This is a genomic window from Streptomyces sp. NRRL S-350 (genome assembly GCF_000719705.1).
In the GTDB taxonomy this organism is placed as follows: Bacteria; Actinomycetota; Actinomycetes; order Streptomycetales; family Streptomycetaceae; genus Kitasatospora.
Map to the genome: position 1 here is coordinate 1 of NZ_JOHO01000048.1, position 53,004 is coordinate 53,004.

A 53,004-nucleotide genomic window follows, 5' to 3' on the forward strand; every position below is an offset into this window, starting at 1 on the left:
CATCCGCCTCTCCCGCCGCACCCTCGCCACCATCAAGGGCAACCTCTTCTGGGCCTTCGGCTACAACGTCGCAGCCCTGCCACTGGCCGCCGCCGGACTCCTCAACCCCATGATCGCCGGAGCCGCCATGGCCTTCTCCTCGGTCTTCGTGGTCGGCAACAGCCTCCGGCTGCGCCGCTTCCGCTGAGCCGCGCGCTCCTGACCACCCCACGCCGGGCCGGGGCCCCGGAACCCCGCCGGGTTCCGGGGCCCCGGCATGTCGGTGCGCGGGCCACGGAGCCAGGCGTCGGCGCGCACGGCGGTCGGCCGGTCAGCCCTCCGGCAGCCCCACGGCCTGCCAGCGGTACGCCGCGTCCTCCTGCCAGACCTGCAACTCGCCCTCCACCACCGCGGCGAGGCACAGCCGCCAGTCGTCGCCCATCGCCAGCGCGACCCGGGTGGCCGGGCGCAGCGTGGGGCGCCACCAGCGCGGACGGCGGGAGGTGCCGCCGGCCGGCAGCCGCAGCCGTACGCCGCCCGCACCGGCCAGGGCGATGGTCGGGCCGCCGCGGTGGCCCACCATGGCGATGTCGAGGGAGGGCTCGCCGTCGCCGATCTCGGTGCCCGCCCCGGCGGCGCCGACGGTGTGCAGCTGGACGGAGCCGTCCGGCCGCAGCGTGGCGGCCTGCGGTCCGGCGGAGGTGCGGGCCAGCGCCCCGGCGCGCGGCGTGCCGGCCGGGCCCAGCGGGCGCGGCGGCTCGGCCGAACCGGGCCGCCAGCTCAGCACCCGCCCGCCGTGCTCGACCAGGACCAGCCAGCAGCCGGGGCGTTCCTCGACCGCCGCCAGCACCCGGTCGGCGGGGCAGCCGGGCAGCTCCTGGCCGGTGAGGGTGAGGCCCGGCGCCCAGCGGTAGGAGCGCAGGGTGCCCCCGGCGGCCGTCCAGACCGTCATCTCCGCCGTCGGGTTGACGGCCCCCGCCAGGCCGCTGACCCCGCGCGCGGCCTCCCACCAGCCGCCCGCCGTACCGACCCAGAGGGTGCCGCCGCGGTCCTCGGCGCAGACCACCAGCTCGCCCTGGCGTCCGGCCCAGCCGGCCGCCAACTCCCGTACGACGCCGGGGCCCTGTCCGGTGGGCAGCCGGTGCCCGACGCGGCCGGGGCCGGCCAGCGCGGTGCCGTCGGCGCCACCGGTGACCACCAGCGGGCGCCCGGACCGGTCGGGCAGCACGGCCAGGCCCGAGGTGCGGGCCACCGGCCGGTGGGCGCGCAGCAGTTCGCGGCCGCGGGCGGCCCACGGGCCGAGCGGGGAGGGGCGGCGGTCCGGATCGCGGACCAGTGGTTCGCAGGCCCAGCGCACCAACTCCTCGGTGTAGCCGGCCGCGAGGAGTTCGGCGCGGGCCTGTTCGGCGGCGAGCCGGTGGTCGAGCCGGCCGTGGTCGGGCAGCAGCAGGGTGCGGGCGAGGGTGCCGACCGCGAAGAGGTCCTTGGCGGTGGTCGGGAAGCCGCCGACCTGCTCGGCCTCCGGCGGGACGTGCCCGGGGGTGAACACCGCGACCGTCAGGGTGTGGTCCAACGGGGCGAGGAAGGTCAGGTCGATCAGCTTGACCTGCCCCTGGCCGTCCACCAGGACGTTGGCGGGGGAGATGTCGCGGTGCACCCAGCGCTTGCGGTGCAGCTCGTCGACGATCCGGCAGAGCCGGGACAGCACTTCGGCCACGGCCGCCGGACCGCCGCGCTGGGTGCGGGCCCAGGTGTGCAGCGGCACGCCCTCGACCCACGGCGAGATCTGGTAGCCCAGCAGGCCGGCGGGGGGCGCCGCGCCGGGCCGGTGCGGCGAGGGGCCGAGCAGGAAGCTGGGCACGACCAGGTCGGTGACGCCCAGGCGGTGCGCGTTGTGCGAGACGTCGTCCCAGCGGCCGAGCCAGCGCCGCACCTCCGACGGGTCGCGCTCCAGCATGATCTTCGCGGCGACGAGCTCCTTGCGCCCGTTGTGGCCGGTGCGCACCGCCCGCCACACCTCGGCCTCGCCGCCCCGGTGGTGGAACTCCAGGAGTTCGTACTGCTCGGGGTCGAACTCCGGCCCGAACCGGAGGCCGGGCACCCAACGCGACTCGGACACACGACCCCCGACGCTTCTGACCGCTGCTGACGCGCTCGTTCATCTCCTGCTGATGCGTCGCCCAGGATAGTGCTCTTTCCTGTTCGTCTGTCCGATCGAGGGCCTATTCTGATGGCGCCCGAGCAACATCACGACATCACGTCAACTCATGACCGGCCGAACCGGGTTGATCATGGAGTGGGCGAAATCCGGACACAGGGGGGCGGCGCATGGCGCTGTTAGCGGTGCTGCTGATCGTGGTGGCACTGGCCGGTGCGGCCGCCGTCGTACTGGTCCGCCGCCGAAGGGCCCTGGACGCCGCGGCCGCGGCGAAAGCCCTGGCCGCGGCCGCCGAACGGCTCTCCGCCGGCAAGGCCGCCCAGGCCCGCCGCCGCTACGCGCGGATCGCCCGGCAACTGGCCGCCGGGCCCGGCGAACTGCGCCCGCAGCGCGGCCTCGCACTCCTCGGCCAGGCCGAGGCCACCGCCGCCACCGGCGACCGGCAGGCCACCCTCGCCCTGCACCGCGAGGCCTTCCCGCTGCTCGCCGACCCGGCCCGGCAACTGCCCCGGTGGAGCCTGCGACTCCTCGCCGAGGAGCAACTGCAGTCCCCGGACGGCGACCTCGCACCGCTGCTCGCCCTCCTCCAGGCCACCACCGCAGGCGCCGAACCCGGCGAGGAGGCCGAAACCGCCGCCCGCGCCCTCGACCGGCTCCAGCACCGGTGCCGCGAAGGCGCCCCCGAACAGCGCGACGACGCCACCGCCCGCGCCCTCGCCGCCCTGCCCGGCCGCGACTGGCCGGTGCTCGCCCGCGCCGCCCTGCTGCGCGACACCGCCCGCGCCGACCAGGCCGCCGCCCTGCTCGCCGCCGCGGCCCCCGACGGCAGCGGCGAACTCTGGTTCCGCTGGGGCGCCCAGCTGTACACCCTGCACCGCGACGAAACCGCCGTCGCCGCCTTCGACGAAGCACTGCGACGCGGCCCCGGCGAGCCCTCGCCCTGGGGACGCGGCCCGGCACTGCGCACCGACACCCTCCTCTTCCGCGGCCTTGCCCGGCAACGCCTCGGCGCCACCGAACCCGCCTGGGCCGACCTCGCCGCCGCCGCCGTGGAGACCCCGACCGACCCCAGGCCCCGCTACGCCCTCGGCCGGCTCGCCCTCCTCCTCGGCGCCGACGACCAGGCCCGGGAACAGTTCACCGCCGCCCTGACCGTCCAACCCGCCTTCGCCCCGGCCCGGTTCGGCCTCGCCCTGGTCAACGAACGGGCCGAACGCCCCGCCGACGCCGCCGCCGACTACCGGGCCGGCCTCGGCCAGGCCCCCGACTGGCGCCCCGCCCGGATCAGGCTCGGCGCCGCCCTGCTCGCCGCCGGGCAGGCCGACGCAGCCGAGCCCGTCCTGCGCGCCGAGGCCGACACCGAACCCGGCTCCCGCTGGACCCTGATCGCCGCCTTCCACCACGGCCTCGCCCTCGCCCGCACCGACGACCCGGCCGGCGCCCTCGCCCGCTGGGAGCCGCTGGACGACGAGGACCTGAACGAACGCCGGGCCCTGGCCCGTGACCGACTCGCCCGCACCCGCCTGGCCGCCGACCCGGGCGCCGCCCGCGAACTCTGGCAGCGGGCCGCCGCCGAACACCCGGCCGCCCCCGGCTACCGCGCCGCGCTGCGCGAAGCCGCCCTGCGCGAAGCCGCCCACCTGCTGGTCACCGGTCGCGACCACCCCGAACCACGCCGACACGCCGCCGACGCGCTCGCCCTCGCCGACAGCCTGCCCGGCGCCCTCACCCGCCGCCAGGCCCGGCTGCGCGCCGCCCTCGCCCTGGCCGCGGGCACCCCGCAGCCGGTCACCACCCTGCTCGACGCCGGCGGCGGCCTGCGCGACCGCTACCACCTGGCCGCCGCCGCCCTGCTGGCAGGCCGCCCGGCCCAGACGATCGCCCTGCTCGGCCCGCCCGACCCGGCCGGCGACCCCGCGACGGCCCGGCTGCGCGCCCTGCTCGCCGAACGGGCCGGCAACTGGGCCGTCGCGCTCGACTGGTACCGCCACTTCCTGACCGCCCCGACGCCCGCGGCTCAGGCCGGTGAGGCCGCCGGGACTCCCACCGGTGGGGCCCCCGCGACCCCCGCGACCCTCGCGGTACCGGCGACGCCCGCGGACTGCGCGCGCTGCGACCGGCCGGCCGCCGGCGCCTGCGGCGGCTGCGGCCGCGAAGCCTGCACCGACCACCTGCACGCCCCCGAGGGCGCAGCCACCCCCCGGTGCGTGACCTGCGCCGGGCCCGCGCTGCGCGCCGTCCTGGACTGCGCCCGCCGCGCCGGCACCCCCGAGCAGGCCGAACCCGTCCTCGCCGCCTGGGCCGCGGCCCTCGGCGACGGCGCCGCCGCCGCGCCGGTCCGGCTCGACCTCGCCCTCCTGCGCGCCGAACTCGGCCGCCTCGACGAGGCGTTGGCCGACCTCCCGGCCGACGCCACGACCGCCCGCGCCGCCGTCCTGGTCCGCCGGGCCGGCGCAGCCCTCGCTGCCGACCAGCCCGGACGGGCCGCCGCCGACCTGCGCCAGGCCCTCAACCTCGCCCCCGGCCACCCGCAGGCGGCAGGCGCGCTGGGACTGCTCGCCGAACACGAGGCGCACCAGCACGCCGTCGAGGGCCGCCACCGCGAGGCCTGGGAGGCCTACCGCGCACTGCTCCTCGAGGACCCGGCCCACCCCCGGCTGCTGCACGCCCTCGGCCTGACCGGCTACCGGCTCGCCGCCCCCGCCGCAGCGCCCGTCGCCGACCCTGCCGCCACCGCCACCGCCACCGACGACCCCGGCGGGTCCGGAGCACCCGACGCGGAGGTCTGGGGCTGGACGCTCGGCTGCCTGGTCGCCGCCCTGCACCAGCCCGAGCTGTGGGCCGAATCCGCCCGGATCACCGGCCGCACCGCCGAACCGCACCGGCTGACCGCCGCCCGTACCGGGCTCATCGACCGCCTCCGGGACGACCTGCGGGCCGTCGACCGGGCCGCCGGCCGCAGCGGCGACGAGGTCGACGCCTGGACGCTGCTCCTCGGCATGGAGGCCCACGCCGCCGACGTCCTCGCCCAGGAGGACATCCGGATAGCCCTGCCCGGCCGCCCGGCCCGCCGCCTGACGGCCGGCCCCACGCTCGACCGGCTGCTCCGCGCCGAGCCCGGACTCACCGCCTGGGCCGCGGCCTTCGACCAGGCCGTACGCGCCGGGCGGAGCCGCACCGAGGGCCCCGACGCACCGCCGCTCGCCCGGGCCCTCAGCCTGTACGGCGGGCTCGGCCCGCAGCACTACCTGCAGCTGAAGGGCCGCCAGGCCGCTGCCGTCGCCGCCCTGGACGCGGTGGCCGAGGCCGAACGCGGCGAGGCCTGGTACGCGCTGCTCGGCGAGACCCTGGTCAGCCAGGCCCGCGAGCACCACCGCAACCAGGACTGGCGCGAGGCGCTGGACTGCCTCAGCCGCGCGGCGGCCGTCCCCGGCGTCGACCTGCCCGCCGACGCCACCGCCATCGCCGCCGAATCCGGCGTCCGGGCCGCCCGCGCGCTGCTCAAGAACACCGTCGACGACCAGCCCGGGGCAGCCGACCTGCTGGAGCGGGCGTTCGCGCTGGCCCCCGACGACCCCGAGGTGCGCGGTGACCTCGGTGCCACCTACGCCCAGTGGGCCCGCAAGATCAACAACGAGGACAAGGACTACCCCCGCGCCCTCGACCTGCTGCAGAAGAGCCTGGAACTCGTCCCCGGCGACCCGACCGCCCGGCACTTCCTGGAAGCCGCCCTCGGCAACCGGGCCGGCGAACTCAGCCGCTCCGAAGCGACCGACGCGGAGCTGGAGGAGGCCGCCGACGCCTGGCGGGCACTGATCTCCCTCAACCCCGACCCGGACCACCGGCTCGGCCTCGCCTTCGTACTGCGCCACCTCTCCCGGTCCGCCGCCTTCGCCGACGACCGCGTCCGCGCGGTGCGGTCGATGGCCGAGGCCCTGGACGCCGACCCGGAGTGGGACGGCGACGCCGACCGGGAGGCTCCGCGCCGCGTCGCGGTGATGCTCGCCAACCACGTCGTGGACGCCCTCCAGGACAAGCCGTTCACCACCCAGGCCGCCATGCTGCAGAAGGCCAAGTCCTACGACGACTCACCCGACATCCGCCGCCTGATGGTCAGCGTCTGGCGGGGCGAGGCCATCGGCCACTACGAGGCCCGCCGCTACCGCGAGGCGATCCGGCTGCTGGAGGAAGCGCTCGGCCTGTCCGCCACCCCGGAGGACACCGACAAGCTGCACCGCGAACTCGGCATCGTCCACGGCTCCTACGCCGTCCAGCAGGCCAACGCCCGGCAACTGCGGGCAGCCCGGGACCTGGCCCGGAAGGCCGTCGAGTACAGCCCGGACGACGCGGAGCTGCGGGCGATGCAACGGCGGATCAACTCGCTCTACTGACGGCAACCGCACGGCAGTTGCCGTCGTCCTAGACCGTGCGCGCCCCAGGTCGGGCCGGCTGATCCGGCCGCCCCGACCGATCCGGTCGCCCCGCACCGCAAGAGCCGTCCGACCGCAAGAGCCGCAAGAGCCGCAAGAGCCGCAAGAGCCGCAAGAGCCGCAAGGCCACCCGAGCCGTCCCGACCGTCCCAGCCGTCGTGAGGAGAGAGACCGCCCGCCATGCCACTGCACGAACCGTCGCCGTACGAGGTCCTGGGCATCCCGCTCACGGCCGGGGTGCGCGAGATCAACCTCGCCGTCGGGCCCGCGATGCGGGCGGCCCGCTACACCCGCCAGCAGATCCAGGAGGCCGCCGCGCTGCTGCGGAACCCGGACCGGCGGCTGGAGTCCGACCTCCAGCAGCCCCTTCCACCGGAGCCGGTCGACCAGGCCGCCGACCTGCTGGCGCCCGCGCTCGCCGAACCGCTGCTGGTGATCGAGCGCCCGCCGCTGCCGCCCGTCCCCGCCCTCCTGGCACTCCACCGCTCCGAACTGGCCGCCGACTTCGCCGAGCCCGCCCCGTCCGGAGCCGACCCCGAACCGCCCGTCCCCGCCCGCTACGCGGCCGACCTGTCCGTGCTGCCGCAGATCGAGGTCCCCGAATGACCGACGCACCGACCGCATCCCTGCTCGACGGCCACCGGCGGCTGGAGGTCCCGCCCGGCGTCGAGGACGTCGACCTGGAGCGGAAGTTCGCCCAACTGCTCTTCCGGGCGTCCCTGTTGGGGAGCAAGCTGACGGAGCAGCAGCAGGCCGCCCGGAGCGAGCAGCGGGAACTGCTCGGAATCCTGGTCGAGGTGGACGACGCGCTCGCCGCCCTCGGCCTGGACGGCGAGCTGGTGGCGCTCGGGCGCGGCGCCGGCATCGAGGCCACCCGGCGCCGGCTGCTCGGCCGGCTGGCCAAGGCCAAGGTCCGCCCGATGCGCCTGGAGGGCATGACGGCCGACCCGGACCTGACCGAGATCGTGGGGACCGAGGCCCGGGCCGGGGTGGCACCGGAGACGGTGGTGCGCACGGTGGTCACCGGGTTCTTCTGGGGCGACGAGGTGTTGCGGCGGGCCCAGGTGGTGGTCGCCGCACCGGGGCTGGAGCCGGAGCCTGCGCTTGGGTCCGAGCCTGACCTGAGGCCTGAGCTGGGGCCTGAGCTGGGGCCTGAGTCGGGGCCGGAGGCGGCGGAAGCCCCGGAGTCGGCCTCCGCCGAGGTCGGGGACGCGATCGGGGACGCGATCCGGGACGCGCTCCAGGGGGAGGAGCCCGGCCAGCCCGCCGACATCACACCCGCCACGCCCGAACCGGCCCGGGAAGCGGCCTCCGGACCGGCCCCCGAGCCGGCCCCCGGACCGGCCGGCCAGGACGCCGCGTCGGTCGCCCGCGCCCAGCCCAAGGCGGCCCCGCCCCGGGCCCGCCGCAAGCCCCCGGCCGCCGGCAAGCGGGCCAAGCGCAAGAAGTAGCCAGGACCACGAGGGGCAAGAGGGGAACTACATGTACCGCACACTCGGCATCGACCTGGGCACCACCAACTCCGTGGTCGCCCACCTGCGGCGGGGCGAGCCGGAGATCATCTTCAACCGGCAGAACCAGGAGGCCACACCGTCCGTGGTCGGCAGCGGCCGCAAGGGCGAGCTGCTGGTGGGCTCCACCGCGCGCAGCCGGATCGCCATCGACGGCGCCAACGTGATCCGCTCGGTCAAGCGCTTCATGGGCCGCAAGTTCAAGGACCCGCAGGTCCAGGCGGCTCTCAAGGAGGTCGACTACAAGGTCACCGCGGGCACCGACGGGGACGTCAACGTCTGGTTCAACGGCCGCTCCTACACCCCGATCGAGATCTCCGCGATCATCCTGCACCGGCTCAAGGAGGACGCCGAGCAGCGCTTCGGCGAGCCCTTCCCCCGGGCCGTCATCACCGTGCCCGCCTACTTCGGCGAGCGGCAGGTCGCGGCCACCCAGGAGGCGGGCCGGATGGCCGGCCTGCACGTGCTGCGGATCATCAACGAGCCGACCGCCGCCGCGCTCGCGTACGGGATCACCTCCGAGGCGGGCGACGAGGGCAGGACCGTCCTGGTCTACGACCTCGGCGGCGGCACCTTCGACATCTCCATCCTGCTGCTGGTGCCCGGCTCGGTGTCGGTGCTCGGCATCGAGGGCGACAACCTGCTCGGCGGCGACGACTTCGACCGCGCGATCACCACCGCGCTGCTGGAGGACATCCGCGAGGAGTACGGCTCGGACTACCAGCCCGACCTGCGGGACCGCCCGAAGATCGGCTCCACCGCCGAGACCATCAAGATCGAGCTCTCCAACCAGGAGTCCTCCGAGGTCATCCTGCCCGGGCTCGGCGCCGGACAGCTGGTGCTGGAGACCGAGTTCGAGCGCGCCCGCTTCGAGGAGCTGATCGAGGCGCAGATCGAGCGCACCATCGAGCTGACCCACAAGGCCATCATGCAGGCCAACCTGACCGTCGGGGACATCGACGAGGTGGTGCTGGTCGGCGGCTCCACCGCGATCCCGTTGGTCGCCCGGCGGCTCGGCGAGGTGTTCGGCCCCCGCCGGATCCGGCGCGGTGTCAACCCGATGCAGTGCGTGGCGTTGGGCGCGGCCGTGCAGTCCGCGCTGGTCGGCGAGGTGGAGTGCCCCGAGTGCCGGGCCCCGGGGGACCTCTCCGCCTCCAACTGCGCCAACTGCGCCACCTCCCTGCTCGGCGGTGCCCGGGTCTCCTGCGCGACCTGCCACATCCCGGTGAGTCCGGACGCCGCCGAGTGCCCCAAGTGCGGTCAGGACATGAACGCTCCCGGCGGTGGCGGTGCCGTCGTCCCGAAGCAGACGCAGGCCACCACGGTGGTCCGCAGCGACAACTGCCCGCGCTGCGGCACCCCGGCCGCCCCCGGCGTCACCGCCTGCGAACTCTGCGGCGAATCGCTCAACTCGGCCGCCCCCGGCCAGACGAGGGTGGCCTCCACCGCCGCCGAGGACGTCGGCCTGCGCTGCGCCGCCTGCGGCGTGGTCAACCCGCCGGGCAGCGAGGTCTGCCAGGGCTGCGGCGAGCTGATGCAGGTCACCAACCCGTTCGACATCACCCCGAAGAACCTCGGCATCGAGCTCAACGACGGCCGCCTCGCGGTCATCATCCCCAAGAACACCAGCTATCCGACCGGTTCGCCGGTCAGCCGGGAGTTCGTCGTCTCCGGCAGCGGCCGCCAGCGGCTGGAGATCGCGGTCTACGAGGGCGAGCACGAGATCGCCCAGCAGAACGAGCTGATCGGCCACCTCACCCTGCGCCTGCCCGAGGGCCTGGGCGGCCGGGCCCCGGTGGAGGTCTCCTTCGGTCTCGACCGCGACCGCACCATCACCCTGTCCGTCCGGATCCAGGGCGGCGCCGAGAAGACCGTCAAGCTGGAGCGGGTCACCCTCGACCCGGAGCTGAAGGTCCAGGTCGAGGAGCAGCAGCGGCAGATCGAGTCCTTCACCGACCGCTGGGGCGGCGAGCTGACGGAGGCCGAGATGCGCGAGGCCCAGCGGCTGCTGGAGACCCTGGACGACCTGGCGGCCGGCCAGACCCGCGGCCAGTCGGTGGACCAGGCCCTGGAACGGGCCCAGCTCCAGCTGAAGGCCCAGCGCTGGGTGCGCGGCTCGGAGGCGTACCTGAGCCTGTTCCTCCACTACTGCGAGAAGCACCTCGACCCGAGCGACCTGGACCGGCTCCGGTCGGTCGCCGCCGAGCTGCGGCTGCGCCGGGAGGCGGCCGACTGGGAGGGCGCGATGGACGCAGCCCAGCGGGCGGACGAGCTGTGCGACTCGCTCGGCCACACCATGCGGATGCTCACCATGTGCAACGTCTACGTGACCCAGAACATGGTCTCGCCCGCCCTCGGCCAGCTGATCATGGCGGAACTGCGCGGGCTGGACGCGGCCGTGGAGGCGCCCAACATGGAGGAGGTCAACCGGCACATGTCGAACCTGCTCGCGCTGTACGCGCAGGCCCAGCGGGAGCTGGGCAGCGAGCCGAGCGCCGAGTCGCTGGGCCCGGTGCGCCCGGAGGAGGCCGGTCCGCGATGAGCCCCGTGACCGATCCCGAGGTGCTCTGCCCGCTGTGCAAGGTGGCGGCGGATCCGCAGAGCCTGTGCTGCCCCTCCTGCCGGGAGGACCTGTCCGCGCTGTTCCGGCTGCGTTACGCCGGTCGGATCGACTACAACCGGGCGCTCGACGCGCTGCACGCCGGTGACACCGCCACCGCGCTGTTCCGGTTGCGCAGTGCGCTGGCGGCCGAGCCGGACCTGGATCCGGCGCGTGAGCTGCTGGAATCACTGCTGGTGACGGAATGAGGGACTGACGGGGGCGGAGGGGGTGGGTGGTGGCGGGCCGGGGTCCGCCGGGCCGACGGGCGACACGCCCTAGGACCGAGCAATCCCGGCGTGCCGCCTCGCGGATCGCGTGTGATCGAGGGCGAGTGTGATCGTCACACTGATTGCCCCTCCCAAGGAGTCACGCAATGCGCATTCGCACCTACCTCGCCGCCTCGGCCGTCGCCGCGGTGTGCGTGCTCGCCGGTGCCGGTACCGCCGCCGCCGACGCCAACGCCAACGGTGTCGCCTTCGGCTCGCCCGGGGTCCTCTCCGGCAACCAGATCCAGATCCCGATCCACATCCCGATCAACATCTGCGGGAACTCGGTGGACCTGGTCGGGATCGCCAACCCCGCCTTCGGCAACATCTGCATCAACGCGTGACCCGAGTACTGGGGCCGTCCGTCGACCGCGACGGACGGCCCCAGTGCCGTGTCGGCCCGCCGTTCGGCGATGCCGCCGGGACGGCCGAGGGCCCGACCCCCGCGACGGTGGCCGGGCCCTCGCGCCGCTCCGTCAGATCCGGCCGAACGCCCGGAGCATGTACTCCGAGCGGTCCACCGGGTTGAGGTCGGTGCGCCGCCGGCTCGGCGCCGCCCCGACCACCGGCTGGAAGCGGTGGAACCGGGTGACCAGTACGCCCTCGCCCTGGCTCAGCCCCGGCAGCCGCTGCTCGAACTCCCGCACCGTCCGGGCCGGGATCGTCCCCTCCACCAGGCAGCTGCCGCCCTGGACCCGGGTGGTCTCCGGGGTGGCGCCGCACTCCACCAGGTTCAGCAGGACGGCACTGGCGTTCTCGCCCGGCACCTCCAGCTCGAAGCGGTTGACCGGCTCGTACACCTGGGTGCCCGCCTGCTTGAGCGCGTTCATCAGCACCAGCGGGGTGAGCTTGCGGAAGTCGCCCGCCGCGCTGACCGGGCTGGCGAACCCGGAGTGGGTGAGGGTCACCAGGACGTCCAGCACCTCCCAGCCGTTCAGCCCCTGCCGCAGGGTGGCCCGCACCGCCTCCTCGACGGCCTTGTGGAAGGCGTGCGGCAGCGAGCCCAGCTCCACCGAACGGCGGAACACCACCCCCGAGCCCGGCTCCCCGGGCTCCACCCGCAGGCCGATCGTGGCCCAGAAGAAGGTCTTGCTCCGGTGGTCGATCTCCTCCACCGACTCGCCGACCCCGATCGGGCGCTCGACGCAGACGATCCGGGTGCCCTCGAAGGCCACGTCCAGCTTGAAGTCGTCGGCGAGCGTCGCCGCGATGACCTCCTTCTGCACCTCGCCGTAGAGCGAGACGGCGATCTCCTGTTCCTCGTCGTCCTTGCGGACGTTGATGAACGGGTCCTGGTCGGCCAACTGCAGCAGTGCGTCGTACAGTTCGGGCATCGCGCCGGGCCGGGAGGGCCGGATCACGGTCTCCAGACCCGGGGGCGCGAACAGGTGCTCCCCGTCCAGCCCCTCGGCCGAACCGAGCCGGTCGCCGATCCGGACGTCCCTGAGCCCCCAGACCTTGGCGATGTCCCCGGCCCGGGCCGGCGACTCGACGACGGCCGAGCCCCGGTCGAAGACCTCCACCACGGTGGTGCGGCCGGGCAGTTCGGTGACCGCTCCGTGCTGGTCGCGCCGGAACACGGACACCTTCGAACGCGGCCCGAGCTCGCCCCCGCGCAACCGGACGTAGGCGACCTTCTCGCCCGCCCACCCGCGCTCGATCTTGAACACCGTGCCCTGGAGCGTGCCCTCGGAGCCGCCGTGACCGACCGGAAACAGCCGGGTGACCCCGTCCACCAGGGCGCCGGTGCCGGCGCCCGTCACCGCCGAGCCGAAGAGCACCGGGTAGAGCTGGGCCCGGGCCGCCTGGCGGGCGAGTTCCGCGGTGTAGTCCTGCGCGGTCAGGGAGGCCTCGGCCTCGACGTAGCGGGCCAGGAAGTCGTCGCCGTGCTCGGCCAGGACGTCGGCCAGTTGGGTGGCGAAGTCCGGATCGTCCGCCCCGACCGCCCGGGCGAGCGCCCGCGCCCCCGGGGTGCCGAGCCCTTCGACCCTGGTCAGGGGGACGATGGCGGGGGTGAGCTCGGTGCGGATCTCGTCCAGGAGGTCCTGGTGGCGCGCGCCCACCCGGTCGATCTTGTTGACGAAGAGGATGACCGGCATGCGCAGCTTCACCAGCGTGCGCATCAGCAGCCGGGTCTGGGCCTGTACGCCCTCCACGGCGGAGATGACGAGCACCACGCCGTCGAGCACGCCGAGGGCCCGTTCCACCTCGGAGATGAAGTCCGGGTGGCCGGGGGTGTCGATGAGGTTGACCTTGACGTCGTCGACGGTGAAGGACACCACCGCGGACCGGATGGTGATGCCGCGGCGGCGTTCGAGTTCGTGCGAGTCGGTCTGGGTGTCGCCGCGGTCGACGCTGCCGACGCGGTCGATGACGCCGGCGGTGTGCAGCAGCCGCTCGGTCAGGCTGGTCTTACCGGCGTCGACATGGGCCAGGATTCCGATGTTCACGCTTGTCAAGACGTGTGTCCCCTAGTTCTACGGTCTTCGTACGGACTACCGGAGCGACACGGATCTTTCGGGGCACGTCCTTCTCCTCGTGACTCGGTCTGGCTGGTAATGGGATTCGGTGCGACCGCAGGGGGCAACCGGCCGCATCCTAACAGCACTTGACGATCAGCCGGCCGGTCGGCGGGGGCGGTCGGCAGGGGGTGCTTCCGCCGGGGGCCGGGAGTCGGACCGCTCCGGAAATGCGCAGCCGCCGCCGTGGAACTGCGCGCCTGCCACCTTGCGCGGATTCCTGTCGAGACGCCGCCGAGCACCCGGACGTACCCGGGGCCGAGGGAAAACCGGGCGACATCGGAGGCATGGTGAAGTTCGACGTTCCGGGCCCGCTGGAAGCCCTCGGCAGGGGAAATCCGTGCACCGACTTCGTAACCGGGGAAGGCGAGCGGAACGTCCGCCCGGGGTGCCCCGGAACCGGCCCGTCGACGGTCGGCCGCGGCCGGCCCCCGACACGCCCGGCACCCCCGAACGGGGGTGGTGGCGGACCACCACGGCAGGGATCATGGAGTGCCGCCGGGCCGGCACCGGGAGCGTCCCCGGCGCCGCCGCCCGCCCCGCCGCCCCGCGTCACCCAGGAGGCAGAACATGCCGACCACGCCGACCCCGCGCAGCTACGCCTCCGGCACCTCGGACGTCCCGCTGCTCGGCGACACGATCGGGGAGAACCTCGACCGCGCGGTCCGGGCCTTCCCCGAGCGCGAGGCCCTGGTGGACCGGCCCACCGGCCGCCGCTGGACGTACGCCGAACTCGCCGCCGACGTCGACGCCCTCGCACTCGGGCTGCTGGACCTCGGCATCGCCAAGGGCGACCGGATCGGCATCTGGGCGCCCAACTGCGCCGAGTGGGCGCTCACCCAGTACGCCACCGCGAAGCTCGGGGCGATCCTCGTCACGGTCAACCCGGCCTACCGCGCCCACGAGTTGGAGTACGTGCTCAACCAGGCCGGGATCCGGCTGCTGGTCGCCGCCGAGCGCTTCAGGACCTCCGACTACGCCGCGATGATCGACGAAGTCAGGCCGCGCTGCACCGGGTTGGAGCGGGTGGTGCTGATCGGCGGCCCTGCGTGGGACGAGGTCCTCGCCGCCGGGCGCCGGGCCGATCCGGCCGCCCTCGCCGAACGGGAGGGCGAGTTGGCGCCCGACGACCCGATCAACATCCAGTACACCTCCGGGACGACGGGCTTCCCCAAGGGCGCGACCCTGTCGCACCACAACATCCTCAACAACGGGTACTTCGTCGGGGAACTGCTCGACTACACGGAGCAGGACCGCATCTGCGTCCCGGTGCCCTTCTACCACTGCTTCGGCATGGTGATGGGCAACCTCGCCGCCATCTCCCACGGTGCCTGCACGGTCATCCCCGCCCCCTCCTTCGACCCGGGCGCCACCCTCGCCGCCGTCGCCGCCGAACGCTGCACCTCGCTGTACGGCGTGCCGACCATGTTCATCGCCGAACTCGCCGACCCCGACTTCCCGCGGTACGACCTCACCAGCCTGCGCACCGGCATCATGGCCGGCTCGCCCTGCCCGAGCGAGGTGATGAAGGAAGTCATCGAGCGGATGGGCATGGCCGGGGTCGCCATCTGCTACGGCATGACCGAGACCTCGCCGGTCTCCACCCAGACCCGCGCCGACGACTCGGTCGAGCGCCGGGTCTCCACCGTCGGCCGGGTCGGCCCGCACCTGGAGGTCAAGGTGATCGACCCGGCCACCGGCCGGACCGTCCCGCGCGGCGAGCCCGGCGAACTGTGCACCCGCGGCTACTCCGTCATGCTCGGCTACTGGAACGAGCCCGAGCGCACCGCCGAGGCCGTCGACACCGCCCACTGGATGCACACCGGAGACCTCGCGGTGATGGACGACGACGGGTACCTCGCCATCACCGGGCGGATCAAGGACATGGTGATCCGCGGCGGCGAGAACCTCTACCCCCGCGAGATCGAGGAATTCCTCCACACCCACCCCGACATCCTCGACGTCCAGGTCATCGGCGTCCCCGACCCCAAGTACGGGGAGGAGCTGATGGCCTGGATCCGGATGCGCGAGGGCGCCGAGCCGCTCACCGCCGAGACCGTCCGGGCGTACTGCACCGGCCGGCTCGCGCACGTCAAGATCCCGCGCTACGTGCACGTGGTCGAGGAGTTCCCGATGACGGTCACCGGGAAGATCCGCAAGGTCGAGATGCGGGAGGCGGCGCTGCGGATCCTGGGGCTGTAGGCCGCCCTCGGCCCGCAGGGCCCGGCCCGCGTGGGGGCGCCGCCGGCCGACGCCGTCCGGGCCGTCGGCCGCCTCGCGCCTGCCGTCGCCCTCCCGGCGGGCTCCGTGCTCCGGGGCGCCGTGGTACTCGCCCCCCGAACACCGACGGCCGGCGGGGGCGGAAGCCCCGGCCGGCCGTCGACGAGCGGATCGGTTACCGTGCGCCCCATTCCTGGTCGGTGGGGACGATCTCGCGGCCCAGCGGCATCAGCGAGACCGGGATCATCTTGAGGTTGGCCCACCCGAACGGGATTCCGATGATCGACAGGAACAGCGGAATGCTCGTGATGAGGTGCCCGATCGCCAGCCACCACCCGGCGAACACCAGCCAGATGACATTGCCCACGAACGAAGCGGCCCCGGAATCCGGCCGTTCCACCGCCGTCCGGCCGAACGGCCAGAGGATGAACCCGGCAATCCGGAACGAGGCGATGCCGAACGGGATGGTGATCACGAGTACGCAGCAGATGATTCCGGCGAGCACGTAGGCGAGCGCCATCCAAATGCCGCAGAAAAGGAGCCAGATGACATTGAGGATGAACTTGATCGCCTTCATGGCTGGAACCTTCTCATGACTCGTGGTCCTGCGGCTACGACCGTCCCGTGCCCGCTCACGGGCGTGTCCACCCCCTTGGGGGGCGTTCCTCAGGGCCGAACCGGGGACGTTCCCGGGCGGTGCGCGTCATGCGGCGGGGTCCGGGCGGCGGGGTCCGTGCCGCAGGGGCCGGGCGGCGGGTCCGGGCGGGGCGTTCAGGCGGGGCGGGGGAGGTAGGCCAGGCCGTGCGCGCCCGGGGCGTCGAGCTTGGGAACGGCGAGGCGGGAGACGGGAGCGAGGGTGTCGAGGTCGATGATGTCGACGGTGGAGGAGACGACGCAGGAGACGTAGGCGAGGCGGCCGTCGGGGGAGGAGGTGATGGTCAGCGGGAAGAGGCCGACCTCGACCGAACCGAGGCGGCGGTGGGTGTCGGCGGAGAAGACGGTGAGCCGGCCGGGGAGTTGGCGGCCCAGGGCGGAGCCCGGGTCGGGGACCGTGCGGACCTCGCCGGCCAGGAGCCTGCCGGTGGAGGTGAGGTGGACGGGGAGGGCTGCGGACCCGGTCGGGAGGGTGGCGACGACCGAGGCCGAACGGGTGTCGACGACGCGGATGCCGGGGGTCGCGTCGGGCGCCGCGGCGAAGCCGAGGTAGGGCCCCGCGACGTAGGCCCGGGTGCCGTCGGGGGAGACGGCGAGTCCCTCGCTCCCGGGGACCTCGATCCTGGCGGTCAGGACACCCCGGTCCAGGTCCACGACGGAGACGAACGGGGCCTCCTTGTTGGTGGCGTAGCCGGTCCGGCCGTCCGGGGAGATCGCGAACCAGTGCGGGCCGGGGGCGTCGGTGTCGATCCGGCCGATCGGGCGGCGGGTCTCGGTGTCGATGACGACGACGCCGCCCGGGCGCTCCGCCGAGCCCTCCACGCTGACGTAGAGCCGGTTGCGGGCGGTGTCCAACGCCAGCCCGTGCGGGCCGTGCTCGGGGGCGAGGTCGATCACCTCGACGATGCGGCGGGTGTCGGCGTCGATGACGGTGACCTCGGTGCGCCGGCCGCTGTTGGCGTGGTAGTAGCCCGAGTGGTAGGCGCTGGTGCAGCAGAGCAGCCGTCGGCTCGGGTCGAAGCACAACTCGTGCGGCTCGGCGAGGACTTCGACGGTGTCCAGGTGGCGGTCGGTGGCGGCGTCGAAGAAGGAGACGGTCGGGCCGCTCTGGCTGACGACGGCGAGGACGTCGCCGGCGCGGTCGGTGCGGTCGACGGGGGCGGGGGACTGCGGCATCGGAACTCCTTGACGGGGTTTCTCGGACGCGTCCCACTCTGGTCGGCCGGCCCGGCCGGAACAATGCAAGGATGAGCACCCGATAGTTGCCGCAGGCGTAAGAACACTGGTCAGGAGTGTGCCGCCGATGGATCTCAACCTGCTGCGGGCCCTGGACGCCCTGCTCCAGGAGAACAGCGTCACCCGCGCCGCCGAACGCCTCGGGACCTCCCCGGCCGCCGCCAGCCGGATGCTGGCCCGGCTGCGCCGCGCCGTCGGGGATCCGCTGCTGGTGCGGGCCGGGCAGGGCCTGGTGCCGACCCCGCGGGCGCTCGAACTGCGGGAGGAGGTAGGGGCGTTGCTCCGGGGCTGCGACAGCGTGCTGCGGCCCGGGGCGGGCTTCGATGCCGTGCACCTCGACCGCACCTTCACCGTGCAGGCCGGTGAGCTGGTGCTGGTGCGGGTGGCCGGGGCCCTCACCGAGCGGATCCGGGCCCAGGCCCCGCAGGTGGACGTGGTGTTCCTGCCGGAGGCGCTGGAGGGCGGCCCGGCCTTGCGGCAGGGGCTGGTGGACGTCGAGTTGGGCGTGCTCGGGCACCTGGATCCGGAGGTCCGCACCCGGACGCTGCTCCGGGCGCCGATGGTCGGCGTGGCCCGGGGCGGCCACCCGCTCTTCGACGGCCGCCGGATCACCGCCCGGCGGTTCGCCGAGGCCGACCACATCGGCATCTCGCGGCGCGGCAAGCGCCTCGGGCCGATCGACACCGCACTGGCCGGCCTGGGGCTGCGGCGCCGGGTGTCGGTCGTGGTGCCCAGCCACACCGGGGCGATGCTGCTGGCCCGGGACACCGACCTGGTCGCGCTCGGCCTGGCGGACTGGCTGCCGGACACGGTGGCCGCGCTGGGGCTGCGCACCTTCCCGATCCCGCTCGAACTCGCGCCGCTGGAGCTGGGAATGGCCTGGCATCCGCGCAACTCGGCGGACCCGGAGCACCGTTGGTTCCGCGAGCACGTCGCGGCCGCCGTCCTGGGGGCGGCGGCGCCGTGAGAGCCGGGCGCGGTACGGACCCCACAGTCCGTACCGCGCCCGGGTGTTGCCGGCTACCGGCGGAGCGGTCCTTCGCAGGTGTAGTCGGCGGTCCCGGCCTTGCCGTCGGTCCAGACGTCGACCTTGCCGAAGCTGCAGTTCATGTCGTTGAGGTTGTTCGCCCCCTCGACGCCCTTGGTGCGGGTGAGGAGGAAGTAGTCCACGGTGTCGGACATGTCCTTGAAGACCTTGTCCGGGTTCTTGGCGTCGGAGAGCCTGGCGGTGACCTTGCCGGTGCAGATGAAGCGCATCGGCTTGCTGGTCCGGTCGTGGTTGCTCTTGCAGGTGGGCGTCGCCCCGGTGGCGTCGGCGAACTCGTCCTGGACGTCGGAGGCGTCGGAGAGGTCGAGGGAGCCGTTGGCCGTGAAGGAGGTCGACGGGACGTACAGGTTGTCGACGTTCTTTATCTGCGCGTCGAGGAAGGCCGAGTACTCGCCCTGCAGGGCGGCGTCGGCGCCGACGCGGTCGCGCCAGGCGTCGAAGCCGGCCGGGTCGTCGGCGCGCTCGTAGCCGTACATCTCGCGCAGCAGCGAGGGGTGCCGCTGCCAGAGGAACTCGAAGAAGGTGCCGGCGTAGTTGTAGAAGTGGAACGCCGGGGCGTCGTCGTAACGGGCGTGCAGGAGTTGGGCGATGGTCATCCGGGGGATGCCGGCGGCCTCGTCGGCGGCGAGCTTGCGGACCAGTGACTTGCGCACCAGGATGCCCTGGTCACGGGTGGAGCCGTCGAAGAACTCGGCGGTGCCCTCGTCCATCGCGGTGGTCTTGTCGTCGGCGTACCAGCGCGTGTCGCCGAAGTAGCCCGGCACCGCCCAGCGGCCGTTGAGGTAGTGGACGTACTCGTGGCGGAACAGTTCCTCCAGGGTCAGCGTGGAGTCCTGCGGGACGCGCCGCTGGTAGGTGTAGAAGGTGGCACCGCGTTCGATGTAGATGCCGCCGTTGTTGGTGCTGTAGCCGGTGAGGATCGGGTGGTAGACCTCGTAGTCGGCGCGCGAGGCGTACAGGTGGATGTGCAGGGTGGGGTTGGCGTCCCCGGCGAGCGGCTGGTCGGTGCCGAGGACGCGGAAGTACTGGGTCTTGACCTGCTTGCTCGCGTAGTACATCTGGTCGACGGTGGCCTGGTCGAGGGCGGTGTGCACCTCGATGGCGCCGTTGTCGTAGGTGTACGTGTGCGGGAAGAGCTTCGCCTCCAGGTCGGAGATGCAGACGCCGTACTGCTTGCACACGCCGTAGGTGTTGGCCCAGCCGATGGCCTTGGCCCACGGGTCGGACCACTCGCCGAAGGCGGCCTTGGTCGCGTCGATCACCGGGCCGAGGTCGGCGACGGTGGCGTCGTGCAGGGCCGGGACCTGGCCGAAGCGCCCGTACTCGGCGACGGCGTCGCGGGCGGCCCAGGCGTTCTTGGTGCCCTTGAGGTGGCTCCAGGAGGCGTAGGCGCGGAAGGCGGCGCGGTAGTCGGCGTCGGCGGCGACGGCGGCGAGGAAGGCCGGGTCCTGGTTGTAGATGCCCAGGTAGTTGAGGTTGAGCGCCTGGAGGACGGCGTTGCCCCAGGGGCTGCTGTCGGCGAGGGTGGTGCCCGGGGCGAGCACGCCGAGGATGCGCCGGGCGAGGCCGAGGTTGTGCTGGCGCAGGCCGTCGGCTCCGGCGGTGATGGCGGTCTCGCGCAGGGTGTTCGCGGCGAGGTCGGTGCGGTCGAAGGCGTGCGCGCTGCCCGCGTACGCGGTGATCGCCTGCTGGACCGCGCCGAGGGTGGCCGGGTCGCCGAGGTTCAACTCGTGGTGGTTGAAGGCGTGGTAGGCCGTCGCGTGCAGGTACGTCAGCAGCTCGTAGAGGTGCGAGGCGCCCGTGCCGTCGTCGGTGGCGGACAGTTGGGTGATCCGGTTGGCGACCGCCTGGACGTGGGCGTTGTCCATGGTGGTGGCGAAGCGGGCGTCCCAGGTCCAGAGGACGGAGCGCAGGCAGCCGTCGGCGGTGACGGCCGGGTCGGTGAGGAAGGCGGTCAGCTGGTCGGCGGTGAGGCCGGTGAAGCCGTCGAGGGTGCAGGGCACGCCGGCGGCGGTGTGCGGCGCGGTGCCTTGCGGCGCGGTGCCTTGCGGTGCGGTGGTGGCGGGTGCGGCGGTGGGGGCCGGGGCGCCGACGTGGTCGGGCAGCAGGCCGGGTACGAGGCTGCTGCCGAGCGAGCCGCCGCCGGGGGCCGGGGCGGGGGCGGCGGGTTTGGCGGCGTCGGCGCCGAGGTGGTCGGCGTCGTCGTAGGCGGTGTGCTCGTCCGGGGTGGCCGGGGTGGTCCGGCCGGGGGTGGAGCCGGTGACGCCGGGGGTGGTGGCGGCGCCGGTCGTGCTGGTGGCTGCGGGGAGGGCCGGGGGCGTCGGGGTGAGGGCCTGGGCGCTCTGCAGGGTGGGCAGCGTGAGCGTGACGGCCATCGCGGAGGCGAGCAGGACTCGCCTGGCAACGCGGGAAGTTGACACCGATTCTCCTGGAGGGGGAAGTGGCAGGGCGGTGCGAGGCGGCAGTGCCGTGGGTTCCGGCCCGGGACTGCCGGGGGAGGGCGGGGCGGGGGTTGCGGGGTCGGGGCCGCCCCGGAGTGAGCCGTAACATAGCAATGTGAAATTGCACATGCCAAGAGGGTGAACGAGATTGACCCCGGCTCGGCCCGCCGCCGCACTCCTCCCCGCCGGGTCCTTCCGCCCCCGGCGCCGCCCCCGTTCGGCTCCGGCACCCGACCCGTCGTGCCGTGCCACCCGCGCCGACCTGCGAAGCAATGACGTTTTCTTAACGCGGGCCGATGACGAATCCTTGACGCCCGTCGCATAGCCTGTCGCACTGCCGTCGCCCGACGGCGCTTTCACGGGGTCTTCGAACAAGAGGTGTCAGGTGGTTTCGTCGGGTACGACGGGGACGGCGGCGGGAGCGTCGTCGGCGCGAATACGGGTCCGCAGCTGGCTGCTGGAGGACGTGAGCGCGGAGAAGCCCGCGCCGCGGACCGGCCCGGCCGGCGAGCCGCAGGCGCCGCACGAGGGCGCGGCGGCGGGGGAGCCCGCCGCGCACGGTGCGCACGCCGGCCAGCGCTGGTGGCGGGTGATGTGCCTGACCGGCCTGGACTACTTCTCGACGCTCGGCTACCAGCCGGGCATCGCGGCCCTCGCCGCGGGCGTGCTGTCGCCGATCGCCACCATCGTGCTCGTGGTCGTCACCCTGCTCGGAGCGCTGCCGGTCTACCGGCGGGTGGCCAAGGAGAGCCCGCACGGCGAGGGCTCGATCGCGATGCTGGAGCGACTGCTCTCGTTCTGGAAGGGCAAGCTGTTCGTCCTCGCGCTGCTCGGCTTCGCGGCCACCGACTTCCTCATCACCATCACGCTGTCCGCCGCCGACGCCAGCGCGCACCTGGTGGAGAACCCGCACCTGACCAGCGTCCTCGGCGGCAAGCAGGTGCTGATCACGCTGGTCCTGGTGGCGCTGCTCGGCGCGGTCTTCCTCAAGGGCTTCAGCGAGGCCATCGGCCTGGCGGTGGCCCTGGTCGGGGTGTACCTGGCGCTGAACGTGGTCGTGGTGGCCGTCGGCCTCTGGAAGATCATCGAGGCGCCGCACGTGGTCACGGACTGGACGGACGCGCTGACCGCCCAGCACGGCAACCCGGTCATCATGGTCGGCGTGGCCCTGGTGACCTTCCCGAAGCTGGCCCTCGGCCTCTCCGGCTTCGAGACCGGCGTGGCCGTGATGCCGCACATCGAGGGCGCCCCCGGCGACACCGAGGACAAGCCCGCCGGCCGGATCCGGGGCGCCCGCAAGCTGCTCACCACGTCCGCCGTGATCATGAGCTGCTTCCTGATCGCCACCAGCTTCATCACCACGCTGCTCATCCCGGCCGACGCCTTCGAGAAGGGCGGCGAGGCGAACGGCCGCGCCCTGGCCTTCCTGGCGCACGAGTACCTGGGCGGCGCCTTCGGCAGCGTCTACGACCTCTCGACCATCGCGATCCTCTGGTTCGCGGGCGCCTCCGCGATGGCGGGCATGCTCAACCTGTTGCCCCGCTACCTGCCCCGCTACGGCATGGCCCCGCACTGGGCCCGCGCGGTGCGGCCGATGGTGATCGTGCTGACCCTGATCGGCTTCCTGGTGACCTGGATCTTCGACGCCAACGTCGACGCCCAGGGCGGCGCGTACGCCACCGGCGTGCTGGTGCTGATCAGCTCGGCGGCCATCGCGGTGACCATCGCCGCGTACCGCAAGCGCGAGCGGGGCTGGACCGTCGCCTTCGCGGCGATCTCCGCGATCTTCCTCTATACCACCGTGCTGAACTGCATGGAGCGGCCGGACGGTCTGAAGATCGGCGCCTGCTTCATCGCGGGCATCATCCTGGTCTCGCTGCTCTCCCGACTGCGACGCGCGTTCGAGCTGCGCGTCACGAACGTCGAGCTGGACGATGTGGCGGAACGTTTCATCCGCGACTACGCGCACCGCCCGCTGCGGCTGATCGCCAACGAGCCGAGCCGCCGCGACAACGCCGAGTACCGCGACAAGATCCGTCAGATCCGCGCCGACAACGACATCCCCGGCGAGGACGACCTGGTCTTCGTCGAGGTGACCGTCCGCGACGCCTCCGACTTCGAGGCCGAGCTGACCGTGCGCGGCGAGGTGCTGCACGGGCGCTACCGGGTGCTCACCCTGGAGAGCTCCAGCATCCCCAACGCGATCGCCGCGCTGGCGCTCACCGTCCGGGACCGCACCGGGCAGCGGCCGCACCTGTACTTCGAGTGGACCGAGGGCAGCCCCTTCGCCCAGTTCCTGCGGTTCTTCCTGTTCGGACAGGGCGAGGTCGCGCCCGTCACCCGTGAGGTGCTGCGCGAGGCCGAGCCGGACCGCAGCCGCCGCCCGCGCGTCCACGTCGGCTGACCGCCGCCCGCAGGGCCCGGCCCGTCCGCTCCCGGTGAGCGGACGGGCCGCCGTCGTTCCGGGGACGCCGCGAGACCGCGGGCACGACGCCGCCCACGCCCGGGACGGGTGGGCGTGGGCGGCGGGTCAGGGGAGCAGGGTCAGGGGAACGGTCAGGACGGGAGGGTCAGGACCGTGCCGGGCAGGATGAGGTCCGGGTCCTCGCCGATGGTGAAGCGGTTGAGGTTGTAGAGGGCGGTCCAGCCGCCGGGGACCCGGAGGTGCTCGGCGATGTCGGTGAGGGTGTCGCCCTCGCGGACGGTCCAGGTGCCGTCCGCGGAGTGGGCGGCGGCCGTGTCGTGCTTCTTGGCCGTCGCCTTGGGCGGCACGGCGGTTCCCCGGTCGTGGCCCCGGTCGTGGCCCCGGTCCTGGGCCCGGTCGTGGGCCCGGTCGTGGCCGCGGCCGGCACGGGTGCCGCAGACGGGCCACGGCGAGAGGCCGCGGCGGTCGGCGAGGTGCTGGGCGACGGCGATCTGCTGGTCGCGGGTGGCGAGGTCGGGGCGCGGGGCGTAGGCGAGGCCGCCGTTCTCGCGCCAGGTGGGCTGGTCGAACTGGAGCCCGCCGTAGTAGCCGTTGCCGGTGTTGACGCGCCAGTTGCCGCTGCTCTCGCAGGCCGCCACGCCGTCCCAGTCGTACCGGCCGCCGTCCACGTTTCCGGGGTCGGATCCGGTGCCGCGGCCCGGGGGAGCGGCGTGGGCCGCCGGGGCGGCGGAGAGGGCCACGGTCAGGGCACAGAGTGCGGTGGGGACGAGGTGGCGGAGGGGGGCGGTGGAAGGCATGGGCGGCTCTCAGGTCCGGGGACAGGGCACGCACCGTCCGAAGGCGGCGCCCTTCCACCGACGCACGACCGACGGGGCGTTCCGCCGCCGACACGTCCGGGAGGTCACCCGCACGGCGGTCCCGGACCACTCCGCCGGACCGCGGCCGATCGGCCGCGGGGCCCGTGCCGCGCATCCCGGCCGGGCCCGTGCCGCGCCCCGGCCGCCGTCCGGGAACCGTAAGGCCGATCGAGGGTGCCGCGTCGAACGGGCGGCCTACAGTGGCCGGGACGTTCTCCGAGGAAGGGTACGAACGATGACGAGCGATCAGGACGCGGTCCGCGCCGAGCTGGGTGTGATCGGCGGCTCCGGGCTCTACGCGCTGCTGGACGACGTGACCGAGGTCCGCGTCGACACCCCCTACGGGCCGCCGAGCGACGCGCTGTTCCTGGGCGAGGTGGCCGGCCGCCGCGTCGCCTTCCTGCCCCGGCACGGGCGCGGCCACGCACTGCCGCCGCACCGGATCGACTACCGCGCCAACCTCTGGGCGCTGCACTCCCTGGGCGTGCGCCAGGTGCTCGGGCCGTGCGCGGTCGGCGGGCTGCGCCCGGAGTACGGGCCCGGGACGCTGCTGGTGCCGGACCAGTTCGTCGACCGCACCTCCGGCCGGGTGCAGACCTACTACGACGGCCTGCCGCTGCCGGGCGGGGCCGTCCCAGAGGTGGTGCACGTGTCGATGGCCGACCCGTACTGCCCGGCCGGGCGGCGGGCCGCCCTGGACGCGGCCCGCGACGCGGCCTGGGAGCCGGTGGACGGCGGCACCCTCGTGGTGATCGAGGGGCCGCGCTTCTCCACCCGCGCGGAGTCCCGCTGGTTCGCCGCCAACGGCTGGTCGGTGGTCGGCATGACCGGCCACCCGGAGGCGGTGCTGGCGCGCGAACTGGGCCTCTGCTACACCTCGTTGGCGCTGGTCACCGACCTGGACGCGGGAGCGGGGAGCGGCGAGGGGGTCACCCACGCGGAGGTGCTGGCGGCGTTCGCCGGAAACGTCGACCGGCTGCGCACCGTCCTGTTCAAGGCGCTGGAGAGCCTGCCCGCCGACCGGGACTGCGTGTGCTCGCACGCCCTGGACGGGCTCACGACGGGTCTGCCGGGCGTTCCCGGCGCCTGAGCCTGGCGCGCCCCAACCTGGCGCTCCTGAGCCGGGGGCCCCGGCTCTGCGCGCCGCGGTGCCGCCGGTGCCGGCGCCACCACCGGGCGAGCGCGAGCAACAGCGCGAGCCCGGCGGTGGCCGCCAGCACCAGCAGCCAGTTGCGCAGGTACGGGAGCGGCAGGACGGACGGGTTGCCGTGGTCCTCGCCGCCCCGCAGGACGGCCGGCAGCCCGACGGCGCTCACCGCCGCCGCGACGACGAGCCAGCCGCGCAGCACCGGCCCGCGCGCGAGGTGTGCGCCGACGAGGCAGACCAGTGGCGCCCACAGCCCGTCGTGCAGCAGCGCCGCGCCCAGCGCCCAGACCAGGACGCCGAACGGGTCGGTGACGTAGGAGTCGGTGAGCAGGCCGGACAGGCCGTAAGCGGTCAGGGCGAGCCCGCCGAGCAGCAGGGCCGCGCGCAGCCACCGGGCCGTCGGGCCGGGCATCAGACCACCTCCAGGCGGGCGACCCACTTGGTCTGCAGCACGCCCGGCCGGTTCGGGGCGATGATCCGCGCGGGAAAGCCGTGGTCCGCCGTCAGCACCTCGCCGTTGACCTTCAGGGCGAGCAGGGTGAGCGGGTCGGCGGCGTACTCGGCGGGCATCTGCGTCACCCGGTAGGGCCCGTCCGCCTCCAGCGAGGTGATCCGCAGCCCGGAGCCGCCCGGGGCGCCCGCCCGCTCCAGCAGATCGGCGATCCGGACACCCGTCCAGCGGGCGCTCGCGCTCCAGCCCTCGACGCAGGCGATCGGCAACTCGACCTCGTACTGCGGGAGTCGGGCGAGTTCGGCGAGGGAGAGCCGGTACGGGCGGGGGCCGACCACGTGGAGCTGCCAGCCGTCCGGCACGGTGACCGTCCCGGCCTGGGCGGCGGTGCGGTTCACCGGCAGGCCCTGCGGGCCGATGTCCGGGCGCCGCGGGGCGAGCACGTCCAGTCCGCTGAGGAACGGGACGGTCTGCCCGGCGGTCGTCACGGTGACGGCGCCGACGGCGGCCGCCACGGCGGTGAGGAAGGCCCGGCGCTGCGGCAGCCCGGCGGCCGGGCGGCGCCAGTGCCGCGCGATCAGCGTGCCCTTCGCCGCGACGTGGATCAGCAGGCCGCCGGTGGCGAGCCAGCCGAGCCAGAAGTGGGTCTGGCGGAAGGGGAAGGGCCACGGGTACCACTGCAGCGTGTTGAGCAGCCCGGTGAACAGCTCCAGCAGCATCGCGGCGACGAGGACGAGGATCCCGAGCCGCTCCAGCGCGTGCACCGCACCGCGCACCGGCGGCCACTCGAACAGGCGGGGGTAGACCGTCCACAGTTTCGCGCCGAGAAGCGGGACGGCGGCGAGGCCACTGATCACGTGCAGCCCCTGGGTCACCCGGTAGCCGTTCACCGGGCGGCTCGGCAGGTGGGGCGTCAGCCAGGCCGGGGGGTCCTGCAGGGCGTGGCTGATCAGCCCGGTCAGGAAGCAGAGCAGCAGCGCGGCGCCCAGCAGGCGGCCGAGCACCACCGCGGTGCGCGGCTCGTGCAGCGGCGAGCGGAAGGCGGGCAGCGGTGGCGGGAGGGGTTTCGGGGTCACGGGCTCCATGGAACCGTCGGTCCGCCGGTTCGCGGCGCCGCGACGTGCTTACGGAATCCGAACGGTGGCCCGCCGCTGCGGCCGGGGCGCCGCCGCCGCTGGGAGGGTGGGCGCATGCCCACTCGTGCTCTGCTCGCGCTCGCCGCCCTGGTCGGGGCGCTCGTACTCACCGTCACCGGGGGCGGCACGCTCGCCCACCGGGCGCCGCTGTACGCCTGGTACACGGTCGACGCGGTGCTGTTCGCGCTCGCGCTCGCGGCGCTTCGGCGGGTGCCGCGCCGTCAGGTGGCGCCGCTGGTGCTGGCCGGCAGCGTCGCGGTGGCCGCCGTCGGGCTGCTCGCGCCGCCGCGCACCAGCGACGACGCGTACCGCTACGTCTGGGACGGCCGCGTCCAGGCCGCGGGGATCTCGCCGTACGCGCACACCCCGGACGACCCGGCGCTCGTCGGGCTGCGGGATCCGGGGCTGTGGCCCGTGGGCGGGGCCTGCGAAGGCTGGGACGTGCGGCGGACGGCCGCCGGGGACTGCACGCGGATCAACCGCCCGGCGGTGCACACCATCTACCCGCCGGTCGCGCAGGCCTGGTTCCTGGTGGTGCACCCGTTCGGCGGCGGGGTGCGCGGCGTGCAGGCGGCCGGCGCACTGCTCGCCGTGGCGACGACGGGCGCGCTGCTGGTGGTCGGGCGGGGGAGCCGGCGGGCGGCGCTGTGGGGGTGGTGCCCGGGGGTGACGGTCTGGTCCGCCAACGACGCGCACGTGGACACCCTGGGCGCGCTGCTGCTGGTCGTCGCCCTCGGCTGCCTCGCGCGCCGCAGGCTCACGGCCGCCGGGCTGCTGCTGGGCGCGGCCGTGGCGGTCAAGCTGATCCCGGGCCTGGCCCTGCCCGGAGCGCTCCCCCGACGACCGGCCCGCGAGCGCCTCGTCCTGCTGGGCTCGGCGCTCGGCGCGTCTGCCCTGGCCTACCTGCCGTACCTCGCCGCCTCGGGCACCGGGGTGCTCGGCTACCTGCCCGGCTACCTGAAGGAGGAGGGCTACGAGCAGGGCCGGCTCGACCGCTTCGGGCTCCTGGCCCTGGTGCTCCCGGACGGGCTGCTGCCTTGGGCCGCCGGGGCGGTGCTGGCCGCCGTGTGCCTGTGGGTGCTCCGGCGCGGCAGCCCGGACCGGCCCTGGGACGGCGCCCTGCTGGTCACCGGCACGGCGCTGCTCGTCGTCGAGCCGGCCTACCCGTGGTACGGCCTGCTGGTGGTGGCCCTGGTCGCGCTCGACGGGCGCTGGGAGTGGCTCGCCGTCCCGGCCGCCGGGCAGTACCTCTACCTCACCGGCGGCATGGGGGCCCAACAGCTCGGCTACGGCGTCGCGTCGGTGTGCGTCGTGGCGGGCGCGGCGCTGCGCGGCCGGGCAGGACGCCGGACCAGGGCCGCGGCCGCGATGCCGCCGAGCGGGTCGCCGAGCGGGCCGGCAGCCGGACCGGCGAGCGGGCCCCGGCCGGCGGACCGGGCCGTCGGCGGGGATCCGGCAGAGGCCCGGCAGAGATGACGAAAGCCTGACGGATCGGCCCCGGCCGTCGTCAGGCGCCGGATCACCTGGTCCAATCGTCGCGTGGACAGAGCGGACGGCGCGGACGGCGCGAACGGCGTGGAGAGCGCGGACAGCGCGGGCGGAACGGGCGGTGACCCCCGGGGCACCCCGGTGGGGCGGCGGGTGGTGCTCGGGCTGCTCGGCCTCGGAGCCCTCGGGGTGGCGGCCGGCCCGTACCTGCAGCGCGTGCAGTCGAACCTCGCCGAGCGGGATCCCAGCGGGCTGACCGGACTGCTGCCCGGCAACAACGGCTTCCGCTACTACTCGGTGGTCTCCTCCGTGCCCGAGCGGGACGCCCGGACCTACACCCTCACCGTGGACGGCCTGGTGGACCGGCCGGCGACGCACCGGCTGCCGGACCTCCAGGCGATGCCCCAGCGCCGCCTGGTCAAGGACGTCCAGTGCGTGACCGGCTGGCGGGTGCCGGACACCCCGTTCGAGGGCGTGCCCCTCGCCCACCTGCTGGACGAGGCCGGCGTGCGGCCCGGCGCCACCGCCGTCAGGTTCAGCTGCTTCGACGGCGCGTACACCGAGAGCCTCACCCTGGAGCAGGCCCGGCGGGACGACGTCCTGGTCGCGCTGCGGATGCAGGACGGCCCGATCTCGCACACCCACGGCGGGCCGGTGCGGCTCTACGTCTCCCCGATGTACTTCTACAAGTCCGCCAAGTGGCTCTCCGGGATCACCGTCACCGACGCGGTCGAGCCGGGCTACTGGGAGAACAACGGCTACGACGTCGACGCCTGGGTCGGCCGATCGAACGGGCGGGACGATGCGCCGACGAACTGAACTCCTGCTCCGCTTCACCCGCGCCGAGCGCTGGGTGCACCGCACGACGGCCGTGCTGACGGGCGTCTGCCTGGCCACGGCCGCCTGCCTCTACCTCGCGCCGCTCGCCGAACTCGTCGGCGACCGGCGCCTGGTGGTGACCGCGCACGTGTGGTGCGGACTGGCCCTGCCGGTGCCGCTGCTGCTCGGCCTCGCCTCCCGGGCGCTGCGCGCCGACGCCGCCCGGCTGAGCCGCTTCACCCCGGCCGACCGGGAGTGGCTGCGCGCGGTGCGGCGGCGTTCCCCGCACCGCCCGGCGGGCAAGTTCAACGCCGGGCAGAAGCTGTACGCGCAGTGGACGCTCGGCACGATGCTGGTGATCCTCGGCACCGGCCTGCTGATGTGGCTCACCCACCTCGCCCCGGCGGCCTGGCGCACCGGCGCGACCTTCGTGCACGACTGGCTGGCCGCGGCCATCGCCGTCGTGGTCGCCGGGCACGTGCGGATGGCCTGGCAGGACGCGGAGGCGCGGCTCGGGATGCGCACCGGGCTGGTCGAGCGCCGCTGGGCCGAACGCGAGCACCCGCAGTGGCGGCCCGCGGACGGGGAGTAGGAGCCGGGACGGACGTCTTGTCGCAGCTCGGGGCATCTGGCAGGCTCGGCCCCGACGCCACGAAGGGTGCCGCCGGGGCACCCCGACGGAGGGGCCGAGAGGCGGTTGGGCGACAGCCGCACGCGTGGTGCACGACCGGCACCCTGCAAGACCCCCTGGACCCCGGCACCAGCTCACCCCGCGCGTCGCAGCGCGAGGAACCGCCGGCCGTGGGACGTCCAGCGTTCCGCCTCGACCAGGCCCGCGGCGGCCCGGGCCCGGCGCAGCGTGGCGGCCGCGCCGAGCCGCGCCCACGGGAACGGCGGGCCGAGCCGCCCGTCCGGGCCCTGCACCCGGACGGTGCTGCGCTCGTCCACCTCGGCCGGCTCCACCTCGACGAGCAACCGGCCGTCCGGCGCGATGAGTTCGGCGCCCCGCCGGAGCAGGGCGTCCGGGTCGCCGCCGATGCCCAGGTTGCCGTCGGCCAGCAGCGCGGCGCCCCAGCGGCCCTCGGCGGGCAGCCGGTCGAAGACGGATCGGCAGAGCGCCGGGCCGCCGAGGCCGACGGTGCGGGTGACGGCCGCCCTGGTGATGTCCACCCCGAGGGCCGGGACGCCGAGCGAGAGCAGCGCGGCCACCAGCCGCCCCGGCCCGCACCCGAGGTCGAGGACGGGTGCGGCCGCGCGGGTGCAGCGCAGCAGCAGGCTGTGGTCGGCGCCGGCGGCCGGGGCGCACCAGCGTTCGATGTCCAGGCGGAGCCGCCGGCCGTCCTCGCGGCGCAGCCACAGGGGCCCCCGGCCGGTGCGGACGGCCTCGGCGAACGGGTCGTCCACCCAGGGCGCGGTCGTCGTCACCGTGCCACTCCGGGGGCGAGGCCGACCTCGCCCAGTCGCGCGGCGAAGCGGCTGCGCGGGGCTTCGGCGGCGACCAGGAGGGCGTCCTCCACGGTGTCCACGTCGGTCAGTTCGGGGAGCTGATGGGTCGTCAGCCCGGCTCGGGTGAGGCGCTGGAGGAGGGCCGATCCGGTCCGGGGCGTGGACATCGGCACGCCGTGCAACAGGCGCTCGGCCAGCTGCGCCGTCGGCCGGGCGAGGCCCAGCGCCCAGAAGCCGCCGTCCGCCGCCGGCCCGTACCAGGCGTCCACGCCCGCGCGTCGGGCGGCCGACAGCGGCTCGGCCAGCGCGGCGGCGCTCAGCTGCGGGGTGTCCATCCCGACCAGCAGCGCGGGCGCCCCGGGGGCCAGCCGGGCGGCGTGCGCGAAGGCGGCGGCCAGGCGCTCGTCCAGCCCGCCGCCGGACTGCGGCAGGACCTCCCAGCCGGCGGGCAGCCACCGGCCCGGTTCGCCGTCCAGCACCAGCAGCCGCCGCCCGGCGGGCATCGCGCCCAGGGTGCGCAGGGTGTCGGTGAGCGCGGCCTCGGCCAGCGCCGCGGCCTGCTCGGGGGTGCAGGGCGGGGTGAGCCGCGTCTTCACCCGGCCCGGGACGGGCGCCTTGGCGATCACCAGGAGGGTCGGCGGGGGCGCGGCCAGGACGGCACGCATGTCGCGGACCGCCTGGCGGGTGCCGCGAAGGGTGCCGGTCACCTTGGACCGACCGGTGCGCGGCAGGTAGTCGACGGGCGTCTCGGCGATCCGCAGCCCGGCCGCCGACGCCGCGAGCACCATCTCCAGCGGGTAGCCGGAGCGCCGGTCGCCGAGGCCGAGGGCCAGCAGCCGGTCCCGGCGGGCGGCGCGCATCGGCCCGAGGTCGTGCAGCGGCGCACCGGTGCGCGCGCGCAGCCGCCGCGCCAGGGCGGCGTTGGCGAGGCGGGCGTGCAGCGGCCAGGCGCCCGGCCCGGCCGGCCGGCGGCGGCCCAGGACGAGGTCGGCGGCGCCGGCCAGCACCGGGCCCGTCACCCGGGGGAGTTGGGCGGGATCGAGTGAGCCGTCGCAGTCCAGGAAGCAGACCAGGTCGGCGGTGGCGGCGCGCAGCCCGGCGTGGCAGGCGGCGCCGAAGCCGCGCCGGGGCTCCTCGACCACCGTCGCGCCGAGGGAGCGGGCGAGCTCGGCGGAGCCGTCCCGCGAGCCGTTGTCGACGACGACCGCCCGCCAGCCCGCCGGGATCCGCCCCAGCACCCAGGGCAGCGCGGCGGCCTCGTCGAGGCAGGGCAGCACGACGTCGACGGTCGGAGAGGAGGAGGTGGGTGAGGTCACGCGGGCCACGTTAGGTGCGCCGGGGCGGGGTGCGGCCGTACCGGCGCCTTACGGAAGTCGGACGTCGCGGCGACTGACCCGTCCGGCGGAGCCCGGGGGGCGGCGGGCGGATCCCGGCGGGTCCGGGCCGGGTGGCGGCGGGGCCCGGGGGCGGCCGCGGATCTTACGGAACGCGGACGCCGACCGGCGGAGGACGCGGCGGGCGCTCCGGCCTCCTATCCTCGGCGGGGTGAACGACACCCCGTACATCCTGGTGATCGACGACGACCCCACGGTCGCCGAGGTCGTCGCCGGGTACCTCACCCGCGCCGGGTGCCGCGTGGACCGCGCCGCCGACGGTGCGCAGGGCCTCGCCCTCGCCGAGCGCATTCGGCCGGACCTGCTGGTGCTGGACCTCATGCTGCCGGGCCTCGACGGCCTGGAGGTGCTGCGTCGGCTGCGCGCCTCCGCCGCCGGTGCCGGGCTGCCGGTGGTCCTGCTCACCGCCAAGGGCGACGAGGCGGACCGCATCCTCGGCCTGGAGCTCGGCGCGGACGACTACGTGACCAAGCCGTTCAGCCCCCGCGAGCTGGTGCTGCGGGTGCAGTCGGTGCTGCGGCGCGCGCGAGCCGGGGCCGGGCCCGGACCGGCGGAGGGCGGGGACGGCGACGGCGGGGGTGGCGGGGAGATCCGCTCGGGGGACGTCACGCTCGACCCCAGGGCCCGGCGCGCTCATCGCCGCGGTGGCGAACTCGCCCTGACGCTGCGTGAGTTCGACCTCCTGGCGTTCCTGGTCCGGCACCCCGGCACGGTGTTCTCCCGCCAGGACCTGATGCGCCGGGTCTGGGGCTGGGACTTCGGCGACCTCTCGACGGTCACCGTCCACGTCCGCCGGCTGCGCGAGAAGATCGAGGACGACCCGGCCGCGCCGGCCCTGATCAGCACCGTCTGGGGCGTCGGCTACCGCTACGACCCGGCCGGCGGCGCGCAGGGCGGTGCGGAGTGAAGGACCTGCTGCTGATCGCCCTGTTCGCCGCGCTCGGCGCGGGCGGGGCCGGCCTGCCCGGCTGGGCGGCGATCCGGCTGCTGCGCCGCCGCTCGGTGGCGTGGTCGCTGTTCTGCGTGGCCGTGGTGACGGTGCTCGCGGTGACCTCCGGCACCTTCGCCGTCGCCCAGGCGATGTTCCTGTCCACCCACGACCTCGGCGTGGTCATCACCGTGCTCGGCATGGCCGCCGTCGTCTCGCTGCTGACCGCCGCGCTGCTCGGCCGCCAGGTGGTGGCCGGCAGCCGGGCGCTCACGGTGGCCGCCCGCACGGTCGGCAGCGATGCCGGGTTCACCGCGCCCGACCGTCCACTGGGCGCCGAACTGGCCGCACTGAGCGCCGAGTTGGCCGCCACCAGCGCCCGGCTGGCGGAGTCCCGGGCGCGCGAGAAGACGCTGGAGCACTCCCGCCGGGAGCTGATCGCCTGGATCTCCCACGACCTGCGCACCCCGCTGGCCGGGCTCCGGGCGATGGCCGAGGCACTGGAGGACGGCGTCGCCGAGGAACCCGAGCGGTACCTGGTGCGGATCCGGACGGAGGTCGAGCGGCTCACCGGGATGGTGGACGACCTGTTCGAACTCTCCCGCATCCAGGCCGGAGCGCTCTCCCTCTCGCTCACCCGGGTCTCCGTCTACGACCTGGTGGACGACGCGCTGGCCGGGGCGTACCCGCTGGCCCGGCGCCGGGGCGTCCGGCTGGAGGGGCGGCAGGTGGCGGCCGAGCCGGTCGAGGTGGACAGCCGGGAGATCACCCGGGTCCTCGGGAACCTGCTGGTCAACGCGATCCGCTCGACTCCCGAGGACGGCGTGGTGGCGGTCGCCGCCCGGCGGGAGGCCGACGAGGTGGTCCTGTCGGTGACCGACGGCTGCGGCGGCATCCCCGAACAGGACCTCCCCCGGGTGTTCGAGACGGGTTGGCGCGGCGGAGCCGCCCGGACACCCCGCCGCGACGACGGCCGGGCGGCGGGCGAGCCCGGGGACAGCGGCGCCGGGCTCGGACTCGCCATCGTGCGCGGCATCGTCGAGGCGCACGCCGGACGGGCCCGGGTGCACAACGTCGCCGGGGGCTGCTGCTTCGAGATCGCCCTGCCGGCGCCGCGGGGAAGCTCCTAGACCCGCGGCGCCCAGCCGGCCGCACGCCCGCAGGGGCACCGGGCCGGCCTCACACCCGCAGGGGCGCCGCCGCGAACCCGGCCATCCCGGCGTGGAACGCCACCCGGGGACGCCAGCCGAGCTCGGCGCGCAGCCGGGAGGAGTCCGCGGTGATGTGCCGGACGTCGCCGAGACGGTACTCGCCCGTCACCACCGGCGCCGGGCCGCCGAACGCCGTCGCCAGCGCCCCGGCCATCTCGCCGACCGTCCGGGCCTCGCCGCTGCCGACGTTGTAGGCGCGGGCGCTGCCCGCCGGGCGGCCGCCGACGGCGGCGAGCGCGGCCAGGTTGGCGGCGGCGACGTCCTCGACGTGCACGAAGTCGCGGCGTTGGCCGCCGTCCTCGAACACCCGCGGCGCCTCCCCCCGGGCCAGCGCCGAGCGGAACAGCGAGGCGACCCCGGCGTACGGGGTGTCGCGCGGCATGCCCGGGCCGTAGACGTTGTGGTAACGCAGCGTCAGCACGGCGCCCCGGCAGGCGCGGGCCCAGGCGGAGGCCAGGTGCTCCTGGGCGAGCTTGGTGGCGGCGTAGACGTTGCGCGGATCGGCGGGGGCGTCCTCGGTGACCAGGCAGGGCCGCAGCGGGCCGTCGCAGGCGGGGCAGGGCGGCTCGAAACGCCCGGCATGGAGGTCGGCCGGGCGGCGCGGGCCTGGCGCGACGTCACCGTGTTCGAGGCAGTGGAAGCGGCCCTCGCCGTACACCACCATCGAGCCGGCCAGGACGAGCCGTCGGACGCCGGTGCGGGCCATGGCGGCCAGCAGCACGGCGGTGCCCAGGTCGTTGCAGGCGGCGTAGGCGGGCGCGTCGTCGAGGTCGAGCCCGAGGCCGACCATCGCCGCCTGGTGGCAGACCGCGTCCGCCCCGTCGAGCGCCCGCTCGACGGCGGCCGCGTCACGGATGTCCGCGTGGTGGAACGCCACCCCCTCCGGCAGCTCCGGGGCCCGCCCGGAGGGGTGGACGGCGGGCAGCAGCGCGTCCAGCACCCGCACCCCGTGCCCGGCCGCGACCAGTGCTCTGACGACGGCCGACCCGATGAACCCGGCACCGCCGGTGACCAGAATCTTCATGCCGCCGACGCTAGCCGCGCCCGGGCGCCGTTCGGGCGGGTCCGGAGGCGGCGTCAGAGTTCGGTAATCCGTCCGGAGGAGGGGACGGCGGGGGAGGGGGCGCGCTCGGCGGGGCCGGCGTTCAACTGCCGTTCGCCGTCCGCACCGTCCGAAGTGGCCTGTCCGTTCCATCGACCGTGGGACCCTCCTCGGCGTTTCTCGGAGCCAGGAGGCGGCAGTGGCACACCTTTCGACACATCCTTCGCATCCCTCGCGTCCCTCGCGCAGGACGGTCCTGCGGACGGGCACGGCGGCCGGCGCGCTCGCCGCGCTGCCCGCGTCCACCCTGCTGTGGACCCAGCCGGCCGTGGCCGGCACCCCCGGGCCGGAGCAGATCCACCTGCAGTGGGGCAACGAACCGTCCCGCGAGATGACCGTCTCCTGGGCGACGGCCGCCACCGTGCGCCGCCCCCGGGTCCGGGTCGGCACCCCGCGCGGCGGCGCCGGGCACACCGTCCCCGCGGAGACCCGCAGCTACGTGGACGGACTCAACCGGGTCGAGACCCACACCCACCACGTCCGCCTGGACGGCCTGCGACCCGACACCACGTACGTGTACGAGGTGCTGCACGACGGCGCCGACGCGGTGCGCGGCACCTTCCGCACCGCGCCCGCCCGCGGCCGGGCCGCCTTCCGCTTCACCAGCTTCGGGGACCTGGGCACCGGCGACGACGCGTTCGGCAAGTCCTCGATCCACGGCGCCGCCGCCGTCCGCCAGGTCGAGCAGTTCGCCCCCCTGTTCCACCTGCTCAACGGCGACCTCGCGTACGCCAACAACAACCCGCAGCTCCAGCCGCAGTGCTGGAACGCCTTCATGAGCAACCTCTCGAAGTCGGCCGCCAACCGCCCGTGGATGCCCGCCCCCGGCAACCACGAGGTGGAAGCCGGCGGCGGCGACCTCGGATACGCCTCCTACCTGACCCGCTTCGAACTGCCCGACAACGGCACCCGCGACTTCTGCGGCAGCTGGTACAGCTTCCAGGTCGGTTCGGTGCTCTTCGTCAGCCTCGACGGCAACGACATCGCCGTCGAGGACGACGCGAGCATCGACCCGGCCACCGGCCGGTCCATCTACCTCAACGACTACAGCGAGGGCGCCCAACTCCGCTGGCTGGAACGGGTGCTGTCGCGCGCCCGGGACGGCCGCCAGGTCGACTGGATCGTCGCCAACCTGCACCAGTTCGCGATGTCCTCGTCCGCCGCCAGCCACGGCGGCGACATGGGCATCCGCGAGAAGCTGCTGCCCCTGCTCGACCGCTACTCCGTCGACCTCGTCCTGGCCGGCCACGACCACGACTACGAGCGCACCCACCCGGTGCGCGGCACCGCACCGGGCGGCCTGCTCACCCCGGCCGTCGTCGACGACGACCTGCGCCGGATCGACACCTCGCAGGGCACCGTCCACCTGATCCTCGGCGGCGGCGGCACCGCCGGCCACGACGACGTCTACCTGCCCGCCGACGCCGACGGCGTCCGCCAGGCGAGCGTGCGCACCCAGCGGCTCACCTTCAAGGCCGACCCGGACGCCAAGGAGAAGGCCCACTGGTCGGCCGTCACCGACCCCGACACCCGCTTCCCGTACGGTGTCGCCGTCTTCGACGTCGACCCGGGACTCGTCCCCGGCGGCGAGACCACCATCACCGTCAGCTACTACCACTCGGTACCGGCCACCGCCGCCAACCCCCTCCCGACGCCGGTCCTGTACGACCGCTTCACCCTCTACCGCGACCGCAGCGACGGCTGGGGCCGCGACCGCGACGAGAACGCCGACAACGCCGACCGTGCCGACCGTGCCGACAACGCCGACCGCGCCGACGGTCGCGACCGGGCGGCCGCCGCCCGGCGGTAGCCCGCAACAGGCCTCACCGCCCGGGCCGGTGGGAACCGCCGGCCTCCGAGATCACTCTCGGAGGCCGGCGTTCGTCGTGGTGGGGGTTGTCGGTGCTCGGATCCCCTGTCACGTGCCGGTGGGGAAGAGGCGGTCGAGGTGGTAGTGGAGGACGGTGGTGGCCGCTGCGGCCGTCCGTTGGCCGAGCAGGACGCTCAGGCCCAGGCCGGCTGAGACGGCCAGGAGGACGACGGCCTCGTGGCGGGGGTCGAGGCGGGGGTCGGCGGTGCCGTCGGCCTGGGCGGCGGTGAGGTGGCCGGCCAGGAAGGCCTCCATCTCGTCGGGGGCCGCGAGGCGCCCGGCCGTCGGGCGGCTGCTCGCCAACCCGGCGCTCGGTGCGCCGCCCGAGATGATCGCGCCGCTGATGCTCGCGATGCGCAGCTACAAGCCGAGCACCCGGCCGGCGGCCCGGCCGTTCACGGACGAGGAGCTGCGGTCGATCGGGGTGCCCGCGCTCGTCCTGGTGGGCAGGCGCAGCGCGCCGCTGCGGCCGCGGCGGGTGGTGGAGCGGGTGACCGCGCTGGTTCCGGGGGTGCGGGTGGAGGTGGTCGAGCGGGCCGGGCACGGGCTGAACCTGGAGCGGCCGGAACTGGTCACCGAGCGGCTGTCGGCGTTCGTCGGGGGAGCGTCAGGCGGCGGCGGCCTGCGCTGACGCCGTCCGCGCCTCGTCGTAGCGGCGGAGGACGAGGCGCGCGACGGCCGGGTGGGCGCCCAGCGGGGGGCTGGTCCACGCCGCCGGCGTGGCGGCTGCGCGGCGGGCGAAGAAGCCGGGGGCGAGGAGGTAGGTGGCGAGGGCCACGTGCGGGTGGCCGGCCGCCTGGAGGTCGGCGACGGCCTGCCGGGGGGTGGGGGTTGCGGCGGAGAGGTGGGCGGGCGTGACGGCGCGGCCCAGGCGGGCGGCGAGGAGCCGGGCCATCCGGGTGGTGTCGGCGAGGGCGGTGGGGTCGGAGGAGCCGGCCCCGGCGAGGACCACGGGGGCGTGCGCCGGGGCGCCCGCGCCGGCGAGGCGGTCGGCGAGGGCGTCGGCGAGCAGCGGGTGCGGGCCGAGGGCGGGGGCGAGCCGGGCGTGCGGGAGGCCGGCGCCTGCGAGCGCGGCGGGGATGTCGACCCGGATGTGGTAGCCGGTGCCGAGGAGGAGGGGCACCAGGACGGGCTGCCGGTCGGCGAGTCGGGCGAGCGCCTGGTCGAGCGACGGTCGGGCGAGGTCCAGGAAGCAGCAGCGGACGGCCAGTTCGGGGCGGAGCGCGCGAACCGCCCGCAGCAGGGCGCGGGTCGAGGTGAGGGCGGCCGGGTCGCGGCTGCCGTGTGCCACGGCGAGCAGGACGGGCGCCATCAGCCCGCCGCCAGCCGGTAGCCGCGCTTGGGGACGGTGCGGATCAGCGTCGCGTGCGGGCCCAGGGCGGCGCGCAGCCGGCCGACGGCGGCTTCGACGGCGTGCTCGTCGGCGGAGGCGTCCGGCCAGGCAGCGCGCAGGAGTTCGGCGCGGCTGAGCACCCGGCCGGGGTGTTCGGCGAGGGCACGTAGCACGGCGGCGCCGCGCGGACTGAGCAGATGGCTCTGCCCGTCGACCAGTGCGGCGTTCCCCTGGAGGGTCAACAGCTGCCCGGCGAGGGCGACTTCGCGCTTGCCGCGGCCGGGGAGGACGTCCGCGAGCAGCCGGACCAGCGAGCCGAGCCGGCCGCGGTCGGGGTGGACGGCGGGCAGTCCGAGGTCGGTGAGCGGGCGGGCGCACAGGGTGCCCACGCAGACCGGCAGGACGTCCGCGCGCAGGGCGTCGAGCAGCGCCTCGTACAGGCCTTCGGTCTCGGCGGCGGCGAGGAGGGCGGTGATGGCGGGGGCGCTGGTGAAGGTGAGCGCGTGCAGTTGGCGTCGTACGGTCTGGTCGAGCAGCCGGCGGACGGCGCCCGGGTCCTCGGGGGGCGCCCAGCGGTACACCGGGACGGAGATCACCTCGGCGCCGCGTTCGCGCAGCGCCGCCGCGAAGGCGTCGAGGCGTACGCCGTGTTCCTGGACGGCGATCCGGCGCCCGGCGAGGGGGCGGGCGAGCAGCCAGGTGAGGAGTTCGTCGGTGGCCTCGGTGGCGGGGGAGTAGCCCTCGTCCAGGCCGCTGGCGCGGACCGCGCCGGTGGCCTTGGGCCCGCGGGTGAGCACCACGGCCCCCCGGCAGGCGTCGGCGATCGCGGCGCCCCGGCCCCAGCCCTCGGCGGCGCTCATCCAGCCGCGCCAGCCGACCCCGGTGGTGGCCACCACGTAGTCGAGCGGGGCGGCCAGGCAGCGGTCGGTGGCCTCGCGCAGGGCGAGGTCGTCGGCGAGCGGCAGGATGCGCAGCACCGGTGCCTCGACGACCTGCGCGCCGCGCCGGGCGAGCAGGGCGGTGAGCTCCTCGCGGCGGCGTGCCGCGGTGACCCCGACGGTGAAGCCGGTGAGCGGTCCGGGCTGGGTGAGGGTTGCCATGCCGGTCAGCCTGGGGCGCTCGTGTTACGGCGGCATTGCCCGGCCGTCACCTGCCGGTAAGCGAAAGTGCCGCTGCGGTTACGGCAGATGTCCGGCCGTGCACCCCGGTGCCGGGGAGCCGTGAGCGACGTGTACCGCGACCGCAACATCCGCGACCCGGTCGCGAAACAGCGGGCGGCGACCTTTCTCGGCATGACGTTGACCAGCCCCATCGCCGTCGCGGCCGGCCCGGCCGCCACCGACACGCACTGCCCGTACTGCTCGCTGCAGTGCGGCATGCGGCTGGGCGGCCCGACGGCGGACGCCCCGGTCGCGGTGCTGGAACGCCCGGACTTCCCGGTGAACCGCGGCGCGCTCTGCGGCAAGGGCCGCTCGGCGCCCGCGCTGCTGGCCCGGGACGTCCGGCTGACCGGCCCGCTGCTGCGCGACCGCCCGGGCGGGCCGCTGCGCGCCGCCGGATGGCCGGAGGCGCTGGACCGGGTGGCCGCCGGGCTGGCGAGGACCCGGGCCGCGTACGGGCCGGACGCCGTGGGCGTGTTCGGCGGCGGCGGCCTGACCAACGAGAAGGCCTACCTGCTGGGCAAGTTCGCCCGGGTGGTGCTGGGCACCGCCAACATCGACTACAACGGCCGGTTCTGCATGTCGTCGGCCGCCGCCGCGCACCGCCGGGCCTTCGGCCTGGACCGGGGGCTGCCGTTCCCGCTCGCCGACCTCCCGCACACCGGCTGCCTGATCCTGGTCGGCGGCAATCCGGCCGAGACGATGCCGCCGGCCGTCCGCTACCTCCGCGAACTGCGGGAGAACGGCGGCACGCTGATCGTGGTCGATCCGCGCCGCACCCGCACCGCCGAACTGGCCGACCTGCACCTGCAGCCCCGCCCCGGCGGGGACCTCGCCCTCGCCCTCGGCCTGCTGCACCTGGTGATCGCGGACGGCCTGGTGGACGAGGAGTTCGTCGCCGCGCGGACCACCGGCTTCGACGGAGCGCGGGCATCGGCGATGGCCCACTGGCCGGACCGGGTGGAACGGATCACCGGCGTCCCCGCCCACCAGCTCCGCGAAGCGGCACGACTCTTCGGCACGGCCCGGACCGGCATCGTCCTCACCGCGCGAGGCCCGGAACAGCACAGCAAGGGCACCGACACCGTCGGCGCCTGGATCGACCTCTGCCTGGCCACCGGCAACGCCGGCCGCCCGTACAGCGGCTACGGCTGCCTGACCGGCCAGGGCAACGGCCAGGGCGGCCGCGAGCACGGCCAGAAGGCCGACCAACTGCCGGGCTACCGCTCGATCGAGGACCCGGCGGCCCGCGCGCACGTCGCCGCCGTCTGGGGCGTCGACCCGCTGACCATCCCCGGCCCGGGCAAGTCCGCGTACGAGCTGCTGGACGGCCTCGGCCGCCCCGACGGCGTCCGGGCGCTGCTGCTGGCCGGCTCCAACCCGGCGGTGTCCGCGCCCGACGCCGGGCACGTCACCGAACGGCTGCGCGCGCTGGACCTGCTGGTCGTCGCCGACCTGGTGCTCTCCGAGACGGCCGCACTCGCGGACGTCGTGCTGCCGGTCACCCAGTGGGCCGAGGAGGACGGCACCACCACCAACCTGGAGGGCCGGGTGATCCTGCGCCGCCGCGCCCTCGACCCGCCCGAAGGCGTCCGCAGCGAGCTGTGGGTGCTCCGCGAACTGGCCGCCCGGCTCGGCGTGCCGGACGGCTTCCCCACCGAGGCCGAGCAGGCCTTCGACGAGCTGCGGCGCGCCTCGGCCGGCGGCGACGCGGACTACGCGGGCATCAGCTACGCCCGGATCGCCGCCGAGGACGGGGTGTTCTGGCCCTGCCCCGCCGAGGACCACCCGGGCACGCGGCGGCTCTTCCTGGACCGCTTCGCCACCCCGGACGGCCGGGCCCGCTTCGCCGCCGTCACCCATCGCCCGGCCGCCGAGGAGCCGGACGACGCGTACCCGCTGTACCTGACCACCGGCCGGGTGCTCTCCCAGTACCAGAGCGGCGCGCAGACCCGCCGCGTCGCCGAGCTCAACGCGGCGGCGCCCGGCCCGTACGTCGAACTCCACCCCCGGCTCGCCGAGCGGCTCGGCATCGCGGACGGCGAGCCCGTCGCGGTCACCAGCCGGCGCGGCCGGGCCGTCGCGCCGGCGCGCATCACCGACGGGATCCGGCCGGACACCGTCTTCATGCCCTTCCACTGGGCCGGCGCCGGCCGGGCCAACAGCCTCACCAACCCGGCGCTCGACCCGGTGTCGCGGATGCCCGAGTTCAAGCTCTGCGCCGTCCGGGTGGAGCCCGCCCACCAGGAGGCCTCCCGATGACCCCGAGGATCGCCGTGGTCGGCGGCGGCATGGCGGCCGCCCGCTTCGCCGAACGCTACGGCGCACTCGGCGGCCCCGGCACCGTCACGGTGTACGGCGCCGAGCCGCGCGGCCCGTACAACCGGGTGCTGCTCGCCGAGGTGCTGACCGGGCGCTACGACGCGGAGGCGATCGCGCTGCCGCTCGGCGGCGCGCGGGCGCGGCCCGGCTGCGAGGTGGTCGCGTTCGACGCCGACGCCCGGACGCTGCGCCTGGCGGACGGCAGTGTCGAGGACTGGGACGAACTGGTCCTCGCCACCGGCGCCAACCCGGTACTGCCGCCCGTGCGCGGACTGCGCCGGGCCGACGGGCACGGCCTGATCGAGGGCGTGCACACGCTGCGCACCCTGGAGGACTGCGCCCGGCTGGCCGAGGAGGCCGTCGGTGCCGGGCGGGCGGTGGTGATCGGCGGCGGGGTGCTCGGAGTGAGCGCCGCCCGGGCGCTGGCCGCGCTCGGTGTCCGCACCGAGATCGTGCACCAGGCGCCGCACCTGATCGAACGCCAACTCGACCACGAGGCGGCCGCGGTGCTGCGGGAGCGGCTGCGGGCACTCGGCGTCGAGTGCTACACCGGCAACCGCGCCCGCGCCGTGCACGGCGCCCCGGGGGCGGCCGGAGCGCGGGACAGGGTCGGCGTCGTCGAACTCGCCAGCGGCTACCGACTCGACTGCGACCTGGTCGTCCTCGCCTGCGGCACCCGCCCGCGCACCGCCCTCGCCCACGCGGCCGGACTGCCCGTCGCCACCGGTGTACTGGTGGACGACCGCCTCGCCGCCGCCCCGCACGTCCACGCCATCGGCGACTGCGCCGAACACCGCGGCACCGTCCACGGCCTGGCGGGCCCCGCCTGGGAACAGGCCGACGTGCTCGCCCGCCGGCTCTCCGGCGCCGACCCCGACGCCCGCTACCCCGGCACCCGCCCGCGGGCCCGGCTCAGCACCGGCGGCCTGGAGTACGCGGCCTTCGGCACCGTCGACGAGACCCTGGACCCCGGCCTCGACGTGCTGCGCCTCACCGACGCCACCCGCGGCAGCTACAAGAAGCTCGTCCTGCGCGGCGACCGCCTGGTCGGCGCCATCCTGCTCGGCGACCTGGCCACCGTGGACGCGCTGGCCGGCGCCTTCGCCGACGACGCCGCGCTCGCCGGCCACCCCCTGCACCTGCTCACCCGAGGAGTAACGCGATGACGACACGCCCCCACGACCGGATCCGGGACCTCGTCCTGGTCGGCCACGGCATGGTCGGCCAGCGCTTCCTGGAAGCCTGGGCCGAGCAGCCGGCCGCGCGCGCCTGGCGGGTCACCGTGCTCGCCGAGGAGCCCCGGCCCGCGTACGACCGGGTCCACCTCAGCTCGCTGTTCTCCGGGAGCACCGCCGAGGACCTCACGCTCTGCCCGGCCGGCTTCCTCGCCGAGCACGGCATCGACCTGCGCCTGGACGACCCGGCCACCGCCGTCGACCGCGACCGGCGGCTGGTGCGCACCCGCTCCGGCACCGAAGTCCGCTACGACGCGCTGGTGCTGGCCACCGGTTCGGTGCCCTTCGTGCCGCCGGTGCCCGGCACGGACGCCCCCGGCTGCCACGTCTACCGGACCATCGAGGACGTCGACGCCATCCGGGCGGACGCCGAGACCGCCGGCACGGGCGTGGTCGTCGGCGGCGGCCTGCTCGGGCTGGAGGCGGCCGGCGCGCTGCGGGCCGGCGGACTGGACACCCACGTCGTGGAGTTCGCGCCCCGGCTGATGGCCGTCCAGGTGGACGACGGCGGCGGCGCGACGCTGCGCCGCAAGATCGAGGACCTCGGCGTCACCGTCCACACCAGCGCCGGCGCCAGCGGCGTCCTGACCGGCCCGGACGGCCGGGTCCGCGGCCTCGCCCTCTCCGACGGGCGCGAACTGGCCGCCGACCTCGTGGTGTTCTCGGCCGGCGTGCGCGCCCGCGACCAGCTCGCCCGGGACTGCGGCCTGCCGGTCGGCCGGCGCGGCGGCGTCGTCGTCGACGCGCACTGCCGCACCGAGGACCCGGCCGTCCTCGCCATCGGCGAGTGCGCCCAGGCCGCCGACGGCCGGGTCTACGGCCTGGTCGCCCCCGGCTACCAGATGGCGGAGACCGCGGCGCGCACCCTCGCCGAACTCGACGGCGAACGCTCCGGCCCGGCCGGCGAGGGCTTCACCGGTGCCGACACCTCCACCAAGCTCAAGCTGCTCGGCGTCGACGTCGCCAGCTTCGGCGACCCGCACGGCACCGCCGACGGCGCGCTCGACGTGCTCTACAGCGACAGCCGCAGCGGCGTCTACCGCAAGCTCGTCATCGGTGCCGACGGCGCCCTGCTCGGCGGCGTGCTCGTCGGCGACACCGAGGGCTACGGCACCCTGCGCCCGCTCGCCGTCGGCGGCAAGCCGCTCACCGTCGCCCCCGAACAGCTCGTGCTGCCCGCCGGGTTCGCGGGGGCCGCCGGCCCGGTCGCCCTCCCGGACGACGCGGTGCTCTGCTCCTGCCACAACGTCACCCAGGGCGCGGTGCGCGCCGCCGTCCGCGACCAGGGCTGCGACAGCGTCGCCGCCGTCAAGAAGTGCACCCGGGCCGGCACCGGCTGCGGCAGCTGCCTCAAGCAGCTCGGCACCGTCGTCACCGAGGAGCTGGAGGCCGCCGGGGTCAGCACCGTCAAGGGCCTGTGCGAGCACTTCGCGCACACCCGGGCCGAGTTGTACGAGATCGTCCGGGTGACGGGGCTCACGAGCTTCACCGAACTGCTCACCCGGCACGGCAGCGGCGGCGAAGGCTGCGAGGTCTGCAAGCCGACCGTCGCCTCCATCCTGGCCAGCCTCGGCAACGGCCACATCCTGGACGGCGAGCAGGGCGCGCTGCAGGACTCCAACGACCACTTCCTCGCCAACCTGCAGCGCAACGGCTCGTACTCGGTCGTCCCCCGGGTGCCCGGCGGCGAGATCACCCCCGAGGGCCTGATCACGATCGGCGAGATCGCCCGCGACCACGGCCTCTACACCAAGATCACCGGTGGCCAGCGGATCGACATGTTCGGCGCCACCGTCGACCAACTGCCCGTCATCTGGAGCAAGCTGGTCAAGGCCGGCTTCGAGTCCGGCCACGCCTACGGCAAGTCGCTGCGCACCGTGAAGTCCTGCGTCGGCGAGACCTGGTGCCGCTTCGGCGTCCAGGACTCCACCACCCTCGCCATCGAACTGGAGCTGCGCTACCGGGGGTTGCGATCCCCGCACAAGCTCAAGGCCGCCGTCTCCGGCTGCGCCCGCGAGTGCGCGGAGGCGCAGAGCAAGGACTTCGGCATCATCGCCACCTCGGCCGGCTGGAACCTCTACGTCGGCGGCAACGGCGGCATGACCCCGCGCCACGCCGACCTCCTCGCCGCCGACCTCGACCGCGAGACGCTCATCCGCACCATCGACCGCTACCTGATGTTCTACATCCGCACCGCCGACCGGCTGGAACGCACCTCGGTCTGGCTGGAGCGGCTGGAGGGCGGCCTGGACCACCTGCGGGCCGTCGTGCTGGACGACTCGCTCGGCATCGCCGCCGAACTGGACGACATGATGGCGCGCCACATCGGCGGCTACCGGGACGAATGGGCCGAGACGCTGGCCGACCCCGAGCGGCTGCGGCGCTTCGCCTCCTTCGTCAACGCGCCCGGCGCCCCCGACCCCGCCGTGACCTTCGTACCCGAACGCGGCCAGATCCGCCCCGCCCGCCCCGGCGAGGCCGGCCGCACCCTCGACTCCCCGGTGCTCGTCGCCGGGGCCCGACTGGAGGTGCTCACCCCGTGACCGTACAGATCCACGACGGTACCCGCTGGCAGACCGTCTGCACCCTCGCCGACCTCCAACCCGGCCGCGGCGTCGCGGTGCTGCTGCCGGAGGCGGGGCAGGTCGCCCTCTTCCGGGACCGCGCCGGAACGCTCTACGCCGTCGACAACCTCGACCCGTTCAGCGGCGCCCCGGTCCTCGCCCGGGGCCTGCTCGGCAGCCGCGGCGACCGGCCGACGCTCATCTCGCCGATGTACAAGCAGGTCTACGACCTCACCGACGGGCGCTGCCTGGACGAGGACACCGCTCCCGACGGCGCCCCCGCCGTGCTGCGACGCTGGCCGGTGCGGGTCGCCTCCGAGGAGGCCGCGGCATGACCGCCGTCCTCGACACCAGATCGCCCGCGCCGCTGGCCGGCTGGGATCCCGAGAACGAGGAGTTCTGGCAGCGCGCCGGCGCCCGGATCGCCCGCCGCAACCTGGTCTTCTCCGTGCTCTCCGAGCACATCGGCTTCTCGGTGTGGAGCCTCTGGTCGGTCCTCGTCCTCTTCCTCGGGCCCCAGTACCACATCGACACCGCGGGGAAGTTCACGCTCACCGCCCTCCCCACCGCACTCGGCGCCCTGCTGCGGCTGCCCTACACCTTCGCCGTGGCCCGCTTCGGCGGACGCAACTGGACGGTGATCAGCGCCCTGCTGCTGCTCGTGCCCACCGGGCTCGCGGCCGTCGTGCTGGAACCCGGGGTCTCGTACGGGACGCTGCTGGCGGTCGCCTGCGCGGCCGGCGTCGGCGGCGGCAACTTCGCCTCCTCGATGGCCAACATCAACGCCTTCTACCCGCACCGGCTCAAGGGCTGGGCGCTCGGCATCAACGCGGGCGGCGGCAACCTCGGCGTCCCGGCCGTGCAACTGCTCGGGCTGCTGGTGCTGTCCACCGCCGGCGCCGCCCACCCCCGCCTGCTGCCGCTGCTCTACCTGCCGCTGATCGTGCTCGCGGCGGCGGGCGCGTGGCGGCGGATGGACAACCTGGCGGTGTCCGGTGCCGGCGAGGGGCGGGCCCTGCGGGAAGTGGCCCGCGACCCGTACGGCTGGGCCGTCTCGACGCTGTACATCGGGACGTTCGGCTCGTTCATCGGCTTCGGCTTCGCCTTCGGGCAGGTGCTGCAGGTGCAGTTCCACGACCGCTTCGACACCCCGGTGAAGGCGGCCGCGCTCACCTTCCTCGGGCCGCTGCTCGGCTCGCTGCTGCGCCCGGTCGGCGGACGGCTCGCCGACCGGTACGGCGGGGCCGTGGTCACGCTGTGCACCTTCCTCGGGATGGGGGCCGGGACGGCGGTCGTCCTCGGCGCGTCGCGGGCGGGCTCGCTGCCGCTGTTCCTGGCCGGCTTCATCGCCCTGTTCGTGCTCAGCGGCATCGGCAACGGCTCGACGTACAAGATGATCCCGGCGCACTACCAGGGCGTCGCCCGGTCGGCGGTCGAGGCCGGCGCCGATCCGGCCACCGCCGAGGCCGACTCCCGCCGCCGGTCCGCGGCGCTGATCGGACTCGCCGGGGCGATCGGGGCCTTCGGCGGAGTGCTGGTGAACCTGGCGTTCCGCCAGTCCTTCCTCGCCAGCCACAACGGGGACGCGGCGTACCTGGGCTTCCTGGCGGCGTACGTGCTCTGCTCGGTGCTGACCTGGGCGGTCTGGCTCCGGCGGCGGTGAGCACTGGGCCCGGGGCCGTCCGTGCGACGTCGGACGGCCCCGGCGCGCGGCCCCCGGCCGGACGGTCGGCGTCAAGCCGCGACACGCCCAGCGATTGCCCTACGCTCGTTCCCTGCACTCGGGGAGGGGCGCGAGCGGTGGCCGACACCTTGAACACGAACAACGGCACGGTGCACGGGAAGTTCGTCCAGGCCCGGCACATCGAGAACCTGTACCTGGACGGGTCGCGCCCGGCCGTCACCGACACGGACGACCCCTGGGTGCACAGCGCCGCCGACTCCCGAGCCTGGCAGCACGTACGGGCCGACCGGGACGCCGAACCGTACCGGGGAGCCGCACTCGAAACCGTCCGCGAACTCGCCCGGCTACGGGACTCGGTCGACCTGGCCGACGACCCCTGGCAGGACCCGGGGATCGCGGTCCGCTTCGCCTCGCGGGTCGGCTGGCTGCTGGGCGACGACCGCCTCGACCTCTACCCGGCCGAGGCCGCACTGCTGGCAGTGCTGCCCTTTCTCTACCGGGTCCGCTCCTTGCACCTGGCCTCCGCGAGGGCCGGTGTCCGCCCGACCGACCTCCAGCCGTCCCCGGCACCCGACGGCGACCGGGCGGCGTACGAGCAGTTCATCGACTCCCACGACCTGCTCACCCAGCGGGCCCGGACCCGGCCCGCGTCCGCCGCGCCCCTCGGCTGGTGGCTCTACCACCGCTGGCTCGACCAGCACGAAGACCTCGCCGACCCCGAAGGCGTGCGCGAGCTCCTCGACCGGCTGCCCGCCCTTCCGTCCCTCGGCGAGACCTTCTCGCCGAAGCGGATCAGTGTCCTCCTGCACGGCCTCCGCCGAGGCCCGGACGTCACCAACCGGGACTACCTCGCCGGCCTCAGCACCGACGACCACCTTCGGGCCCCGGGCGAACAGCACGTCCGGGAGGTGCGGTTGGCGCTGCTGCTCGCTCTCGCCTTCGGCACCGCCATCGAGACCACCGCCCTGCCCGACATCGTCGCCGAACACCTCGGCATTCCGCACGAGGTCGACCTGGCCGCCCTGCGCAGGACCCTGGACGAGGCGGTGTGGGGCGGGTCGTACGACCTGCCGGTGCTGCGCGCCGAGTGCCACCACGAGGCGGTGGTCGAAGGCCTTCGCGAGTACACGGCCAGGGCCGACGAGCTCCTCCACGCCGTCCGCCGCGTCCTCACGTCGCACCCCCTCCCCACCCGCCTCACCTCCGACGAGGCCGCCCCCGCCGCCGGAGCCTTCACCGGTTGGGCGCGGTTCCGCCTCGACGAACGCCGCGTCCGCAGCCTCCTGATGGGCGTCGAGCTGTACCGCGACCGAGACCTCGCCGTCCGCGAGCTCTACCAGAACGCCCTCGACGCCTGCCGCTACCGCCGGGCACGGACCGAGTACCTGGACCGCACCAACACCCTGGGCGCGAGCTTCTCCTACGACGGCCGGATCGCGTTCCGCCAGGGCGTGGACGAGCACGGCCGCGCCTACCTGGAATGCCAGGACAACGGCGTCGGCATGGGCGAGGCCGAGTTGCGCGGCGTCTTCTCCAACGCCGGCGCCCGCTTCGCCGAGCAGTTGGACTTCAAACTCGAACGCGCCGAGTGGCGAAAGGCCGCCCCGCCCGTCGAGCTGTATCCCAACAGCCGCTTCGGCATCGGTGTCCTGAGCTACTTCATGCTCGCCGACGAGATCCGGGTGACCACCTGCCGGATGGGCGCCTCCGGTGAGCTGGGCCCGGAGCTGGAAGTCTCCATCTACGGCCCGAGTCACCTCTTCCGCATCGTTGAACGCCAGGAGAGGACCTGCGGTCCCGGCACCACCGTCCGCCTGTACCTGCGGGACGACATCGAGCTGGGGGATTCGTGGTCCTGTCTCGATGTCCTCGAACGCCTCCTGGCCGTCGCGGAGTTCGCCACCTCGGTGGTGCACGGTCATCGGAGGTCGGACTGGGAGGCCGGAGTCCTCCGACCCCGGGCAGCGCGCCAGGGGGAGACCTTCGGGTTCTCCGCCACGGGGCATCTCACGCCGTGGGCGGGCGCCCCGGACGGCGTGCAGGTGACGTGGTGCGAGCACGGCGGAGCCCTGCTGGTGGACGGTCTGGTGGTGGAACCGGAGGCCGCCCGAGGGGTGTTCTCGTCCGAGCGCGGCGGGTTGTCCGGGGTCGTGGTGAACCTCACCGGAAGACTGGCGCCGGCGAAGATGTCGGTCGATCGCCGTCGGGTCATCAGCGACCTGTCCCAGCTGCTCCGGGATCTGCTGGCGGCAGCGGCATCGGAGTTCGTGGAACGCGACTCGGCCGTGTTGACCATGGCGTGGATCCATCGCGTGACGGAAGCCGACTACCAGGTCGCCGACCTGGTGGCCGCCGAGGTCGTTCGGCAGGGGCGCCGGCTCGAACTGTCCGGCGTCGAGTACGACACCCGCCGGACCGGGTGTCTCCTCGGGGACGACGGAATCCTCCAGTGGTTTCGGACTCCTGACGAGTTCGTCAGGGACGATGTCACGGGTAGCCCACCCGACCACATCCTGCTGTGGCGGGTGATGGCTCATGGCGTGGAACGGCTTTTCCCGGAACTTCACGTCCTCTGTCCGGAGCTGCGCGGATCTCGGAACGTGCGGCCGGCGATGCCGTCGGACATCGCTCTGCTGGCGCCGCGCGACCGGCGCTTCACCGGCAGGTCGTGGACCCGGGCGGAACTGGACGACACGTGGATCGCCGGGGTTTCGACTGATCTCGGGGCCACACCCGAGTGCGTCCGTGCCCGGGCTGCCGGGCTCGGCCTGGCGCCTCGTCGTGGGGTCGCGGTCCAGGGGATGCCTGACCCTGCGTACGCCGGCGTCAACGACGTGCTGGTCCTGGCCGATCGGAACGGAATCACCGCGGCCGAAGCGGCTGCTGTCTGGGCGGCCTCGGGGCGGGAGGTCACTCGCGAGGTCGTGGACCTCGCCATTGCCGTGGACACCGACCCGGTCTTCCTCTGGAAGCGGTCGGGCAAGGGAACGTTCTGGGCCGGGCCCCAGCAGCCGGGCGGAACCGTTGAGCCCGGTCTTCTGGCCAAAGCGAGCCGGGTGCTGGGGATCCCGGTCGACGAGGTCCGTGCGAGGGTGGCGAGCTACGGCCTGGAGGCGGATGCGAGCGGTCTGCCGCCGTTTCCCACCGACGAGATCCTGGCGCTGCTGAGCCGGTATCCCGACGGCTCCGGTCCGTGGTGGAAACGGTCGGAACCGGTGCCGGCCAGTCATCTGCTGCATGTCCTGCGAGACCTGGGAATCCCCGCCGCGCGGTCCGCGGAGATGCTCGGAGCAATGGGTTTCCGCGTTCCGCGCGTTCCGGAGGATGCCCGTGTGGCGGATCTGGGGCTCTTCGAGAGCACGGTAAGACGGTGGGACGACGTGGCCGAGCTGACCTTCGAGCGCCTGTTCGAGCTGGTGAAATCGAGGGACTCCTCACTGAGTGAGGTCGTCGAGCGATTCCGGGCCTACGGCGTGGAGCTCTCGATGTCCTTTCCGGACAGGCCCACCCGGCTGGACAAGGAGCTCTTCTCGTCCGATGGTGCGATGGACTGGAGTGGTCTGCGGGTGGGTCGCCCGGTGCCGTTCGCTCGGCTGATCATGGCGGCTCGGCTGCTCCAGCGGAGTCCGGGTGACCTGGCCCGGCACCTGAGGACCCGTGGGATCGTTCCGACCTGTGACGACCTGCCGGCCGGGCTCACGACGGACCAGGCGTGGGGGCTCCTCACGCGCGGCCGGTCGAGAGGGTTCATGTTGAACACCGACGTCAGCCTGGCCGACCTGCTGAGGCTGTCGCTGAGAACGGGACAACCGATGGCTCGGATCGTCGAGTGTTACCGGGAATGGGGCATCCCCGCCCCCGATGCCGCCGAGATGGTCCGCGACGCGCTCGCCCGGGTGCCGATGGCCGACCCCACGGAGGAGTGAATCGGCCCCTGAACAGGGCTGCTGCGACCCGGTCCGGTGTTCTACAGTTCTGTAGAACAAAGCGATCGGGTGAACGGGGCACGACATGGACAGACCGCTACGACTGCCGCAGCAGGACCGGGCCGACTTCGAGACGGAGCTCGGGCGCGCCCTGACGGCCCCGCAGGTGCGGGAGGCGTTGCGGGACGCCGGCGGTGAGGTGCTCGGGGTGGAGCGGCTGCGCCGGGCGGCGCGGGAGAACGCGGAGTTCGTGCTGGCCGCGGCGGCGCCGGAGTACGAGCGGTACGCGGCGCTGCGGGCCGACGCGGATGCGATGGCGCGGCTTCCGGTGGACGCACCGGCGCGGGAGCGGGCCTCGGGGTGGTGGGGCGTGCTGGGGGTGATCGTGCCGATCTTCGCGGTGGCGGCGGCCCTGGTCTTCCTGCTGCTCGGCTACGTGTCGGGGCTGTCCGAGGGCCTGGAGGTACCGGCGCACGCCCTGCTCGGTGCCGGATGGGTGGCGGCCGGGGTGGCGGCCGCGAGCCTGCTGGTCGGCGGGCTCGGGCTGTTGGGTGCGGCGGCCCGGTCGGCGAAGCCGTCGACAGACGAAGGAGCCGACGGGGCGCGGGAGTTGGTGCGGGCGAGGGACGCCTGGCGGGTGGCGCTGGCGGAGCGCGGGCTGGTGCCCTATCTGGTGGCGCAGGCGAACGCGGCGCCCGGTCAGCGGTGTTGATCGAGTCCGGGTGAACGGGCGGCGTCGACCAGGAGCCGGGCGGCGTCGAGGGGGATGGCGAGCCGACGGGCGATCCAGGGCGCGGCCCGGCCGGCCCGGGCCAGCATCCAGGCGGAGTACAGCTGCCCGAGCTGGGGTGCGTTCCCGGCGAGCAGCAGGGGGCGGACGGCCTCCATCGGGAAGCCTTCCAGGGCGCGGGCGCTGTATTCGCGGCCGTCGGGTCCGGCCGGGGGCAGCGGGAGCGGGCGGCGGGCGTCGAGCCAGCGGCTGAACAGTACGGCGCCGACCACCAACAGGCCGGTGCCGGAGGCTCCGATCAGGATGCCGCCGATGACCGGGCGGTCCTTCTCCTCGGCCATGCCCAGGGCGATCTCCTCCAGGACGAGCAGGCCGAGCACGGCGAGCAGGGCCGCGGCTTCGCCGGGGCGCGGGTAGGGCCGGGTCGTCGGCATGCGGAACCTCTTCCTCGGCGCGGTGGCCGGGGCGTTCGGGCGGGTGCGGCGGTTCACCCTCCGTACAACGGCGGCGGGCGGTCCGGGGCACGCCCCGACGGGCCGGGCGGTGAAACGCCGGACGTGTGTTGACGTGACGTCAGGCCGCTTGCGCGGCAGCGGCGTTGGGTGGCATCCGGGGGCCATGGAGCTCACCTCGATCCGGTCGGTCGCGCGGCTGGGCGCGTACAACGACGGGGTGGGGAGTGCGGCTTCGGGCTCCGGCCAGCATAGCCCCT

The 53,004-nt window shown here is 74.8% G+C and carries 40 protein-coding genes and 1 pseudogene; 25 read left to right on the forward strand and 16 right to left on the reverse strand.

Features of this window, described 5'->3' with window-relative positions; all coding sequences use genetic code 11:
* The coding region (locus IF30_RS0130315) for a hypothetical protein (protein ID WP_158835595.1) at window positions 1-187 on the forward strand (187 nt) is incomplete at its 5' end.
* Window positions 188-310: 123 nt separating this feature from the next.
* Here the strand turns inward: IF30_RS0130315 and IF30_RS0130320 are convergent.
* Window positions 311-2,098 carry a serine/threonine protein kinase gene (locus tag IF30_RS0130320; protein ID WP_030244409.1) on the reverse strand — a complete coding sequence of 596 codons (1,788 nt, stop codon included), beginning with the start codon at window positions 2,096-2,098 and terminating at the stop codon, window positions 311-313.
* 209 nt (window positions 2,099-2,307) lie between these two features.
* Between IF30_RS0130320 and IF30_RS0130325 the strand changes: the two genes are divergently transcribed.
* The 6 genes from IF30_RS0130325 (at window position 2,308) to IF30_RS0130350 (ending at window position 11,290) form a co-directional block, all read left to right on the forward strand.
* Window positions 2,308-6,528, forward strand: a complete 4,221-nt coding sequence (locus IF30_RS0130325) for a hypothetical protein (RefSeq protein WP_030244411.1) — start codon at window positions 2,308-2,310, stop codon at window positions 6,526-6,528.
* A gap of 219 nt (window positions 6,529-6,747) precedes the next feature.
* A complete protein-coding gene (locus tag IF30_RS0130330) occupies window positions 6,748-7,173 on the forward strand; it encodes a hypothetical protein (protein ID WP_030244412.1) in 426 nt (141 codons plus the stop codon).
* Window positions 7,170-8,018 (forward strand): nucleotide exchange factor GrpE, encoded by an 849-nt coding sequence (locus IF30_RS0130335; RefSeq protein ID WP_030244414.1) that lies wholly within the window; start codon window positions 7,170-7,172, stop codon window positions 8,016-8,018. The genes IF30_RS0130330 and IF30_RS0130335 overlap by 4 nt, the downstream gene beginning before the upstream one ends.
* Before the next feature lie 31 nt (window positions 8,019-8,049).
* On the forward strand, window positions 8,050-10,620 hold the full coding sequence (locus IF30_RS44065) for an Hsp70 family protein (protein WP_051711551.1): 2,571 nt from the start codon (window positions 8,050-8,052) through the stop codon (window positions 10,618-10,620).
* Entirely contained in the window at window positions 10,617-10,886 is a 270-nt protein-coding gene (locus IF30_RS0130345) for a hypothetical protein (protein ID WP_030244420.1), read from the forward strand. Before IF30_RS44065 ends, IF30_RS0130345 begins: the two co-directional genes overlap by 4 nt.
* 167 nt (window positions 10,887-11,053) lie before the next feature.
* The gene (locus IF30_RS0130350; RefSeq protein ID WP_030244421.1) at window positions 11,054-11,290 is read left to right on the forward strand and encodes a chaplin; all 237 of its coding nucleotides are present in this window, start codon (window positions 11,054-11,056) and stop codon (window positions 11,288-11,290) included.
* 132 nt (window positions 11,291-11,422) lie between these two features.
* Here IF30_RS0130350 and IF30_RS0130355 read toward each other — a convergent pair whose 3' ends face one another.
* The gene (locus IF30_RS0130355; protein ID WP_030244424.1) at window positions 11,423-13,405 is read right to left on the reverse strand and encodes an elongation factor G; all 1,983 of its coding nucleotides are present in this window, start codon (window positions 13,403-13,405) and stop codon (window positions 11,423-11,425) included.
* Window positions 13,406-14,035: 630 nt separating this feature from the next.
* Here IF30_RS0130355 and IF30_RS0130360 point away from each other — a divergent pair.
* Window positions 14,036-15,667, forward strand: coding sequence for an AMP-binding protein (locus tag IF30_RS0130360; protein ID WP_030244425.1), 1,632 nt, complete (start codon window positions 14,036-14,038; stop codon window positions 15,665-15,667).
* A gap of 193 nt (window positions 15,668-15,860) precedes the next feature.
* Here IF30_RS0130360 and IF30_RS0130365 read toward each other — a convergent pair whose 3' ends face one another.
* Complete coding sequence (locus IF30_RS0130365) at window positions 15,861-16,262, reverse strand: YccF domain-containing protein (RefSeq protein ID WP_030244427.1); 402 nt, start codon at window positions 16,260-16,262, stop codon at window positions 15,861-15,863.
* Between the two features lie 194 nt (window positions 16,263-16,456).
* Complete coding sequence (locus tag IF30_RS0130370) at window positions 16,457-17,515, reverse strand: YncE family protein (RefSeq protein ID WP_030244428.1); 1,059 nt, start codon at window positions 17,513-17,515, stop codon at window positions 16,457-16,459.
* A gap of 127 nt (window positions 17,516-17,642) precedes the next feature.
* On the opposite strand from IF30_RS0130370, the gene IF30_RS0130375 reads away from it, so the two are divergent.
* Window positions 17,643-18,542: a LysR family transcriptional regulator gene (locus tag IF30_RS0130375; protein WP_030244429.1), complete on the forward strand. Its 900-nt coding sequence runs from the start codon at window positions 17,643-17,645 to the stop codon at window positions 18,540-18,542.
* Window positions 18,543-18,595: 53 nt separating this feature from the next.
* Here IF30_RS0130375 and IF30_RS0130380 read toward each other — a convergent pair whose 3' ends face one another.
* Window positions 18,596-21,043, reverse strand: coding sequence for a collagenase (locus tag IF30_RS0130380; RefSeq protein ID WP_030244431.1), 2,448 nt, complete (start codon window positions 21,041-21,043; stop codon window positions 18,596-18,598).
* Between the two features lie 487 nt (window positions 21,044-21,530).
* On the opposite strand from IF30_RS0130380, the gene IF30_RS0130385 reads away from it, so the two are divergent.
* Entirely contained in the window at window positions 21,531-23,468 is a 1,938-nt protein-coding gene (locus IF30_RS0130385) for an amino acid transporter (RefSeq protein ID WP_420791167.1), read from the forward strand.
* Window positions 23,469-23,620: 152 nt separating this feature from the next.
* On the opposite strand, the gene IF30_RS50650 is transcribed toward IF30_RS0130385, so the two are convergent.
* Window positions 23,621-24,286 (reverse strand): transglycosylase family protein, encoded by a 666-nt coding sequence (locus tag IF30_RS50650; protein ID WP_030244435.1) that lies wholly within the window; start codon window positions 24,284-24,286, stop codon window positions 23,621-23,623.
* Window positions 24,287-24,581: 295 nt separating this feature from the next.
* On the opposite strand from IF30_RS50650, the gene IF30_RS0130395 reads away from it, so the two are divergent.
* A complete protein-coding gene (locus IF30_RS0130395) occupies window positions 24,582-25,436 on the forward strand; it encodes an S-methyl-5'-thioadenosine phosphorylase (RefSeq protein ID WP_030244436.1) in 855 nt (284 codons plus the stop codon).
* Here IF30_RS0130395 and IF30_RS42215 read toward each other — a convergent pair.
* On the reverse strand, window positions 25,402-25,905 hold the full coding sequence (locus IF30_RS42215) for a hypothetical protein (RefSeq protein ID WP_063752847.1): 504 nt from the start codon (window positions 25,903-25,905) through the stop codon (window positions 25,402-25,404). The two genes, IF30_RS0130395 and IF30_RS42215, sit on opposite strands and share 35 nt — an antisense overlap.
* A complete protein-coding gene (locus tag IF30_RS0130405; protein ID WP_030244439.1) occupies window positions 25,905-27,029 on the reverse strand; it encodes a molybdopterin-dependent oxidoreductase in 1,125 nt (374 codons plus the stop codon). The genes IF30_RS42215 and IF30_RS0130405 overlap by 1 nt, the downstream gene beginning before the upstream one ends.
* Window positions 27,030-27,134: 105 nt before the next feature.
* On the opposite strand from IF30_RS0130405, the gene IF30_RS0130410 reads away from it, so the two are divergent.
* The 3 genes from IF30_RS0130410 (at window position 27,135) to IF30_RS0130420 (ending at window position 29,979) form a co-directional block, all read left to right on the forward strand.
* Complete coding sequence (locus tag IF30_RS0130410) at window positions 27,135-28,556, forward strand: glycosyltransferase family 87 protein (RefSeq protein ID WP_051711558.1); 1,422 nt, start codon at window positions 27,135-27,137, stop codon at window positions 28,554-28,556.
* Between the two features lie 99 nt (window positions 28,557-28,655).
* Entirely contained in the window at window positions 28,656-29,387 is a 732-nt protein-coding gene (locus tag IF30_RS0130415) for a molybdopterin-dependent oxidoreductase (protein WP_030244443.1), read from the forward strand.
* Window positions 29,371-29,979 (forward strand): cytochrome b/b6 domain-containing protein, encoded by a 609-nt coding sequence (locus IF30_RS0130420; protein ID WP_030244445.1) that lies wholly within the window; start codon window positions 29,371-29,373, stop codon window positions 29,977-29,979. Before IF30_RS0130415 ends, IF30_RS0130420 begins: the two co-directional genes overlap by 17 nt.
* Before the next feature lie 173 nt (window positions 29,980-30,152).
* On the opposite strand, the gene IF30_RS0130425 is transcribed toward IF30_RS0130420, so the two are convergent.
* From IF30_RS0130425 to IF30_RS49790, 3 genes and pseudogenes are all read right to left on the reverse strand, one after another.
* The gene (locus IF30_RS0130425; RefSeq protein WP_078891838.1) at window positions 30,153-30,812 is read right to left on the reverse strand and encodes a class I SAM-dependent methyltransferase; all 660 of its coding nucleotides are present in this window, start codon (window positions 30,810-30,812) and stop codon (window positions 30,153-30,155) included.
* On the reverse strand, window positions 30,809-31,336 hold the full coding sequence (locus IF30_RS49785; RefSeq protein WP_234322903.1) for a DUF2064 domain-containing protein: 528 nt from the start codon (window positions 31,334-31,336) through the stop codon (window positions 30,809-30,811). The genes IF30_RS0130425 and IF30_RS49785 overlap by 4 nt, the downstream gene beginning before the upstream one ends.
* Before the next feature lie 102 nt (window positions 31,337-31,438).
* Window positions 31,439-32,149, reverse strand: a pseudogene (locus IF30_RS49790) (glycosyltransferase family 2 protein); the annotation flags it as partial.
* 229 nt (window positions 32,150-32,378) lie between these two features.
* Between IF30_RS49790 and IF30_RS0130435 the strand changes: the two are divergent.
* Both IF30_RS0130435 and IF30_RS0130440 read left to right on the forward strand, forming a co-directional pair.
* Window positions 32,379-33,134, forward strand: coding sequence for a response regulator transcription factor (locus IF30_RS0130435; protein WP_234322900.1), 756 nt, complete (start codon window positions 32,379-32,381; stop codon window positions 33,132-33,134).
* Window positions 33,131-34,285, forward strand: coding sequence for a sensor histidine kinase (locus IF30_RS0130440; RefSeq protein WP_030244449.1), 1,155 nt, complete (start codon window positions 33,131-33,133; stop codon window positions 34,283-34,285). Before IF30_RS0130435 ends, IF30_RS0130440 begins: the two co-directional genes overlap by 4 nt.
* A gap of 49 nt (window positions 34,286-34,334) precedes the next feature.
* On the opposite strand, the gene IF30_RS0130445 is transcribed toward IF30_RS0130440, so the two are convergent.
* Complete coding sequence (locus tag IF30_RS0130445; protein WP_030244450.1) at window positions 34,335-35,390, reverse strand: NAD-dependent epimerase/dehydratase family protein; 1,056 nt, start codon at window positions 35,388-35,390, stop codon at window positions 34,335-34,337.
* Window positions 35,391-35,607: 217 nt separating this feature from the next.
* Here IF30_RS0130445 and IF30_RS0130450 point away from each other — a divergent pair, with 217 nt between their 5' ends.
* Entirely contained in the window at window positions 35,608-37,278 is a 1,671-nt protein-coding gene (locus IF30_RS0130450; RefSeq protein WP_158835598.1) for a purple acid phosphatase family protein, read from the forward strand.
* Window positions 37,279-37,386: 108 nt separating this feature from the next.
* On the opposite strand, the gene IF30_RS0130455 is transcribed toward IF30_RS0130450, so the two are convergent.
* Complete coding sequence (locus IF30_RS0130455) at window positions 37,387-37,641, reverse strand: TetR family transcriptional regulator C-terminal domain-containing protein (protein WP_234322901.1); 255 nt, start codon at window positions 37,639-37,641, stop codon at window positions 37,387-37,389.
* A 25-nt stretch (window positions 37,642-37,666) separates the two neighbouring features.
* Here IF30_RS0130455 and IF30_RS42220 point away from each other — a divergent pair, with 25 nt between their 5' ends.
* Window positions 37,667-37,969 (forward strand): alpha/beta fold hydrolase, encoded by a 303-nt coding sequence (locus tag IF30_RS42220; RefSeq protein WP_030244453.1) that lies wholly within the window; start codon window positions 37,667-37,669, stop codon window positions 37,967-37,969.
* Here the strand turns inward: IF30_RS42220 and IF30_RS0130465 are convergent.
* Together IF30_RS0130465 and IF30_RS0130470 are read right to left on the reverse strand one after the other, a co-directional pair.
* On the reverse strand, window positions 37,946-38,650 hold the full coding sequence (locus IF30_RS0130465; RefSeq protein ID WP_051711563.1) for a sirohydrochlorin chelatase: 705 nt from the start codon (window positions 38,648-38,650) through the stop codon (window positions 37,946-37,948). The two genes, IF30_RS42220 and IF30_RS0130465, sit on opposite strands and share 24 nt — an antisense overlap.
* Window positions 38,650-39,771 (reverse strand): uroporphyrinogen-III synthase, encoded by a 1,122-nt coding sequence (locus tag IF30_RS0130470; RefSeq protein ID WP_030244456.1) that lies wholly within the window; start codon window positions 39,769-39,771, stop codon window positions 38,650-38,652. Before IF30_RS0130470 ends, IF30_RS0130465 begins: the two co-directional genes overlap by 1 nt.
* Before the next feature lie 192 nt (window positions 39,772-39,963).
* Between IF30_RS0130470 and IF30_RS0130475 the strand changes: the two genes are divergently transcribed.
* The 7 genes from IF30_RS0130475 (at window position 39,964) to IF30_RS42225 (ending at window position 52,274) form a co-directional block, all read left to right on the forward strand.
* On the forward strand, window positions 39,964-42,093 hold the full coding sequence (locus IF30_RS0130475) for a molybdopterin oxidoreductase family protein (RefSeq protein WP_051711570.1): 2,130 nt from the start codon (window positions 39,964-39,966) through the stop codon (window positions 42,091-42,093).
* Window positions 42,090-43,319, forward strand: a complete 1,230-nt coding sequence (locus IF30_RS0130480; protein ID WP_030244458.1) for an NAD(P)/FAD-dependent oxidoreductase — start codon at window positions 42,090-42,092, stop codon at window positions 43,317-43,319. Before IF30_RS0130475 ends, IF30_RS0130480 begins: the two co-directional genes overlap by 4 nt.
* The gene (gene nirB, locus IF30_RS0130485; RefSeq protein ID WP_030244459.1) at window positions 43,316-45,931 is read left to right on the forward strand and encodes a nitrite reductase large subunit NirB; all 2,616 of its coding nucleotides are present in this window, start codon (window positions 43,316-43,318) and stop codon (window positions 45,929-45,931) included. Before IF30_RS0130480 ends, nirB begins: the two co-directional genes overlap by 4 nt.
* Window positions 45,928-46,287 carry a nitrite reductase small subunit NirD gene (gene nirD, locus IF30_RS0130490; protein ID WP_030244460.1) on the forward strand — a complete coding sequence of 120 codons (360 nt, stop codon included), beginning with the start codon at window positions 45,928-45,930 and terminating at the stop codon, window positions 46,285-46,287. Before nirB ends, nirD begins: the two co-directional genes overlap by 4 nt.
* A complete protein-coding gene (locus IF30_RS0130495; protein WP_030244461.1) occupies window positions 46,284-47,615 on the forward strand; it encodes a nitrate/nitrite transporter in 1,332 nt (443 codons plus the stop codon). Before nirD ends, IF30_RS0130495 begins: the two co-directional genes overlap by 4 nt.
* Before the next feature lie 137 nt (window positions 47,616-47,752).
* Window positions 47,753-51,562 (forward strand): hypothetical protein, encoded by a 3,810-nt coding sequence (locus IF30_RS0130500; protein ID WP_030244463.1) that lies wholly within the window; start codon window positions 47,753-47,755, stop codon window positions 51,560-51,562.
* A gap of 85 nt (window positions 51,563-51,647) precedes the next feature.
* Complete coding sequence (locus IF30_RS42225) at window positions 51,648-52,274, forward strand: hypothetical protein (protein WP_051711564.1); 627 nt, start codon at window positions 51,648-51,650, stop codon at window positions 52,272-52,274.
* Here IF30_RS42225 and IF30_RS0130510 read toward each other — a convergent pair.
* Window positions 52,262-52,726 (reverse strand): hypothetical protein, encoded by a 465-nt coding sequence (locus IF30_RS0130510; protein WP_051711566.1) that lies wholly within the window; start codon window positions 52,724-52,726, stop codon window positions 52,262-52,264. The genes IF30_RS42225 and IF30_RS0130510 overlap by 13 nt on opposite strands.
* Window positions 52,727-53,004 lie beyond the last annotated feature (278 nt).

Coding starts and splice junctions, on each gene's coding strand:
- IF30_RS0130405 (WP_030244439.1), bottom strand. CDS start 27,029: ATGGAGCCCGTGACCCCGAAACCCCTCCCGCCACCGCTGCCCGCCTTC.
- IF30_RS0130350 (WP_030244421.1), top strand. CDS start 11,054: ATGCGCATTCGCACCTACCTCGCCGCCTCGGCCGTCGCCGCGGTGTGC.
- IF30_RS50650 (WP_030244435.1), bottom strand. CDS start 24,286: ATGCCTTCCACCGCCCCCCTCCGCCACCTCGTCCCCACCGCACTCTGT.
- nirB (WP_030244459.1), top strand. CDS start 43,316: ATGACGACACGCCCCCACGACCGGATCCGGGACCTCGTCCTGGTCGGC.
- IF30_RS44065 (WP_051711551.1), top strand. CDS start 8,050: ATGTACCGCACACTCGGCATCGACCTGGGCACCACCAACTCCGTGGTC.
- IF30_RS42215 (WP_063752847.1), bottom strand. CDS start 25,905: ATGCCCGGCCCGACGGCCCGGTGGCTGCGCGCGGCCCTGCTGCTCGGC.
- IF30_RS0130325 (WP_030244411.1), top strand. CDS start 2,308: ATGGCGCTGTTAGCGGTGCTGCTGATCGTGGTGGCACTGGCCGGTGCG.
- IF30_RS0130495 (WP_030244461.1), top strand. CDS start 46,284: ATGACCGCCGTCCTCGACACCAGATCGCCCGCGCCGCTGGCCGGCTGG.
- IF30_RS0130420 (WP_030244445.1), top strand. CDS start 29,371: ATGCGCCGACGAACTGAACTCCTGCTCCGCTTCACCCGCGCCGAGCGC.
- IF30_RS0130465 (WP_051711563.1), bottom strand. CDS start 38,650: ATGGCGCCCGTCCTGCTCGCCGTGGCACACGGCAGCCGCGACCCGGCC.
- IF30_RS0130395 (WP_030244436.1), top strand. CDS start 24,582: ATGACGAGCGATCAGGACGCGGTCCGCGCCGAGCTGGGTGTGATCGGC.
- IF30_RS0130370 (WP_030244428.1), bottom strand. CDS start 17,515: ATGCCGCAGTCCCCCGCCCCCGTCGACCGCACCGACCGCGCCGGCGAC.
- IF30_RS0130365 (WP_030244427.1), bottom strand. CDS start 16,262: ATGAAGGCGATCAAGTTCATCCTCAATGTCATCTGGCTCCTTTTCTGC.
- IF30_RS0130510 (WP_051711566.1), bottom strand. CDS start 52,726: ATGCCGACGACCCGGCCCTACCCGCGCCCCGGCGAAGCCGCGGCCCTG.
- IF30_RS0130480 (WP_030244458.1), top strand. CDS start 42,090: ATGACCCCGAGGATCGCCGTGGTCGGCGGCGGCATGGCGGCCGCCCGC.
- IF30_RS0130330 (WP_030244412.1), top strand. CDS start 6,748: ATGCCACTGCACGAACCGTCGCCGTACGAGGTCCTGGGCATCCCGCTC.
- IF30_RS42225 (WP_051711564.1), top strand. CDS start 51,648: ATGGACAGACCGCTACGACTGCCGCAGCAGGACCGGGCCGACTTCGAG.
- IF30_RS0130360 (WP_030244425.1), top strand. CDS start 14,036: ATGCCGACCACGCCGACCCCGCGCAGCTACGCCTCCGGCACCTCGGAC.
- IF30_RS49785 (WP_234322903.1), bottom strand. CDS start 31,336: ATGCCCGCCGGGCGGCGGCTGCTGGTGCTGGACGGCGAACCGGGCCGG.
- IF30_RS0130475 (WP_051711570.1), top strand. CDS start 39,964: ATGACGTTGACCAGCCCCATCGCCGTCGCGGCCGGCCCGGCCGCCACC.
- IF30_RS0130335 (WP_030244414.1), top strand. CDS start 7,170: ATGACCGACGCACCGACCGCATCCCTGCTCGACGGCCACCGGCGGCTG.
- IF30_RS0130345 (WP_030244420.1), top strand. CDS start 10,617: ATGAGCCCCGTGACCGATCCCGAGGTGCTCTGCCCGCTGTGCAAGGTG.
- IF30_RS0130470 (WP_030244456.1), bottom strand. CDS start 39,771: ATGGCAACCCTCACCCAGCCCGGACCGCTCACCGGCTTCACCGTCGGG.
- IF30_RS0130375 (WP_030244429.1), top strand. CDS start 17,643: ATGGATCTCAACCTGCTGCGGGCCCTGGACGCCCTGCTCCAGGAGAAC.
- IF30_RS0130410 (WP_051711558.1), top strand. CDS start 27,135: ATGCCCACTCGTGCTCTGCTCGCGCTCGCCGCCCTGGTCGGGGCGCTC.
- IF30_RS0130445 (WP_030244450.1), bottom strand. CDS start 35,390: ATGAAGATTCTGGTCACCGGCGGTGCCGGGTTCATCGGGTCGGCCGTC.
- IF30_RS42220 (WP_030244453.1), top strand. CDS start 37,667: ATGATCGCGCCGCTGATGCTCGCGATGCGCAGCTACAAGCCGAGCACC.